Genomic DNA, 56,665 nt, shown 5'->3' on the forward strand with positions numbered 1-56,665 from the left:
GCCTCCGACGACGCGGCGGCCGGCACCGGCGCGGCGGGCTTGGCCGCCTGCGCGGGGGCCTCGGCCGGGGACGCATCGGGCGTAGCCGCCTGCACCACCGTGGTCGGGGCGAAGCTCTGGTTGGACTTCGCGCCCGCTGGATCGAGCAGGAACGTGTAGGCGCGCGTCACCTTGCCGCTCGACCAGCTCATGTCGACGAGGATGTCGACGAACGGCTCGCTGATCGGCTGGTTGGAACGGACGGTTGCCACATAGGTGCCGTTGGGGCGCTGCTCCACCTGGAGTCGCACGCCGGACACGGCCGGCAGGTACGTCAGCCCTGCCCTGGCATAGGCGGCCGGCGAGGCAAGCTTGACGTTGAGACTGTCCGCTTCCTCGGCCGAAACGCCGCTGATATCGATTTCAGCCTGGAGCGGTTGCCCCAGATTGGACTGTACCCGTAATTGTCCGAACCCCGCGGCGTACGCGGCGGGCTGCATCAGCAGCAAACCGAGAGCCGTGACGGCCAGCGTTGACCAGCGCTGACGGACAGTAGGCGCATCTTTCCGGCGATGTAGGCTCACACTCACCTCGTGCTCCATTTATGTTTCTAGTAGCGAAAAATAAACCCGACCCAAATGCCTGGCAGGCGGGCGGACGGCCGGTGCGGACGAAAAAAACGTCGTGCCCGATTGTCTCACCCCTTCGCCGCAATGACGCGACGGTGACCCCTTGGCCAGGCGAATGCCGGCTGTATTGTGACGCAAGCCTGGGAAAAATAGGGGTCCGAACGTAACAACGCCGCGCTGGGGCGCGGCGTTGGCAGGAAAGCGGCGGATTCTGTTGCCTCCCCGCAACGAATGCCGGGGAGACTCAGTACCTGCTTACTTCTCGATCAGAATGCGCAGCATACGACGCAGCGGCTCGGCGGCGCCCCACAGCAGTTGGTCGCCCACCGTGAAGGCCGAGAGGTACTCGCCGCCCATCTGCATCTTGCGCAGGCGACCCACCGGAATGCTCAGCGTGCCGGTCACGGCAGCCGGGGTCAGGTCGGTCATGCTCGCTTCGCGCGTGTTCGGCACCACCTTGGCCCACGGGTTGTGGGAGGCCAGCATGCCTTCGATCTCGTCCAGCGGCACATCCTTGCGCAGCTTGATGGTCAGCGCCTGCGAGTGGCAGCGCATGGCGCCAATCCGCACGCACAGGCCGTCCACGGCGATCGGGGTGGCCCCGGTCGCGCCCAGGAAGCCATCGCCGCGACCCAGGATCTTGTTGGTCTCGGCGCCGCCCTTCCATTCTTCGCGCGACACGCCGTTGCCCAGATCCTTGTCGATCCAGGGAATCAGGTTGCCGGCCAGCGGCACGCCGAATTGCTTGGTTTCGTCCGCCGACAGGCCGTGCTGCGTGGCCAGGATGGTTCGGTCGATCTCGAGGATGGCCGAGGCGGGGTTGTCCAGCAGCGGCTTGACCGAGGCGTTCAAGGTGCCGAACTGCGTCAGCAGCTCGCGCATATGCTGCGCGCCGCCGCCCGAGGCCGCCTGGTAGGTCATGGAGGTCATCCACTCGATCAGGTCGTTCTCGAACAGGCCGCCGAGGCCCATCAGCATGCAGCTGACCGTGCAGTTGCCGCCGATGAAGTTCTTGACGCCCTTCGAAAGTGCATCCTTGATCACGTCATTGTTGACGGGGTCGAGCACGATGATCGCGTCGTCCTTCATGCGCAGCGAAGACGCCGCATCAATCCAGTAGCCGTTCCAGCCGGCCGCGCGCAGGCGCGGGAAGACATCGCTGGTGTAGTCGCCGCCCTGGGCGGTGAGCACCACGTCGCACTGCTTCAGTGCGTCGATGTCGTTGGCATCTTTCAGCGTGGTTTCGTTCTTCGCCATGGCCGGGGCCTTGCCGCCGGCGTTGGACGTGCTGAAGAAAACGGGCTCGATATGGTCGAAATCGCGCTCTTCCTGCATGCGTTGCATCAGGACGCTGCCGACCATTCCTCGCCAACCGACGAGACCTACAATCATGACTTACCTCGGATGTGATGAGTACTTCCCCGCCATTTTCCTCGCCCGGCGTACGCTGCGCGGGGAAGACGGGCAGGCACGACGAACGATCTTAGGGGATCGTTTTGGTAGTAATGGTTTTAATCGTCGCGGTATGGTCGCGCGAACCCACGCCGGCCGTGATGACGGCAGCGATGGCAGTAGCGAGGAACTGGGGAATTCGGACCATTCGCGGAGTCTACACGATTTTCTTGCGCCAACGGGGCCCGAAGGCCCCGTTTTTGGCACGAACTGGCAAAAAACGGCCGATTACAGCGCAGCCAGCACGGCTTCGCCCATCTCCCGCGTGCCGACTTGCTTGCAGCCCGGCGTGAGGATGTCGCCGGTGCGGTAGCCCTGGGCCAGCACCTTCTTGACGGCGTTCTCGATGCGGTCGGCCTGGTCGGCCTTGTTCAGCGAGTAGCGCAGCATCATCGCGGCGGAGAGGATGGTGGCCAGCGGATTGGCCACGCCCTTGCCGGCGATGTCCGGCGCCGAGCCGTGCGACGGCTCGTACAGACCCTTGTTGTTGGCATCGAGCGACGCCGACGGCAGCATGCCGATGGAACCGGTCAGCATCGCGGCCTCGTCGGACAGGATGTCGCCGAACATATTGCCGGTAACGATCACATCGAAGCTCTTCGGCGCCTTGACCAGCTGCATGGCCGCGTTGTCGACGTACATGTGCGACAGCTCGACGTCCGGATATTCCTTGCTGACATCGATCACGATGTCCTTCCAGAACTGGAACGTCTCCAGCACGTTGGCCTTGTCCACGCTGCACAGCTTCTTGCCACGCTTGGCTGCGGCCTGGAACGCCACGTGGGCGATGCGGCGGATCTCGGGCTCGCTGTAGCGCATCGTGTCGAAGGCTTCGCGGGCGCCCTTGAACAGGCCGTCCGGGGCCTCGCGCATGCCGCGCGGCTGACCGAAGTAGATGTCGCCGTTCAGCTCACGCACGATCAGGATGTCCAGGCCGGCCACCAGTTCGGGCTTCAGGCTCGAGGCGCCGGTCAGCTCCGGGTAGCAGATCGCCGGGCGGAAGTTCGCGAACAGCTGCAGGTGCTTGCGCAGGCCCAGGATGGCCTGCTCCGGGCGCAGCGGGCGCTCCAGGCTGTCGTACTTCCAGTCGCCCACGGCGCCGAACAGGATGGCATCGGCCTCCTTGGCCAGCTTCAGCGTGTTCTCGGGCAGCGGATGGCCTTCGGCCTCGTAGCCGGCGCCGCCGACCGGCGCCGTTTCCAGTTCGAATTTCTCGTCGAGGGCGTTGAGCACCTTGACAGCTTCGGCAACGATCTCGGGACCAATGCCGTCACCCGGCAGGACTGCAATCTTCATCTGTCTTCCTGTATTGGAGTGTGTCTTGCGCGGTCAGCCGACCAGGCGATTGCCCAGCCAGGGCATCTTCGTCAGGCGCTCGGCTTCGTACGCCTTGATCTTGTCCTTGTGGCGCAGCGTCAGCGCCACGTCGTCAAAGCCGTTCAGCATGCAGTACTTGCGGAACGGGGCGATGTCGAACGGGTAGCTGTTGCCGCCCGGCGTGAGCACCACCTGCTTGTCCAGGTCGATGGTCAGCTGGTAGCCCGGGAACGCGTTGGTCTCGTTGAACAGGTGGTCGACCTGGAGGTCGGTCAGCGCCACCGGCAGCAGGCCGTTCTTGTAGCAGTTATTGAAGAAGATATCGGCGAAGCTCGGCGCGATGACGGCGCGGAAGCCGTATTGCGTGAGCGCCCACGGCGCGTGCTCGCGCGAGCTGCCGCAGCCGAAGTTGTTGCGTGCCAGCAGGATGCTCGCGCCCTGGTAGCGCTGCTGGTTCAGCACGAAGTCCGGGTTCAGCGGGCGCTTGCTGTTGTCCTGGCCGGGCTGGCCGACGTCCTTGTAGCGCCATTCGTCGAACAGGTTCGGGCCGAAGCCCGTGCGCTTGATCGACTTCAGGAACTGCTTCGGGATGATCGCGTCGGTGTCGACGTTTTCGCGGTCCAGCGGCGCCACGAGGCCGCTGTGTACGGTGAACTTGTCCATGAGTATGTCCTTACTTGCGCGCCGCGTTCTCGAGGGAACGCCCGGCGGCCTGCGTGTCCTTGCCGATGCCAGCCATCGTGTTGCAGCCAGCCAGTTGCAGCATGCCCAGGCATGCCAGGAACGTGATCACGATCTTTTTCATGTTCTGCTTATTCGATTAGCCGTGTACGGATGCCGTTGCGTAACGCCTCAGCCCAGCTTTCGGATGTCGACGAAATGACCCTCGATGGCAGCGGCGGCGGCCATCGCCGGGCTGACCAGGTGGGTCCGGCCGCCGGCGCCCTGGCGGCCTTCGAAGTTGCGGTTCGAGGTGGAAGCGCAGCGCTCGCCCGGCTCCAGCCGGTCGGCGTTCATCGCCAGGCACATCGAGCAGCCCGGCTCGCGCCATTCGAAGCCGGCGGCCTTGAAGACCTTGTCCAGCCCTTCGCGCTCGGCTTGCGCCTTCACCAGGCCCGAGCCCGGCACCACCATCGCCAGCTTCACGTTGCCGGCTACCTTGCGGCCCAGCTTCTGCACCACCCAGGCGGCGGCGCGCATGTCCTCGATGCGGCTGTTGGTGCAGGAGCCGATGAACACCTTGTCGATCTGGATCGACTCCATCGGCACGTTCGGCTGCAGGTTCATGTACTCGAGCGCGCGCTCCATGGCGTTGCGGCGGTTCGGGTCTTTTTCCTTCTCGGGATCGGGTACGCGGTCCTCGATGCTGACCACCATCTCGGGCGACGTGCCCCAGGTGACCTGCGGACGGATGTCCTCGCCGCGCAGTTCAACCACCTTGTCGAAGTGGGCGCCTGCGTCCGAATGCAGCGTGCGCCAATAGGCCACGGCCTGGTCCCATTCCACGCCCTGCGGCGCGTACGGACGACCCTTCACGTATTCCAGCGTCACGTCATCCACGGCCACCATGCCGGCGCGCGCGCCAGCTTCGATCGCCATGTTGCAGACGGTCATGCGGCCTTCCATCGTCAGGTCGCGGATGGCGGACCCGGCGAATTCCATGGTGTAGCCCGTACCGCCAGCCGTGCCGATCTTGCCGATGATGGCCAGCACGATGTCCTTGGCGGTGCAGCCGCGCGGCAGCTTGCCTTCCACGCGGATCAGCATGTTCTTGGCCTTCTTGCCCAGCAGCGTCTGCGTGGCCAGCACGTGCTCCACCTCGGACGTACCGATGCCGTGCGCCAGCGCGCCGAACGCGCCGTGCGTGCTGGTGTGCGAATCGCCGCAGACCACCGTCATGCCCGGCAGCGTGGCGCCCTGCTCCGGCCCGATCACGTGGACGATGCCCTGGCGGTGATCGTTCATCTTGAACTGGGTGATGCCGAAGGCGTCGCAGTTGGCGTCGAGCGTATCGACCTGGAGCTTCGAGACGGGGTCGGTGATGCCTTCCGTACGGTCCGTGGTCGGGACGTTGTGGTCGGACACGGCCAGGTTCGCGCTGATGCGCCACACCGGACGCTCCGCCAGCTTCAGCCCCTCGAACGCCTGCGGGCTGGTCACTTCGTGCAGCAGGTGGCGATCGATGTAGAGCAGCGTCGTGCCGTCTTCCTCGACGTGGACGGTGTGGTCATCCCAGAGTTTGTCGTAGAGCGTCTTGGCCATGATGCAGGGGGGGCGAACCGTCCGTCCGGGCAGGAACGGCGCAGGCCCGCGCAGTGGTTTGCAGGGGATTGTTATTTACCGGATGCCTTCGCGGGTCGGCGCCGCTATTGTGCCGCGCCTCCGGCGTGGCCGGTGATTGCTTGACATCGCAATCGATTATGCCACGCGGGGGCCCGCCCAAGCGGTCAGACGCTGCCAACCGCCCGGTAGTCATTGGCGAAAGGGGGATTTCGCGGTTGGCGAAAAGGGGTGGGTGGCGGCAAGTCCGGGGCGGCGGCGCCTTTCGAACTAGTTCTATAGATCACTTCTTTGCCGATCGATAGGCTCCCTGAGTTGTTTCTCAACCAACGACGGGAGCATCTGATGGCGCAGGACATCTTCTTGAAGCTGACAGGAATCGAGGGCGAAGCGACGGACGCCAGCCATTCGAAAGAGATTGAGGTTCTGACGTGGGAATGGTCGGTGAAGCAGCCATCGAACACGCACGCAGGAAGGGGCGGCGGCGCAGGCAAGGCGACCGTTGAGGACCTGACGTTCGAACACTATGTCGACCGCGCCTCGCCCAATCTGATTCAGTACTGCCTGACCGGGAAACATATCGGCAGCGCAGTGCTGACGATGCGCAAGGCGGGTGGCAAGCCGCTTGAGTTTCTTAGGATCACGATGGAGGACGTCCTGATCACGCAGGTGAAACCGGCTCACAACATCAATATGCGCGCGCCCCGGGAAGAAGTCAGCCTTTCATTCTCGCGAGTGAAGCAGGAATACGTCGTGCAGAACGCGTCGGGCGGTAGCGCCGGGACGGTCAGCATGGGTTATGACGTGAAGGTAAACAAATCAATCTGACTGGGAAACACATATGTTCTTTATCGACAAGAATGGTCGAGTCGACGCTGAACGCGTCAAGGTCAAGATCTTCCCGAACATTGAACGGGGGCCGATGGACAGGGTAAATGGGATTATCGTTCACCAGACAGATGGCTCTACAACTGAAAGTACATTCAGCTATCGAGCGAAAGGCGCGCTCGGCGCCCATTTCCTGATCGACAAGGACGGGACGATATATCAAACAGCTTCGCTGAAGAAAATCACCAGACACGTGGGAAAACTACAGTCACGCTGCATTGTTACGCACAAATGCTCGCCTGCTGAATTGAAGCTGACCACTGCAATTCAACTTCAATATACAAAGCTATCGATACACGAACACAAGAAGCCTTGGCCCGAGCGCTACCCTTCCAGCGACGACTCCATCGGTATCGAAATCGTGGGGAAATCCATGCCGATCGATCCAGCCAGCGACAGCAAGACCGCAAGGGTCTACGAGAACGTCACAACCCAGCAGAATGCGTCTCTCCGCTGGCTCATCGCGGAACTGGTTGCAACGTTCAAAGTTCCGACCGGAGAGATTTATCGACATCCTCAGGTCTCATATAAGAACTTAACCGAGGCGAGCACAGCAGAATGGTAAAGCTCGGACTGATCAGTGTCTCTATGATGGCCGCACTTTACGCGTTACCTGTAACGGCCCAAGAGAGAACAGTGACAAAGGTAGTCATCAAGGAAACGGGTTTAACCTCGCACACTGACGACGCCAGCCTCACGGAAAACTGTAAGACCTTCAAGCCAACAGTCAGCCAAGTGAAACGGTATTTCTCCAAGGCCTATCCGATAGAGAGCCGCATTCTGACGCACGAGCGTTATTCCCCATGCTTTGCAGTGGGTGAAGTATCGTTCAGCGACAACACTTCAGGCAGATTCCGGCTCTACTCAGGAGGGACCGCCACATTATTCTGGTTAGGAGGCAATACGGTCGATCTGCTCTACAAACGCAACAAATGGCATGACCCGTTCGCATGTGCATATGGTTTGAGCGACGAACCCGAATGCTGATGATGGAAGGCTTAGGCACCAATCTAGTAGCGCACCATCCCGACGCTCCAGAACCGCCCTGGATCATCTTCCCTAACATCAAGCCAGATGAACTGGCGGCACACGTTCAACAAGGAATTTCCGAACCTTGGTTCGATCGGGTGTGGAGGCCATTCTGGACACCCCTGACTTCAAGACAGCAGGACCGCTACCTAGACGACTGGCAGGCCAGTCCCGAATGGCGAGAGGCGATCGTTTTCGTCTTCGATTCTTTCTCTGACCTAGATGTCGATCAGGATGCCAGGGAGTCGGAGGAGTACCTCAGGACGCTTGGAAAAACCACGCAAGAAAAGAAACGCTCGTTTCTGAGCCGACTCCTCAGGCGCCGCTAGATGGTAAGTGCTCCTACAGCAGTTATCTTGGTGACTCTCCTCCTTGCGCTACCCGCAACGAGTGACGCCAGAACCGTCAAGAAAGTCATCATCACCGAGACCGGCCAAAATGCCGAGCCGGACGACGTGGACATGACCGAGCGCTGCAAGATATTCCAACCAACGGTGGCACAGGTAAAACGATACTTCTCGAAAGCCTATCCCGTGGAAGGCTACGTTATTACCACGGAACGCTATTCGCCCTGCTACGCGACGGGCGTAGTGAAATTCAGCGATAACAGTTTTGGCGAATTCCGACTGCGCTCAAGTGGAACCGCCACCTTGTATTGGAATAGAGGCGACTCTGTATATTTACTTTACAAGCACAATAAATGGGGCGATCCGTTGGCTTGCGGCTACGGCCTTAGTTCCGAAGGAGAGTGCTAGGAACAAGACGCCACGGAATCCAAAGCGTAGTTAAGGTCCTGCGGTTAGCCATCGCAGGCGAGTGGCGGTGCTTTTTTACCCAAGGCTCCGCCACCTACCCTCCCCCTCACCCACCCAAATACGCCGCCCGTATCCGGTCATTCGCCAGCAAATTCTCCCCGGTATCTGCCAGCACCACCTTCCCGGTCTCCAGCACGTAGCCCCGGTCGGCCACCTGCAGGGCCTTGTTGGCGTTCTGCTCGACCAGGAACACTGTGACGCCTTCATCACGGATGGTGCGGATGATGTCGAAGATCTGGGCGATGATCAGCGGGGCGAGGCCCAGCGTTGGCTCGTCCAGCAGCAGCAGACGGGGGCGGCTCATCAGGGCGCGGCCGATGGCCAGCATTTGCTGTTCGCCGCCGGACATCGTGCCCGCACGCTGGCCCGAGCGCTGGTTCAGCCTCGGAAAAAGCTTGAAAACGTGCTCGATGCCGGCCTCGATGTCGTGCCGGCTGGCGAAGAACGCGCCCATCTTCAGGTTTTCCAGCACGGTCAGGCTCGGGAACACTCGCCGCCCCTCCGGCGAGATCGCCATGCCCATGCGCATGATCTCGTGGGTATTGCGCTGCGTGATGTCCTGCCCCTCGAACGACACGCGGCCGCTCGAGGCGCGCGGCGAGCCGCACACGGTCATCATCAGCGTGGTCTTGCCTGCGCCGTTGCTACCGATCAGCGTGACGATTTCGCCCTTGTTCACTTCGATCGATACGCCGCTCAGCGCTTCCACGGCGCCATAGTGGGTATGGACCTGTTCCAGCTTCAGCATCAGTCCTCTCCCAGGTAGGCCTTGATCACGCGCGGGTCGTTGCGCACTTCGTCCGGCTTGCCGATGACGATCGGCTTGCCGTGCTCCATCACGAGGATGCGGTCGGACACGCCCATGACGAGGCTCATGTCATGCTCGATCAGCAGCACCGAAATGTTGAATTCGTGGCGCAATTTGTCGATCAATTGTTGCAGTTCGATCTTTTCCTGCGGATTCAGGCCCGCCGCCGGTTCGTCCAACATCAGCAGGCGCGGCTTGGTGATCATGCAGCGCGCGATCTCGAGCCGGCGCTGGTGTCCATAGGACAGCGTGCCCGCCTCGCGATTGGCCACCGAGGTCAGGCCCATGCGTTCGAGCCAGACGGCGGCGCGCTCCAGCGCCTCGCGCTCGGCGCGGCGGTAGGCCGGCGTGGCGAACAGCCCGCGCAGCAGGCCGGCCTTGACCTGCAGGTGCTGCGCCACGAGCAGGTTCTCCACCACGGTCAGCGACTTGAACAGGCGAATATTCTGAAACGTGCGCACCAGCCCGCGCCGCGCCACCTGGTGGCTCGGCAGGCCGGCGATGGCCTGGCCGTCCAGCGTGACTTCGCCGCCGGTGGGCTTGTAGAAGCCGCCCACGCAGTTGAACACCGTGGTCTTGCCGGCGCCGTTCGGGCCGATGATGGCGAAGACCTCGTCGCGACGCACATCGAAATCGATGCCGTCCACGGCCAGCAGCCCGCCAAAGCGCATCTGCAGGCCGGATACTTTCAGCATTTCCGCGCTCATTGCGGCAACTCCACGTGGGGACGGCTCGCGGGCAGCAAGCCCTGCGGACGCCACATCATCATCAGCACCATCACCAGGCCGAAAATCAGCATGCGGTATTCGGCAAAATCGCGCGCCACCTCGGGCAGCACGGTCAGCAGGATGGCTGCCAGGATCACGCCCAGCTGCGAGCCCATGCCGCCCAGCACCACCACGGCCAGGATCAACGCCGATTCGATAAACGTGAACGATTCCGGATTGACCAGCCCCTGGCGCGCCGCGAAGAACGCGCCGGCCAGCCCCGCGAACGAGGCGCCCAGCGTGAATGCCGACAGCTTGATGCGCGTGGGATTCAGGCCCAGCGAGCGGCAGGCGATCTCGTCGTCGCGCAGCGCCTCCCAGGCGCGGCCCATCGGCATGCGGATCAGGCGGCTCGTCACGAACAGGGTGAAACCGACCAGCAGCAGCGCCAGCAGGTACAGGAAGATCACCATGTGCTGTCCGGTGTAGTCGAGCCCGATCATTTCGTGGAACGTGCGCGTGCCTTCCACGCTCGCGCTACGCGCCATCTCGATGCCGAACACGGTCGGCTTCGGAATGCCCGAGACGCCGTCCGGGCCGCCAGTCAGGCTGGTCAGATTGTTCAAGAGCAGGCGGATGATTTCACCGAAGCCGAGCGTGACGATGGCCAGGTAGTCGCCGCGCAGCCGCAGCACGGGGAAGCCGAGCACGAAGCCGAACAGCGCCGACATGCCCGCAGCAATCGGCAGGCACTCCCAGAACGTGAACCCGAAATACTGGTTGAGCAGCGCATACGTATAGCCGCCCACCGCGTAGAAGCCCACGTAGCCCAGGTCGAGCAGGCCAGCGAAGCCCACCACGATGTTCAGGCCCAGGCCCAGGATCACGTAGATCAGGGCAAGCGTGGCCACGTCCACCGCGCCGCGCGAGCCAAAGAACGGCCAGACCAGCCCCACCGCCAGCAGCACCCAGATCACCACGCGCTGCTGCTGCGCGCCCATCGCCGGCGCGGCGGGCAGCTTCACGGCGCTACGGGCCCGCGTGAGCAGCGGCTTGAGCAGCTGAAAGACGAAAACGGCCGCCACGGCGATCCAGACCGGCCGCCAGTGTGGCTCCAGCACCACCTTGTAGCCGTCCAGCTTCAGTTGCAGGCCCAGCACGGGAATGGTGAGGATGGCCGTCATCACGGCCGCCGTCACCGCGTTTTTCATCGTCTGCGCGACGGAATGCGAGACGGATTTTTGATACATCGCTTGTGTCATGGCGCCCTCCTCAGACCTTTTCCACATCCGGCTTGCCAAGCAGGCCGGTCGGACGGAACAGCAGCACGAGGACCAGCAGGCCGAAGGCCACCACATCCTTGTACTCGGCCGGCATGTAGCCGGAGGCGAAGGTTTCGGCCAGACCCAGCAGCACGCCGCCGAGCATCGCGCCCGGAATGCTGCCGATGCCGCCCAGCACGGCGGCCGTAAAGGCCTTGATGCCGGCAATGAAACCGATGAAGGGATTGAGCTTGCCGATGGTCAGCCCGATCAGCACGCCGCCCACGGCGGCCAGCATCGCGCCGAGCACGAAGGTGAACGAGATCACGCGGTTCGTGTCGATGCCGAGCAGGTTGGCCATGCGCATGTCCTCCGCACAGGCGCGGCAGGCGCGGCCCATGCGCGAGTGGCCGATGAACAGCGTCAGCGCCACCATCAGCACCAGCGTCACGCCCACGATCAGCAGGCGCGAATACGGCACGGTCACGACGAAGTCACTGCCCATCTGGAATTCGATGGCACCCGAGATCAGCACCGGCACGGACACGTCGCGTGCACCTTGCCCGATCTGGACGTAGTTCTGAAGAAAAATCGACATGCCGATGGCCGAGATCAACGGCACAAGGCGCGGCCCGCCGCGCAAGGGGCGATACGCCACGCGCTCCACGGCAAGGCCATAACAGCCGGTGACGGCCACGGACACGATCAGCGCAGCACCCAGCACCAGCGGCAGCGGGTAGCCGGCCTGCGCGCCGATGGCGGTCAGGGTCACGAGGCCCACGTAGGCGCCGATCATGTAGATCTCGCCGTGGGCAAAGTTGATCATGCCGATGATGCCGTAGACCATGGTGTAGCCAATGGCGATCAGCGCATAGATCGCACCCAGTGTCAGGCCGTTGACCAGCTGCTGGGTGAACTGTGGAAGGAATTCGTTCATGCGGGGGACCTTGTGGATCGGGGAGCCCGATGCGGCGCGCGGGCCATCATGATGTGACGACTATCCGACATCGAACCGATACCAAAACGCCCCGCTCCCTATGCGGGAGCGAGGCGTTTCGCCAGACTGGCGCCGGACTTAGTTGGCGGCGGTCTTCGTGGCGTCCTTGTGCCACGTGTAGACGACGAACTTGAACGACTTCAGATCGCCCTTCTCGTCGTACTCAACCTTGCCGATCGGCGTGGTGAACGCGTTCTTGTGCATGTACGCGGCCACCTTGGCCGGGTCCGTGCTCTTGGCGCCGGCGATGGCGTCGCCGATGATCTTCACGGCGGCGTAGGCGGGCATCTGGAACGGGCCGTTGGCGTCGCGCTTCTTGTCGGCGAAGGCCTTCACCAGCGCGGCGTTGGCCGGGTCGGCCGAGAAGTCGGCCGGCAGCGTGACCAGCATGCCTTCCGACGACGGGCCGGCGATGGCCGTCACGTCCTTGTTGCCCACGCCTTCGGGGCCCATGAACGTGGCCTTCACGCCCTGCTCGCGCGCCTGGCGCAGCAGCAGGCCCATTTCCGGGTGATAGCCGCCGAAGTAGACGAAGTCCACGCCCTGCGACTTCAGCTTCGTGATGACAGCGGAGTAGTCCGAATCGCCGGCGTTGATGCCTTCGAACACGGCCACGGGAATCTTGGCCGCTTCCAGGTCCTTCTTCACCGACGAGGCGATGCCCTGGCCGTACGACTGCTTGTCGTGCAGCACAGCCACCTTCTTCGGCTTGACCTTGCCGATGATGTACTGGGCAGCGGCAGGACCCTGCTGGTCGTCACGGCCGATGGTGCGGAAGATGAACTTGCGCTTCTTGTTCTCGGTCAGCTGCGGCGCGGTGGCCGACGGCGTGACCATCACGATGCCTTCGTTCTCGTAAATATCCGATGCCGGGATCGTCGAGCCGGAGCACACGTGGCCAATCACGAAGCGGATGTTCTGGCTCACGACCTTGTTGGCAACCGCCACGGCCTGCTTCGGCTCGCAGGCGTCGTCCATCAGCACCACTTCGAGCTTGTTGCCACCGGCACCGCCCGCGGCATTGATCTGTTCGATGGCGGTCAGGGCACCGGCCTTGACCATGTCGCCGTACTGGGCGACCGAGCCGCTCATGGGGCCGGCGATGGCGATCTTGACGGTTTCGGCGTGGGCCAGGCTGGCGGCAGTGAGGCCGGCGGTGGCAATCACGGCGGCCATGGCAGTGGACGTGAGACGGGACAACGTCATCAGGAGCTCCTCGATTATGTTTAGGTCATTCCGGGCAGAGGCGGCATGACCAGCGCAATCGAACAACACCCGCGGGGAGAGCCGCCAGAGGTGGCGGAGGGACGACCCGAAGCGGAAGACGGGCCTGCGATGAAGACGTGAAGCGATGCGGGGCCCGGCATGTGTCAGCGCCCGGAAGCCCGTGGCGCCAAAAGTTCGGAAAGACAACGTTGATGCGTTCTCTATTGCGCAAGCGCTTCGCCTGCCCCGCCTTGCCTCGCGACGTGCCGGAAGGGTGGCCCGGCTGCCGGTGGCAAAAGCAGCCCGCATTATAGAGGGAAGTTGCAACCCGTTGGGGCGATAGTTCCCGACTTTGCCGAAAATCAGACAACAAATGTAGACAGTTGCAACCTTCGCATGGCAGGAATCGTCGCAAAAATGGCCTTTCACAACTGTTGTGCATAGCTGCGCAGATGACCCTGGCGCGGCGCCGCACAACGCCACGCCGCCGGAAACACAAACGCCCCGGCAAGCCGGGGCGTTTGTGTTTGCTGCAGTGCAAGGCGACTAGGCCACCCTGCGCTCGCGCGGCGGGATCAGCGCTTGGCCATGTCCGGCACTTCGCGGGCGGCGTTGCCGTTGAAGAGCTGGCGCGGACGGCCGATCTTGTACTCGGGGTCCGTGATCATCTCTTCCCACTGCGAGATCCAGCCCGGCGTACGTGCCAGGGCGAAGATGCAGGTGAACAGCGAGGTCGGGATGCCCAGCGCGCGCTGCACGATACCCGAGTAGAAGTCCACGTTCGGGTACAGCTTGCGGCTCACGAAGTACTCGTCTTCCAGCGCGATCTTTTCCAGTTCCATGGCGAGCTTGAACAGCGGGTCGTTGTGCAGGCCCAGTTCGTTCAGCACTTCATGGCAGGTTTCGCGCATCAGCTTGGCGCGCGGATCGTAGTTCTTGTACACGCGGTGGCCAAAGCCCATCAGGCGCACGCCCGAGTTCTTGTCCTTGACCTGCTTGATGAACTCGTTGATGTTGTCCACGCTGCCAATCTCTTCCAGCATCTTCAGCGCAGCTTCGTTGGCGCCGCCGTGGGCCGGACCCCACAGGCAGGCCACGCCAGCGGCGATGGCGGCGAACGGGTTCGTGCCCGACGAGCCAGCCAGGCGCACCGTCGAGGTCGAGGCGTTCTGCTCGTGGTCTGCGTGCAGGATGAAGATGCGGTCCAGCGCGCGCTCGAGCACCGGGTTCACGGTGTACGGGGCGCACGGCGTGCCAAACATCATGCGCAGGAAGTTGCCCGAGTAGGACAGGTCGTTCTGCGGGTAGATGTACGGCTGGCCGATGTTGTACTTGTATGCCATGGCCACGAGGGTCGGCATCTTGGCGATCAGGCGGATGGCCGAGATCTCGCGCTGGTGCGGATCATCGATGTCCATCGCGTCGTGGTAGAACGCGCTCATCGCGCCCACGAGACCCGTCAGCACGGCCATCGGGTGGGCATCGCGGCGGAAGCCGCGCAGGAAGAATTGCAGCTGCTCGTGAACCATCGTGTGGTTCATCACGCTGTTGACGAACTCTTCCTTCTGCTTGGCGTTGGGCAGTTCGCCCTTCAGCAGCAGGTAGCAGGTTTCCAGGTGATCGCACTTGCCTGCCAGCTGCTCGATCGGATAGCCGCGGTACAGCAGTTCGCCCTTGTCACCGTCGATGTAGGTGATTTTGGAGTTGCACGACGCAGTCGACATGAACCCCGGGTCATAGGTGAACTTGCCGGTCTGTCCGTACAGCTTGCGAATGTCGATCACGTCGGGGCCAACGGTACCCTTGTAGATCGGCAGCTCAACGCTGGGGGAACCATCGGAAAACGATAGCGTGGCTTTCACATCGGACGGCGTCATGTCGGTTCCTTCAAATGCTGTGAATAATAGTGTTGACCAAACTCAGACCGAACGCAGCAGGTCCAGGACCCGGTGCATCGGGGGTGTGTCGAGCTCACCGTCCAGCTCCTTGCGGACAAGCAGCAGGTCCATCAACTCGTTGTCGCTGAGCTCGAACAGCTCGCCCAGCGATGCCACGTCCTCATCGGACAGGCTCTCCTCGTAACGGTTGAAGAAACGTTCGACGATGATGTCGTTCTCCAGGAGGCCGCGGCGGGCACGCCAGCGCAACCGGGCGCGCTTATGCGGATCGGCCTGATGGGAGAAAGTGGTGGAAAGACTCATGGTCAGCCTTCTTGCGATCGGCGCGTCACCTGATATACCTCAACAGGCTGACGCGCCGCTTACTTCAACTGCAGACTGCGATACTGCAGCCTCCCGCGTGGTGGCAGGAGGCAGTTTATACCGCTGGTTTATACCGCGCGGCGAACCATCAGTTCCTTGATCTTGCCGATGGCCTTCGTCGGGTTGAGACCCTTCGGGCACACGTCGACGCAGTTCATGATGCTGTGGCAGCGGAACAGGCGGTACGGGTCGTTCAGGTTGTCCAGACGCTCGCCGGTGGCCTGATCGCGGCTATCCGCGATGAAGCGGTAGGCTTGCAGCAGGCCGGCCGGGCCGACGAACTTGTCCGGGTTCCACCAGAACGACGGGCAGGACGTGGAGCAGCTCGCGCACAAGATGCACTCGTACAGGCCGTCCAGCTCGTCACGTTCCTGCGGCGACTGCAGACGCTCCTTCTCGGGCGGCGGCTCGTCGTTGATCAGGAACGGCTTGATCGAGTTGTACTGCTTGAAGAAGTTCGTCATGTCGACGATCAGGTCGCGCACCACCGGCAGGCCGGGCAGCGGACGCAGCACGATGCGGTCCGGCAGCTCGCGCATGTTCGTCAGGCAGGCCAGGCCGTTCTTGCCGTTGATGTTCATCGCGTCCGAACCGCACACGCCTTCACGGCACGAACGGCGGAACGAGATGGTCTCGTCGAGCTTCTTCAGCTTGACCAGCGCATCGAGCAGCATGCGCTCGTGACCGTCGAGTTCTACCTCGTAGGTCTGCATGCGGGGCGCGTCGTCCTTGTCCGGATCGTAGCGGTAGACTTCGAAAATACGCTTCATTTCTGTGGGTCCTGTTGTCTCTACGATGCGGGGCTCAGAAGGTACGGGCCTTCGGCGGAACCGATTCCACTGTCAGCGGCTCCATCTTCACCGGCTTGTAGTCGAGGCGGTTGCCTTCGCTGTAGAACAGCGTGTGCTTGAGCCAGTTGTTGTCGTCGCGGTTCGGGAAGTCGCTGTGGGCGTGGGCGCCACGCGATTCCTTGCGGGCCGCGGCCGAGATCATCGTCGCCTTGGCCACTTCCACCAGGTTCGACACTTCCAGGGCTTCCACCAGCGCGGTGTTGAAGACCCTGGACTTGTCCTTCAGGTGGATGTTGTTGGCACGCTCCGCCACTTCCAGGATGCGCTCGACGCCTTCGTCCATCAGCTTCTGCGTACGGAACACGCCGGCATGCGACTGCATGTTGCGGCGGATGTCGTTGGCCACGTCCTGGGTGTATTCGCCCGAGGTCGTGCCCTGCAGCTTGGCCAGGCGCGACATGGCGCGGTCCGCGGCGTCAGCCGGCAGCGGCTTGTGTTCCTTCTGCTTGTTCGCGTTGGCGATGATGTGGTTGCCGGCCGCACGGCCGAACACCACCAGATCCAGCAGCGAGTTCGTGCCCAGGCGGTTGGCGCCGTGCACCGACACGCAGGAGCATTCGCCGATCGCGTAGAAGCCGTTCACGATCTCGTTCGGGTTGCCGTTCTTCGGCACCACGACCTGACCGTGGAAGTTCGTCGGGATACCGCCCATCTGGTAGTGGATGGTCGGCACGACGGGGATCGGTTCCTTGATCGCGTCGACGTTGGCGAACTTCATGCCGATTTCTCGGATCGACGGCAGGCGCTTCATGATGGTCTCGGCACCGACGTGGGTCAGGTCGAGCAGCACGTAGTCGCCGTTCGGGCCGCAGCCACGGCCTTCCTTGATTTCCTGGTCCATCGAGCGCGACACGAAGTCACGCGGCGCCAGATCCTTCAGCGTCGGGGCATAGCGCTCCATGAAGCGCTCGCCATCCTTGTTACGCAGGATGCCGCCCTCGCCACGCACGCCTTCCGTGATCAGCACGCCCGCGCCGGCCACGCCGGTCGGGTGGAACTGCCAGAACTCCATGTCTTCCAGGGGTACGCCGGCACGTGCCGCCATGCCCAGGCCATCGCCCGTGTTGATGAAGGCGTTGGTGGAAGCCGCGTAGATCCGGCCCGCGCCGCCGGTGGCGAACAGGGTGGTCTTGGCTTCGAGGATGTAGACCTCGCCGGTCTCCATTTCCAGCGCGGTCACGCCCAGCACATCACCGTCTTCGTCGCGGATCAGGTCCAGCGCCATCCATTCGACGAAGAAATGTGTCTTTGCGCGCACATTACGCTGGTACAGCGTGTGCAGCAGCGCGTGGCCGGTACGGTCAGCCGCGGCGCAGGCACGCTGCACGGGCTTCTCGCCGTAGTTGGCCGTGTGGCCGCCGAACGGACGCTGGTAGATCGTGCCATCGGCATTACGGTCGAACGGCATGCCGAAGTGCTCGAGCTCGTACACGACCTTCGGCGCTTCCCGGCACATGAACTCGATGGCGTCCTGGTCGCCCAGCCAGTCCGAGCCCTTGATGGTGTCGTAGAAGTGATAGTGCCAGTTGTCCTCGCTCATGTTGCCGAGCGAGGCACCGATGCCACCCTGCGCCGCCACGGTGTGCGAGCGGGTGGGGAAAACCTTCGACAGCACGGCCACGTTCAGGCCGGCTTCCGCGAGCTGGAGGGATGCGCGCATCCCGGCGCCGCCCGCCCCGACGATGACCACGTCAAACCGACGACGCGGCAATCCAGTCTTGACTGCGACCATTTATTACACCCTCCAGAGAATCTGAGCAGCGTAGCCCGCGCAACCGACGAGCCACAGAATCGTAAGAACTTGCAGCACGAGGCGCACGGCCATCGGCTTCACATAGTCCATCCAGATGTCGCGCACGCCAAACCAGGCGTGATACAGCAGCGAGAGGATGGTGAGGAACGTCAGGATCTTCATCCACTGGTTGGAGAAGAGACCTGCCCAGCCTTCGTACGACGGATTGCCGAAAGCCAGGTACACACCCGCCAGGATCACGGTGAACAGCACCATGATCACGGCGGTCACGCGTTGCGCCAGCCAGTCCTTCAGACCGTAGTGCGCACCGACGACAAGACGCTTGGGACCGATATTATTGTTTGCCACCTTGATTCTCCTCAGAACAGGCCGAATAGCTTCAGCCCGAAAATCAGGGTGAGCAGCAGGCTGACGACGAGCACCGCGACGGCCGACTTTGCAGACGTGGGCTTTGCCACGCCGACGTGCACGTCGAGCAGCAGGAAGCGGATGCCAGCGCAGAAGTGATGCAGGTAACCCCAGATCAGCGCCAGGATGACCAGTTTGACGAAGCCGTTGGACAGCAGTGCCGAGAACTTGGCGAAGCTCAGCTCGGACGTGACGCTCTGCTCAAACAGGTACAGAACGAACGGAAGGAGGAGGAACATCAATGCACCGCTGACGCGATGCAGGATGGATACCTTGCCGGCCCAGGGCAACCGATAACGCGCGATTTGCGCAATACCGATGTTCCGGAACTCCGGCCTGGCTTGTTTGACGGCTTCAGCCATGCGAGACCCCATTTGCGGTAGAAAAAAAACTGCAAAAGAACGAAAACTGCCATTGCTCCGGGTTTCACCGGATCGCTACACGATTGCGCAGTGACGCGACTCCGGGTACCTTGAAGGCACGGGACACACCCGCCTTCCGGTGCGCACCGGTTTGGATCCTGCGCGTGGGTTGCGCTGGATGCAAATGAATGCACTGGAGCAAATCCAGATGATTTTAGCGCCTTTGTTGCGCGCCGCACCAATAATTTTCAGCTATCGCGCACCAACCCGGCGTGCCCGACAATCGCACGCAATACTTCGCGCACCACGCCGGATCGGACTTCTCCCCGGCGCATTCCCGATGATTCCATTCAATGGCCGCAACGGTCAGCACAGGTCATCTGCAGGCGCCGCAATAATCGCGCTCCGACCCTGGCGAGCATCGCCACCATGCATTAACTCAAGTCATTCTGGTAATAGTGCCGGGTGGTCACATAGAGGCCGCGGCGGACTTCCACCGGACGATCGCCATAGGTGAACGATACCCGCTCCACCGACAGCAGCGGCGTACCCGCGGCCACGGACAGCAACTCGGCCGCCGTATTATCGGCAGAAACCGCCCGAATCTTTTCCGTGGCGCGGATCATGCGCGTGCCGAACTCGGCCTCGAACAGCGCGTACATCGGGCCCTTCCACTCGTTGAGCTTCTCGGCCGTCAGTCCTTTGAAATTGGTACCCAGCAGCCAGATCTCGTCCAGTACCGTGGCTTCATTCGAAAATGTCAGCACGCGGCGGATCTGCACGACGCTGTCGCCGGTACGGATATCCAGCAGCCGTGCGATCTCGGCCGGCGCGCGCAGGCGCTTGCATTCCAGCACCCGGCTCGCGCCATAGTGCGGCTCGCCCTCGTCGGGTACCAGCCGCAGGAAACGGAACTTGACCACGTCCTCATAGTGCGTGGTCACGAAAGTGCCCTTGCCCTGCCGGCGGGCCACCAGGTTCTCGGCAGCCAGTTCGTCGATGGCCTTGCGCACCGTGCCCTGGCTGACCTTGTAGCGCGCGGCCAGGTCCATCTCGCTCGGGATCATTTCGCCCGGTTTCCATTCGCCGGACTGCAGGCTCTGGGTGATCAGGGCCTTGATCTGCTGATAGAGGGGACTGAACGTGGGCGAGGGATTGACCGGGCCGGCCGGCGCATTGGCGGCGGGCGGCTGCGTCCCGGCACCGCTCTGGGGGGCGCCAGATTCCGGCGCGCCGTTGCCGGCTGCGGCGGACAGGGACGTGGGCAGGGATGACATAGCCCGGATTTCACCACAAAATCGAGAATCGCGTCCAGCACGCTATGAAATGTCTTATGTCTTATATAAGACATATAAATTGACAGTCACGGAGGCCCGTCCTACACTCGCGCAGTCCGCGCCGCCGCCCCCGGCCGCCATCCCCCGCAAGACCCGGATTCGGGCATTGCGGCACCGTTCGGGATGCGGCGCACCACATAGCAGTAGTAGACTTACGCCTTGTCGCCCCCGACGCGGCGGACGCCAGCCTGCCCCGTGGCGACACGCGACGCGCCCGCCCCGTGCGGCAGGCGCCACTGACCGGTTACCCCTCATTTCGTTTGGAGATTTACTCATGGCTAAAGCCCCAATGCGCGTCGCAGTGACCGGCGCCGCTGGCCAGATCGGCTATTCCCTGCTGTTCCGCATCGCCAATGGCGACATGCTCGGCAAAGACCAGCCGGTTATCCTCCAACTGCTCGACCTCCCGCAAGCCCAGGCCGCCGTCAAGGGCGTGGTGATGGAACTGGAAGACTGCGCGTTCCCGCTGCTGGCCGGCGTGGTCATCACCGATGACCCCAAGGTTGCCTTCAAGGACGCCGACGTGGCCCTGCTGGTTGGCGCCCGTCCCCGTAGCAAGGGCATGGAACGCAAGGACCTGCTCGAAGCCAACGCCCAGATCTTCACGGTGCAGGGCAAGGCGCTCGACGAAGTGGCGAGCCGCAACGTCAAGGTGCTGGTGGTGGGCAACCCGGCCAACACCAACGCCTACATCGCCATGAAGTCGGCCCCGAGCCTGCCGCGCGAGAACTTCACCGCGATGCTGCGCCTGGACCACAATCGCGCGCTGTCGCAGATCGCCGCCAAGACCGGCAAGCCGGTGGCGTCGATCGAGAAGATGTTCGTGTGGGGCAACCACAGCCCGACCATGTACGCCGACTACCGCTACGCCACCGTGGACGGCAAGAGCGTCAAGGACATGATCAACGACCCGGTCTGGAACAACGACGTGTTCCTGCCGACCGTTGGCAAGCGCGGCGCCGCCATCATCGAGGCCCGTGGCCTGTCGTCGGCTGCCTCGGCCGCCAACGCCGCCATCGACCACGTGCACGACTGGGTACTGGGCTCGAACGGCAAGGTCGTCACGATGGGCATCCCGTCGAACGGCGAATACGGCATCCCGGCCGACACCATGTTCGGCTACCCGGTGACCACCGCCAACGGCAAGTATGAAATCGTGAAGGGTCTGGAGATCGACGCCTACAGCCAGGAAAAGATCAACATCACCCTGAAGGAACTGGAAGAAGAAAAGGCCGGCGTGCAGCATCTGCTGGGCTGATCTTCCGGAGCTTCCCGCGCATGACGAACCGGGGTCCCGCATCGATGCAACAATCGGCGCGGACCCCGGTTTTTTCATGGGCGCGGGCTTTGTCTCGTCAATTACCCCCCACTCCATAAGTATTCAACGTGCATCCTTCCGAGGTCTTGTTCCAGGGCGAAGCCATCCCGGTCCAGTTGCCGGTGTGTGACCACTATGCCGGCAGCGAAAAGCTCATGCGCAAGTCGCTGGCCCTGCAGCAAGAGCTTGGGCCCGTGTTCGACATCACGTTCGATTGCGAGGACGGCGCCGCCGTCGGTCTGGAGCGCGAGCACGCCACGCTGTGCGCCCAGCTGATCAACAGCCCCGCGAACGTCCACAATCGCGTGGGCGTGCGCATCCACGACCCGGCCCACCCGCACTGGCGCGAGGACATCGACATCCTGGTCGCCGCCGCTGGCGCGCGGCTGGCCTACGTCGTGGTGCCGAAGGTGACCGATGTGGTGGAAGTGGCCCGGGTGACCGACCACGTCAACCACGTGGCGCGCAGTGCCGGCATCGCCCGGCATATCCCGATTCATGTGCTGATTGAGACACATGCAGCACTCGAACAGGTCTTCGATATCGCCGCGCTGGTCCAGGTGGAGTGCCTCAGCTTCGGGCTGATGGACTTCGTCTCCGCGCACCACGGCGCCATTCCGGGCGATGCGATGCGCTCGCCGGGCCAGTTCGAATACCCGCTGATCCGCCGCGCGATGCTGGAGATCTCGGCGGCCTGCCATCGCCACGGCAAAGTGCCGTCGCACAACGTCAGCACGGACGTTCAGCATCCGCAGCGCGCCGGCGAAGACGCCAGCCGCGCCCGCGCCGAGTTCGGCTACCTGCGCAAGTGGAGCATCCATCCGGGCCAGATTGCCCCGATCGTGGCCGCTTTCCGCCCCACCGACACCGAGATCGGCGCGGCCAGCGAGATTCTGCTGGCCGCGCACGAGAACAACTGGGCGCCAATCCGCCATGACGGCCAGTTGCACGACCGCGCCAGCTACCGGTACTACTGGGCGCTGTTGCAGCGTGCTCACGCGACGGGCACCCACCTGCCGGCAGCGGCGGCCGAGCTGTTCTTCGACTGAATGACCCGGGTGACGCCTCAGCGCGCGGATACTGCCCTTTTCCGGCCTGAAGTGCCCCATGGCAAACCAGACATTTCCGATTGTGTAACCAATAGATGACGGACTTCGCCCTGTCAGGCAAATCGTAGAGAATAGCGGCGGAAAGTTGCCGGGCGTCCGCACGGGCACCCGGCCCCGCCCAATATCAGAGCCCCCAAGTAATCATTCAAAATCCGGAAGGAATACCCATGAAAAAGATCGTGCTTGCCTCCTTGCTCGGCGCCCTCTCGCTGACCGTCGCCTCCACCGCCATGGCTCAGGAACCCGCCAAGAAGCCGGCTGCGACCAAGAAAGCGCCCGCCAAGTCCAGCAAGAAGGCCACGACTGCTGCCGCCGCCCCCGCCACGCCGTCCGGCGAGAAGTGGCAGTGCGAGCTGGGCAACGTCATCTATATCAATGGCAACATGCTGCGCGACGAAGTGCTGACCGTGCACTGGCAAGGCCGTGACTACCGCCTGCCGCGCCAGTCCACCGTGACCGGCGCCGACCGCTACTTCGACCAGCAATCGGGCCTCGACCTCGTCGTGATCCCGGGCAAGGCCATGCTGTTCAACAAGAACCTGGGCCAGCGCCTGGCCGACGAATGCCAGAACGCCGACATGCAGGCCGGTGGCTCGGCCCCGACCCAGGCCGGCGCCCTGCGCGCACCGGTGGCCACGCCGCTGCTGATGGCTCCGGCCCCGGCCGCCGAAGCCCAGCCCGCCCCCGCCGCCCAGGCTCCGAAGCAGTAAAGTCGTAAATTTGCGATCATTGCAGTACTTCGCGCGGCCCCTCGCCGCGCGGCAGTTGAGTTTGTTGTCACGGTGCGCGTCCGGGGAATCTCCGGCCGCGCCGCGTCAAGGCGGCGGAACCCTCTCGTGCACCGGGGTCTGAAGAAGAAGAAAGTTTAGAAAATCGCGTCCCGCGTCATCCCTCGATTGGAGTCAGGCAATGCCCCACAATCTCAATAAAACTCTCAAGGAATTCAAGCTCGCCACCGGCGGCCGCGGCCAGTACTACTCGCTGCCGCAGCTGGGCAAGGCACTGGGCGTGAAGATCGAACGGCTGCCGATTTCGATCCGGCTGGTGCTGGAATCGGTGCTGCGCAACTGCGACGGCAAGAAGGTCACCGAGGAACACGTTCGACAACTGGCCAACTGGAAGCCCAAGGCCGACCGCGTGGACGAGATCCCGTTCGTGGTAGCCCGCGTGGTGCTGCAGGACTTCACGGGCGTGCCGCTGCTGGCCGACCTGGCCGCAATGCGCAACGTGGCCGAGAAGATGGGCAAGAACCCCAAGAAGATCGAGCCGCTGGTGCCGGTGGATCTGGTGGTCGACCACTCGGTGCAGATCGACCATTTCCGCGAGAAAAAGGCGCTCGACCTGAACATGCAGCTGGAATTCAAGCGCAACAACGAGCGCTACCAGTTCATGAAGTGGGGCATGCAGGCCTTCGACACCTTCGGCGTGGTGCAACCGGGCTTCGGCATCGTCCACCAGGTGAACCTCGAATACCTGGCGCGCGGCGTGCACAAGAAGGACGGTGTCTACTATCCGGACACGCTCGTTGGCACCGACTCGCATACCACGATGATCAACGGCATCGGTGTGGTGGGCTGGGGCGTGGGCGGCATCGAGGCCGAAGCCGGCATGCTCGGTCAGCCGGTCTACTTCCTGACGCCTGACGTGGTCGGCGTGGAACTGAAGGGCCGCCTGCGCGAGGGCGTGACCGCCACCGACCTGGTGCTGACCATCACCGAAATGCTGCGCCGCGAGAAGGTCGTCGGCAAGTTCGTCGAGTTCTTCGGCGAAGGCACCGCCAGCCTGACCACCCCGGACCGCGCCACCATCGGCAACATGGCGCCCGAGTACGGCGCCACGATGGGCTTTTTCCCGGTGGACGAGAAGACCATCGACTATTTCAAGGGCACCGGCCGCACCGCCGAGGAAATCGCCGCGTTCGAGGGCTACTTCCGCGCCCAGGAGATGTTCGGCGTGCCGATGGCCGGCGACATCGACTACAGCACCACGCTGACGCTCGACCTGGGCTCGGTGGCGCCGTCGCTGGCCGGCCCCAAGCGCCCGCAGGACCGCATCGAGATCGGCAACGTCAAGAGCACCTTCGCCTCGCTGTTCTCCAAGCCGGTGGCCGAGAACGGCTTCAACAAGAATGCCGATGACCTGGACCGCGAGTACACCAACACCGACGGCGTGAAGGTGAAGAGCGGCGACGTGCTGATCGCCGCCATCACCTCGTGCACGAACACCTCCAACCCGAGCGTGCTGCTGGCCGCCGGCCTGCTGGCCAAGAAGGCGGTGGAAGCCGGCCTGAACGTGGCGCCGCACATCAAGACGTCGCTGGCCCCGGGCAGCCGCGTGGTGACCGAGTACCTGACCGCCACCGGCCTGCTGCCGTACCTGGAGAAGCTTGGCTTCGGCGTGACGGCCTACGGCTGCACCACCTGCATCGGCAATGCGGGCGACCTGACCCCGGCGCTGAACGAGGCCATCGTCCAGAACGACATCGTCGCGGCCGCCGTGCTGTCGGGCAACCGCAACTTCGAGGCCCGCATCCACCCGAACATCCGCGCCAACTTCCTCGCCTCGCCGCCGCTGGTGGTGGCCTACGCCATCGCCGGCAACGTCACGCGCGACCTGATGACCGAGCCGGTGGGCAAGGGCAAGAACGGCAAGGATGTCTGGCTGGGCGATATCTGGCCGACGTCGGAGGAAATCCAGGCGCTGCTGAAGTTCGCGCTGGACGCCGAGGTGTTCAAGACGAACTACGAGCAGGTCAAGAAGCCGAGCAAGCTGTGGGCCAACATCAAGGGCACCACGGGGCAGGTCTATGACTGGCCGACTTCCACCTACATCGCCGAGCCGCCGTTCTTCCAGGACTTCCAGCTCGAGCCGAAGGCTGCCTCGGCCAGCGTGCGCGGCGCGCGGGCGCTGGGCGTGTTCGGCGACTCCGTGACGACCGACCACATCTCCCCGGCCGGCTCGATCAAGGACACCTCGCCGGCGGGCAAGTACCTGCTCGCGCACGGCGTGCTGAAGGCGGACTTCAACAGCTACGGCTCGCGCCGCGGCAACCATGAAGTGATGATGCGCGGCACGTTCGCCAACGTGCGGATCAAGAACCTGATGATTCCGCCCAAGGCCGACGGCTCGCGCGTGGAAGGCGGCCTGACGCTGCACCAGCCCACCGGCGAACAGATGTCGATCTACGACGCCGCCATGAAGTACATCGCCGAGGGGACGCCCACGGTGGTAATCGGCGGCGAAGAGTACGGCACGGGTTCCTCGCGTGACTGGGCGGCCAAGGGCACGCAGCTGCTGGGCGTGAAGGCCGTGGTGGCGCGCAGCTTCGAGCGGATCCACCGTTCGAACCTGGTCGGCATGGGCGTGCTGCCCCTGCAGTTCAAGGGCAGCGACAGCGCGCAGTCGCTCGGCATCATCGGCAACGAGACCTTCGACGTGGAAGGCATCGAGGGCGACCTGAAGCCGCAGCAGGATGTGGTGCTGGTGATCCATCGCGCCAACGGCGACACGCAGCGCGTGCCGGTGCTACTGCGCATCGACACCCCGATCGAGGTGGACTACTACAACCACGGCGGCATCCTGCCGTTCGTGCTGCGCCAGCTGCTGGCCGCATAAGCGGTCCCGGCCCCGGCCAGGAAGTGACAACGGCGCACCCCACGGTGCGCCGTTTTTCATTGCTGGGCGCCGCGCGGCCGGGCCAGCTTGCGGGTTATCCCCGATCCGGCACGTAAGTTCCACGCAAGGCTGCACTGCCAGACTGGTCCCTACGCAATTCGGCGTTCATCCCTATAAGCGGGCGCGGCCACGGCACGCCCCCGCACCGACTGGAGACACCATGGTCAAGATCCTCATCGCTTTCATCGTCGTCGCCGGCGCCGCCCTGTATCTGCTGACGAAGGGTGGCGGCGACGTCTCCATGGGCGGCGAACAGCACGGCGCCGAGACCCACGCCCCGGCCCCCGCCGAGGCCCCGGCAGCGCCCGCACAGAAATAAGACGGAACGCCGCCAGGCGCGGTGTTTGTCAACGCAGCGAGTAGAATACCGTTTTACGTAAAACGGACGGTCTTCACATATGGCAGGTTTTCGCCCCAAGTCTTCCCCCCGACTCTCGCCCGATGCCGAGCGACTGGTGGCCGACGCGCTTGCGCTCGACGCCTCGGGCAGCCGCATGGAGGACGGGTATTGGGAGCGGCGGCTGTCGCAGCGCCTGGGCCGCCTCCTGAAGAACGGCAGCCAGACCGCCCTCGACGCCGCGCTCGAACACCTGTTCAAGCACAACGCGGATGCCTCCGACGTGCTGGCCGAGCAGGCCGAGACGCTGGCCGAGTCCGCCACGGTCGAGATCGACGGCGTGCAGCATGACGCCCTGCTGATCGCCGCGCCGATCCTCGCCCATACCCGCTACGCGATTCCGTCCGGCGCGCTCAAGCCCGAGCTGGCCCAGACGCTGGCCGTGCACCTGCAGGCCCACGTGCTGGCCACGCAGACCCAGGTGGCGCTGTCGCCGTATCTATATAGCATCGACCAGCTCCCGCGCACCCATAGCGACACCTTCGCCCTGACCCACAAGCTCGCCTCGGCGGCGCTGGCCGGCACGGTGCCCAAGGTGGATCTGCGCGACCTGCCGGAGACCGCCCCGATCCTGGCCGATCCGCGCTACCTGCTGGCCGTGGTGGTGGCGCCGCACGAAGGCGCCCTGTTCCGCTGGCAGGAAGATGCCAAGGAGCACCACGCCGAGCGTTCCACCTGCCTGGAGCAATGGCGCCAGCAGGTGCAGCCGTCCGTGGCCGTGCTGCTGCCGGGCTGCGAATTCGAACTGCTGCTGCCCGATGCGTTCTTCCTGTCGTGCCGCGAATCTGACAAGAGCATCCGCCCGCTGACCGTGCGCGCCGCCGTGAACTACCTGTGCGGCACGCTGGACGTGTCCGCCGGCCAACTGGCTGCCGTGGTGGCCTCGTTCGGCGAGGAAGTGGTCGAGGAATACCGCGTCGGCTTCACCATGCGCGGCGAGAAGGACGTGATCTACGGCATCGTCTGGCCCGTCTATGGCCGCGAGGCCGGCGAAGTCGATGCCGAGGAAAAGGGCAACCCGCTCGAGCAGATCTGCGAGGAACTGCGCAACGCCGGCGTGGAGGAGATCTTCCGCCACGCCGCGCTGTTCGACCCCGAGTACTGCGAAGACTGCGGTACGCCCCTCTATGCGGACCGTTCGGGCGAGATCGTCCACGCCGAACTGCCCGAGGACGCGCCGACCCAGCAGCCGCTGTTCCACTAAGCTGGCCGCCGACTCATAAAAGAACCCGCGCAAGCGGGTTTTTTTATCGGCGCGAAGCGGTGGAAGGTGCCGCCCACCGGAAGTGCCGAAAACACCCCATACCCGTGCCATCGCCCAGGAAGTCCCCCAACCCACGCAGGCGTGTACGTTTGACGGCACAATGCATGGCATCCCATCCCACATCCCGCACCACCCGAGGAGCCTGTCGATGAAAGCGAGCCATCGTTCCGCCAAGATCCGCCATGCCTTGCTGGGCACCCTGCTCTCCGTTGCGATGTCCGCCGGGGTGACCGTGGGCGCCGCGCACGCCGAGGACCTGCGCATCGGCCTGGCTGCCGATGTCACCTCGATGGACCCGCACTGGAACAACGCGGGCCCGAACAACGCCATCGCGCTGCATATCTTCGAATCGCTGGTGTTCATGGATAAGAACGCCCGCTACATCCCCGGGCTGGCGCTGTCCTGGAAGCCGGTGAACGCCATCACGTGGGAGATCAAGCTGCGCCCGAACGTGAAGTGGCATGACGGCACGCCGTTCACGAGCGAGGACGTCAAGGCGTCCCTGGAGCGGCCCGAGAAGCTGACCAACAGCCCCGGCTCGTTCACCAGCTATACCAAGCCGATCGCCCGCATCGACACGCCCGACGCGCTCACCGTGCGCCTGACCATGAACGTGCCGAATTACGCCAACCTCGCCAACGACCTGAACAGCGTGCCGATCATGCCGAAGAAGGTCGCGGCCACGCTGACCCAGGCCGATTTCGACTCGGGCAAGGCGATGATCGGCACCGGGCCGTTCAAGTTCGTGCGCTTCGCACGCGGGCAGGAAATCGTGATGGCGAAGAACCCCGACTACTGGGGGCCGAAGGTGGACTGGGACCGCGCGGTGTTCCGCATCCTCACCGACAACGGCGCACGCAGCGCGGCGCTGCTGGCCGGCGACGTGGACGTGATCGAGAGCGTGCCCTCGGCCGACGTGGCGAAGCTCAAGCAGAATCCGAAGTTCAAGATCGAGCAGACGGTGTCGTGGCGCACCATCTTCTGGCAGATGGACCAGTCGCGCGACAACTCGCCGTTCGTGACCGACAAGGCCGGCAAGCCGCTGGCCAAGAACCCGTTCAAGGACGCCCGCGTGCGGGAAGCGGTCAGCAAGGCGCTGAACCGGGACGCCATCGTCAGCCGCATCATGGAGGGGCTGGCGGTGCCGGCCTCGTCGATCGTCTCGCCGCAGATCTTCGGCCATCCGGGCACCAAGCCGGACGCCTACGATGTCGAGGGCGCCAAGAAGCTGCTGGCCCAGGCAGGCTACCCCGATGGCTTCGCGCTGACGCTGCACGCCACCAACAACCGCTACCTCAATGACGGCCAGGTGGCGCAGGCCACGGCCGGCATGCTGACGCGCATCGGCATCCAGACCAAGGTGGAGACCCTGCCCGTGGCAGCCTACTTCACGCGCGCGCGCCAGGGCGAGTTCTCGTTCCAGATGCTGGGATGGGGCTCGGCGGCGGCCGATGTGGCGCTGCGCTCGATCACCGGCACGCCCAACCCGAAGACCGGCTATGGCACGTGGAACTGGGGCAAGTACAGCAATCCGCAGCTCGACAAGCTGATCGAAACGTCACTGACCACGGTCAGCAGCGACAAGGCGCGCGAGGAAGCCGCGCGCGCCGCGGCGAAGGTCGCGCTGGCGGATCACGCCATCATCCCCTCGCACAGCCAGCTGGCGATGTGGGCGATGCGCAAGGGCCTGCGCTACGAGGCCCGCACCGACGAATGGTCGCTGGCGCAGTTCTTCCACAAGGAATGACCGTTTTCCCTCAGAAAGCGATCAGATCACCAGCCGGTCTTCCTGATTGGCATTGGCCGCGCGCAGCTTCTTGACCCAGTCCCGGGCGGGCAGCTGGGTCGCGGCTTCCACCACGTCCGCGCGCGCTTCCAGCGTCTCCCAGGAGACGTCGATGGCCGGCCCGTTGAACGCCATGGCGATGATGTTGCCGTCATGCACTTCCGGGAACACCAGCACGCGGTTGTCGAAGGCATCGCAGATCCGCACGATGTTCTTCGGAAAACTCTCGTGGTCGCCGAACAGGTTGATCGTCATCACGCCGGGCGTCTTCAGCACGCGGCGGCAGGCGCGGTAGAACGCCGTGGTGTCCAGCACCGGGCCGCGCGCGGTGGCGTCGTAGAGGTCCACCTGGAGCGTATCGATGGCCGCCGTGCTGGCGCTGTCCATCACGAAGTCCCAGGCGTCCTGCTCGCGCACGGTCAGGCGCGCGTCATCTTCGCGCAGGCCGAACATGCTGCGGCCGGCCACGATCACGGCCGGATTCAGCTCCACTGCCGTCACCTTGGCGCGGGCGAACTGCCGATGGCAGAACTTGGTCAACGCGGCAGCCCCGAGGCCCAACTGCACCACGTGGAAGTCATCGACCGAGGGCGACTGGAACAGCAGCCAGGCCATCATCTGCTGCGCGTATTCGAGCTCGATGGCGTCCGGCTTGCGCAGGCGCATCGCGCCCTGGACCCATTCCGTGCCGAAATGCAGGTAGCGCACGCCGTCCATCTCGGAGAACGTCACCGGCGCGAAGCGCGGCTTCATGCGGGCTTCGTGACGGGGGTCCTGCCGGGAATCCTGCCGGGCGTTCAGGTTGCCGCGCGATGCGTCACGGTGTCCGCGGGCGGGACGGCGCGAGGCCACGGCCTCGATCGATTTGCGTTTCAGAAGCGTCATAGCGGAGAAAAAGGCGCCAAGGGCGCGGATCATGGGGGCGAATCATTGGCCCAGCGCGGTCTGGGCGCGCTGGAGCCATTCGCGATTGTGTTCGCGGGCATGGCGCGGCCAGTGGCGCGCGTCATGGACGATATCGGCATAGAGCGCTTTCGCGCGCTCGCGGTCGGCGGCATCGGGCTGGGCCGTCAGCCAGTCGGCAAACAGGCAGCGCGGCGCGGCATCGCTGGCGCTGGTCAGGGCCTGCTCGAACGCAGCCCGGGTGCCGGGCGCGCCGGTAGCGGCCAGCGTCTGCGCGTACAGCAGCGAGGGCGTGGCCTGCTCGCGCGCCTGCGGGTGGTGCGAGAACAGCGTCTCCAGCGTGGCCTGCGCCGGCCCGGGCTGGCCGGTGGCCACCTGGGCGCGCGCCAGCCCTTCCAGCAAGGCCGGGTCGGAGGCGAACGGGCCGTTGGCGGCCGTCTGGTAGTGCGTCAGCGCCTCGGCCGGCTGGCCGGCATCGAGCAGCGCGGCGCCCAGGCGCATGCGGTGGTCCACGGTGGGTGCCCGGTCGAAGGCGTCGCGGGCCTCCCGCACGGCACGGTTCGGATCCACGATCTGCCGGATCGCCCGTCCCGCCGCCCGCGCCCCGCGCGTCTGGCGCAGGCTGGGCAGGTAGACCGCGAAGAAATAGACCACGCTGCCGAGCCCCGGGAACAGGAACAGCAGCAGGAGCCAGTACATATTCTGGTGCGTGCGCACCGCATGCACCGCGAAGAAGATGGCAACGATGACATGCAGGCCGATACCGCCAATACCGCCAAGGCCGAGACTGGACATAGGAATTTATCGAAATGGGAGGCCGGCCCGCCGCGCGGGGCGAGCCATGGCCGCGATTGTGACAGAAGTGACTGACGGTGAGACTTGTTCGGTACGCCTAAAGTTTTGCGGATTTGCGCCGAAGAAGGGGTGGGCTCTCTCCCGATCGGAACCACGCATATGACAACAATCAGCAGCGTTACCCCTCAGATCGTCACCGCCAGTGACGCCAACGTAACCAACACCCGCCGCTTCACCGCGCCGGCTGACGACGCGGCGCAAGCCGCCGCCGCCAGCACGGACGGCAGCGCGTCGGCCTCCTCGGCTTCCTCGGCCAGCGCCAGCGGCGACATCAAGGGCCCGGGCGGCGCCGGACGCCTGGGCGGCGCAGGTGCCGCAGACGCCAGCGCGGCCAGCAGCGAAGACAGCGACTCGGCGGTCATCAAGGCGCTGAAGCAGCAGATCGAGGCGCTGCAGAAGCAGCTGGCAGCCCAGATGCAGCAGCTCCAGGCCGCGCAGAACAGTGGCGCGGACGACAGCACCAAGGCCAGCACCGTGGCCGCGCTGCAGGCCGGTGTCACGTCGACCTCGGCGTCGCTCCAGCAGGCCGTCGCCAAGCTGGCCGAAGCCATTCAGCAGGCCGGCGCCTCCAGCACCGGGAACATCGTCAACACGACGGCCTGAACGGCGTCGCCCCTTCGTCATCGAAAGAAGACGCCCCACGCCTGGCTGGGCGATTCAGTCCAGCCAGGCGCGCAAGGCCTGCCACGCGACCCGCTTTTCCGAATAGGCCAGCGTATAGGCCGGGCTGCTCGACGGCAGCCGCAGGATGGCATGGCGGTCGCCATGCGCCCCCAGCGCCCCCAGCGCCTTTTCCCCGATCTTCGCCGCCGTACCGCCGTTGAAGGCAATCGCCCGCAGGCTCGGCAGCGTGCCGATCAGCCCGAGCAGGTCGTTCCCGGCATGGTCGCGGATATTGCTGTCGAGGCTGCCATCGCGCCGCGCCTCGGCCACCACGTCCCACAGCCCCACGCCGTACCCAAGCAGCGCTTGCAGGCGGGCCGGGTAGTCCTGGCCGACGAGATCGACCCCGAGGACATCGCCCATCAGGTGCCAGAAGCGGTTCTGCTTGTGCGCGTAGTACTGGTTCTGGGCGAGCGAGACCTCGCCCGGCAGGCTGCCGAGCACGAGGACGCGGGTGTGGGCATCGACGACCGGCGGGAAACAGCGTTTGGTGGTCATCTTGGGAGGGTCTTCGCTGGCGGCCCCTCCCCCGCAGGCGGGAGCGGGGCCGCAAACCGGCCTCAGGCCAGCAGGCGGTTCACGCGTTGCACGTAGGTGGCCGGATCTTCCAGCATGCCGCCCTCGGCCAGAAGGGCCTGGTCGAACAGCACGCTGACGCGGTCGGCGAAGGCTTCGTCGCCGGCCACGTCGCGCAGCTTCTTCACCAGCGCGTGCTCGGGGTTCAGCTCCAGGATCGGCTGGGCGTCGGGCGCCTTCTGGCCGGCCTGCTTGAGCAGGCGCTGCAGGTAGCCGCTCATGTCGCCATCGTCCGACACCAGGCACGAAGCCGATTCAGTCAGGCGCAGCGTCACGCGCACGTCCTTGGCTTTGCCTTCCAGCACGCCCTTGGCACGGTCGACCACGTCCTTCCAGTCGGTTTCGGCCTTTTCCTGCTCGGCCTTCTCGGTCTCGTCGGCCAGCGCGCCGAGGTCCAGGTCGCCACGCGCCACGGACACCAGTTCCTTGCCGTCGAACTCGTGCAGGTAGGACAGCATCCACTCGTCCACGCGCTCGGTCAGCAGCAGCACTTCGATGCCCTTCTTGCGGAAGACTTCCAGATGCGGGCTCGACTTGGCGGCCACCCAGGTGTCGGCGGTGACGTAGAAGACCTTGTCCTGCCCTTCCTTCATGCGGCTCACGTAGTCGCCCAGCGAGACCGACTGCTCGGCCGTGTCGCTGTGGGTGGACGCGAAGCGCAGCAGCTTGGCGATGCGCTCGGCGTTGGCCTGGTCCTCGCCCATGCCTTCCTTGAGCACCTGGCCGAACTGCTCCCAGAAGGTCTTGTACTTGGCGCGATCGGCTTCGTCCTCGCTGTCCGCCAGCGATTCGAGCATCGACAGCACACGCTTGGTGCTGCCCTCGCGGATCGCGCGCACATCGCGGCTCTCCTGCAGCAGCTCGCGCGAGACGTTCAGCGGCAGGTCGGCCGAATCCACCACGCCCTTGGCCCAGCGCAAGTACGCCGGCAGCAGTTGGTCCGCGTCGTCCATGATGAACACGCGCTTCACGTACAGCTTCAGGCCGGCCTTGTGATTGCGGTCCCACAGGTCGAACGGGGCGCGCGCCGGGATGAACAGCAGCTGCGTGTACTCGCTGCGGCCTTCCACGCGATTGTGGGTCCAGGTCAGCGGGGCTTCCTGGTCATGGGCGATGTGCTGGTAGAACGCCTGGTACTGCTCGTCGGTGATGTCGGACTTGGCGCGCGTCCACAGCGCGCTGGCCTGGTTCACGCTCTCCCACTCGCCGGTGGTCTTGTGGGCGCTGGCTTCGGCATCCCACTCTTCCTTGGGCATGCGGATCGGCAGCGAGATATGGTCCGAATACTTCTGGATGATGTGGCGCAGCCGGTACGACGACAGGAAGTCGTCCTCGCCCTCGCGCAGGTGCAGCGTGATGGTGGTGCCGCGCTCGGCGCGCGAGATGGCGTCCACCGTGAACTCGCCGTCGCCGGTGCTTTCCCAGCGCACGGCTTCCTCGGCCGGCACGCCGGCGCGGCGCGTCTCCACCGTGACCTTGTCCGCGACGATGAAGGCCGAGTAGAAGCCCACGCCGAACTGGCCGATCAGCGCGGCGTCCTTCTGCTGGTCGCCGGACAGTTGCTGGAAGAATTCCTTGGTGCCCGAGCGCGCGATCGTGCCGAGGTTGCGGATCGCCTCGTCGCGGCTCATGCCGATACCGTTGTCGGTGATCTTCAGCGTGCGGCTGGCGGCGTCGGCTTCGATGCGGATGGCCAGGTCGGCATCGTTCTCGAGCAGCGACGGGTTGGCGATCGCCTCGAAGCGCAGCTTGTCAGTGGCGTCCGAAGCATTCGACACCAGCTCGCGCAGGAAGATCTCCTTGTTGCTGTACAGCGAGTGGATCATCAGGTGCAGCAGCTGCTTCACTTCCGCCTGGAAGCTCATCGTTTCGTGCGGTGCGGTCATGGTTCTCCTCTTGAAAGCTTGAAAACAAAGCGGGCACATCCGGGGTTGCCCCGGGCGCGGTGCGCGGCGGGGTCGATGGCCCTTCAAATCGGGATGGGCGGACGGTTTTTCAAGCCCCCGGGGTGGCGGGGGCATGGGCGGTATGGGTGCCAGAGGCCGGCTGGCCGGATAATCGCTCGATCTGCGCGGCCAGGAAACGCAGCATGCCGGGATCGGCGCTGCTGGCCACGTTGAAGCGCGTCCAGGTGGATGGCATCTGGCTGGGCGAGAACAGGCTGCCCGGGGCGAACAGGTAGCCCTCCTCGTGCCCCGCCGTAGCGATGACATTGGTGTCCACGCCCGTATCGGCCCACAGGTACATGCCGGCGTGCTGGCCCGGGAACATCCGCAAACCCAGCCGTTCGAGTTGGTGGCGGGTCTCGTCGCGCGCCCGGTCCAGCCGGCCGCGCACGCGCTCCACGTGCTTGCGGTAGTGGCCCTCGGTCAGCACCTTGTAGACCACGCGCTCGTTGATCTCGGGCGTGGCCATGCCGGTCAGCAGCTTGCTGTCGGTCAGCGTCACGGCCAGCTCCGGGCTGGCGGCGATGAACCCCACGCGCAGGTTGGCGGCCAGCGTCTTGGAGAAGCTGCCGAGATAGATCACGCGCCGGAGCTGGTCGAGGCTGGCCAACCGGGTGGCGGCGTGGCCGGGCGGGCAGAGATCGCAATAGATATCGTCCTCCACCACCAGGAAGTTGTACTGCTCGGCCAGTTGCAGCAGCCGGAACGCCCGGGCGGCGGAGAGCGAGGTGCCCGTGGGGTTGTGCAGCACGGAATTGACCACGAACAGCTTGGGCCGATGGGCCTGCACCACGCGCTCGAGCGCGTCCAGGTCCGGGCCATCGGCCGTGTACGGCACGCCGATCACGTGGGCGCCCTGCGCGGCGAAGCGCGCGAACATCACGAACCAGGCCGGATCGCCGACCAGCACGGTATCGCCGGGGTGCAGGTATTGCCGTGCGATCAGGTCGAACGCCTGCGTGATGCCGGAGGTCATCACGATCTGGTCCGGCGTGACGCCGATCTCCAGCTCCTCCAGCCGCGTGCGCAACTGCTGCCGCAACGGCAGGAAGCCCTGCGGCGTGCCGCTCGACAAAAAATGGTTGCCCGGTTGCCGCCCCAGGCTGCGCAGCGCGCCGGACATCAGCTCGCCGTCCAGCCACTCGTTCGGCAGGAAGCCCCAGCCCGGCGCCTTGTGGCTCTCCGCCGAATGGAACATGCTGCGCAGCAGCCAGGTCACGTCGATATTGCGGATGGCGTCCGAAGGCGGCGTGGCGGCCGTGGACGGATGTGCCACGCGCTCCCGCACATAGAACCCCGAGCCGCGCCGCGACTCCAGGTAGCCCAGCGCCACCAGCCGCTCATAGGCTTCCACCACGGTGAAGCGCGAAATCCCCTTCTCGGTGGCCAGTTGCCGGATCGACGGCATGCGCATGCCGGCCCGGAACACCCGTTCGTCGATGCGCAGCCGTGCCCATTCAGTCAATTGCTCGACCAGCGTCATCTGGGCCGAAGGAATCGGGTCCGGCAACTGCTCGTGGCCGGCCGTCGGCATCACCAGCCTCAAGGGCCGTGTGCCGCCCGACGCACCCGAGCGGCCTCCGCTATCCTTGCGGTCTGGCCCGGGGTGCCGCCTTTCGTCCGCTTCGCTGCCTTCCATGTGGTGCTCCCGCAACTGTACTGAATACGATCTGCTGAACTGTATCGGTACTGTACCGATAACCTTGTCTACCATCAACCGACAATGACGCTCGCCATAGACCACCTCGTGATCGCGGCCCCGGATCTGGAATCCGGCGCGAACCATGTTGCCGACCTGCTCGGCGTTGCCCCGCAAGGCGGCGGCGCGCACCCGCGCATGGGCACGCACAACCGCGTCATGGGGCTGTTCGGCGGGATGTACCTCGAAGTGATCGCGATCGACCCGGCCGCCCCGGCGCCGGATCGGCCGCGCTGGTTCGGGCTGGACAGCGAAGCCATCCGCGAGCGGCTGGCCGACGGCCCGTTCCTGGCCCACTGGGCCGCCCGCGTGGAACGGCCGATCGACCTGTCGCGCTGGCAGGCGCAGTACCCGGACCGCATCGCCCCGGCCATTCCGATGACGCGCGGCGCGCTGCACTGGCGCCTGACCGTGCCCGACGACGGCAGCCTGCCGGCCTGGCCGGGTGAGGCGACGCATGCGGGCGATGGCCTGTTCCCCACGCTGATCCAGTGGGACGTGCCCAACCACCCCGCCATCAGCCTCCCGCGCCAGGACCTGGCGCTGCGTCGGCTGCGCGGCAGCCATCCACAGGCGGAACTGCTGCGGCAGGGGCTGGCGTGGATCGGCGCAGCAGACCTGATCGAGATCGAACAGACCGATGGGCCGCCACAACTGGTGGCCGAAATCGACACCCCAGCAGGCACCAAGACCCTGCGCTGACTATATAAATACCCCCGAAGGAGCCCCCGACGATGTCCGCCACCACCACCAAGCGTTTCGACGACGACGCCTATCTCGACCACTGCAACGCCACGGTCGTGGCCGTGAGCGAGGCCGGCATCGAGCTGGACCAGACCGTCTGCTACGCGCGGAGCGGCGGGCAGGCCGGGGACACCGGCACGCTGGTGCTGGCCGATGGCCGCGTGGTGGCGCTGATCGACACGATCTACGCCGAGGACCGCACCCGCATCCTCCACGTGCCGGCGCCGGACGCCCCGGCGGTGCAGCCCGGTGACCAGGGCGAAGTGCGCATCGACTGGGCGCGCCGCCACAAGCTGATGCGGCTGCACACCTGCCTGCACCTGCTGGGATCGCTGATCCCGGTGCCGGTGACTGGCTGCAGCATCTCGCCCGATTCCGCGCGCATCGACTTCGACCTCCCCGAATCCACGCTGGACAAGGCCGAACTGACCGAGCAGCTCAACGCGCTGATCGGCGCGAAGACCGATGTGCGGATCGACCGCATCACGCCCGAACAGCTCGCCGCGCAGCCCGATCTGGTGCGCACCGTGGGCGCCGCGCCGCCGGCCGGCACGTCCACCATCCGCATCATCGAGATCCCCGGTGTGGACCGCCAACCCTGCGGCGGCACCCACGTGGCCAATACGGGCGAGATCGGCGCGGTCACCGTGACCAAGATCGAAAAGAAGAGCCGCACCAACCGCCGCGTGGTGGTCAACTTCGCCGCGCTGGCCTGAGGTCGCCGTCATGGATGCCAACTGGCTGACGGGCCTGTCGATGGCCCAGTTCCTCGCATTGATCACGCTGCTGGCCGTGGGCGCGTTCACGCCCGGCCCCAACACCACCATCGCCGCCGTGACCGGGGCCAACTTCGGGCTGCGCGCCACGCTGCCGCATTGCATCGGGGTGGCGTTCGGCTTCGCGAGCATCGTCGCGCTGTGCGCCACCGGCGTGGGCGCCCTGATACTGGCCAGCCCGATGCTGGCGCGCGCCATCCATGTCGTCGGCGTGGCCTACCTGCTCTGGCTGGCGTGGAAGATTGCCCGGAGCGCCTCGCTGGCCGAGAAGACCGTGCTCAAGCCGATGAACGTCTGGCAATCGGCCGCGTTCCAGTACGCCAATATCAAGGCGTGGATGCTGGCGCTGGCCGTGGCGGCCTCGTACATGGCCGGCGCGCCCTCGCCCGCGCAGCGCATCGCGCTGGTCAGCACCGTGTTCGGGGTGTTCGGCTTCTTCAGCAACGGCGCCTATGGGCTGCTCGGCGCCTCGCTGCGGCACTGGCTGGCGCAGGGCAACCGCGTGCGCTGGTTCAATGGAACGATGGGGCTGGCGCTCGGCGTGACGGCGGTCTGGATCGCCCTTGCCGCGCAGCCGCACTGATCTTCCCGGGCCTCCGCATCATGGCAAATCCTTCTGCTTCTGCTTCTCCCTCCCATCCGCCCGCTTCCGGCGGCATGTGGCTCGGCTTCATCGGCGTGGCGATCTTCAGCCAGACGCTCCCGTTCACGCGCATGGCCGTGGCCGAGCTGGACCCCATCTTCGTGGCGCTGGCCCGCGCGGTGCTGGCGGCCTGCCTGGCGCTGGGCCTGCTCGCCCTGCGCGGCGCGCTGGCCCCGGCACGGCGGCCGCGCGGGCGCCAGTGGGCACGGCTGGCCGTGACGGCGCTGGGCGTGGTGGTCGGCTTTCCGCTGTTTTCGTCACTCGCCATGCGCGAGGTGCCGGCCGGCCATGGCGCCATCGTGATTGGCCTGCTGCCGCTGGCCACCGCCGTGTTCGCGGCGTGGTTCGGCAGCGAGCGCCCTTCCCCGGCCTTCTGGCTCTCGGCCGTGGCCGGCAGCGCGCTGGTGATCGCCTTCGCCCTGTGGCAGGGGGCCGGCGGCCTGCAACATGCCGACTGGTATTTGTTCGCCGCCGTGGTACTTGGCGCGCTGGGCTATGCCGAGGGCGGCAAGCTGTCACGGGAGCTGGGCGGGCTGGAAACCATCAGCTGGGCGCTGGTCGTGTCCCTGCCGGTACTGGTGCCCGTGGTGGCGTGGCTGGCCATGGCGCACGCGCCCGAGATCGGCGCGGCATCCTCCCGGGCGTGGCTCGGCATGGCCTATGTCTCGGTCTTTTCGATGTTCATCGGCTTCCTGTTCTGGTACGCCGGACTCGCAAAAGGCGGCGTCGCCCGCGTAGGCCAGATACAATTGCTCCAGCCGTTCCTCACGCTGGCGGGCGGCGCCGTGATCCTGGCCGAGCCCCTCGACGCCCCCACCCTCGCCTTTGCCGTGGCGGTGATTGCCGTGGTGGCCCTTGGCCGCCGCGCCGCCGTGCGCAACACGGCACCCGCCACGCCACCGGCCGCCACCGCGGCCGAAGGGGCGCCCCCCATATTTCCAGGACGACTTCACTAACAGGAGCCATGCATGTCCGTATATGACACCCTCGCCCGCCTCGGCGTGGAACTGCCCCCCGTCAGCGCCCCCGCCGCCGCCTATGTCATGGCCGCGACCAGCGGCAACACCGTCTTTCTCTCGGGCCACATCGCCCGCAAGGACGGCAAGGTCTGGGCCGGCAAGCTCGGCAAGGACGTCGACACCGAGACCGGCAAGGCCGCCGCGCGCGCCATCGCCGTCGACCTGCTGGCCACGCTCCACGCCCATATCGGCGACCTGAACCGGGTCCAGCGCATCGTCAAGGTGATGAGCCTGGTCAACTCCACGCTGGAATTCACCGAGCAGCACCTGGTGACCAACGGCGCATCCGAGTTCCTGGTCGAGGTCTTCGGCGACAAGGGCCGCCATGCGCGCAGCGCGTTCGGCGTGGCCCAGGTGCCGATGGGCGCCTGCGTCGAGATCGAAATGATCGTCGAAATCGCATAATTCGTATTTTTTCCACCACGCAGTCCAAGATTCACCCCACCAGAGACAGATCATGAAATGGGCCATCTCCCGCCGAGCACAGCAACTGACCAGCTCGGCCATCCGCGAAATCCTGAAGGTCACCGAGCGTCCGGAAGTCATTTCCTTCGCCGGCGGCCTGCCGTCCCCGGCGTCGTTCCCGGTAGCGGCCATGGAAGCGGCGGTGGCCCGCGTATTCGCCGATAACCCCCAGGGCGCGCTGCAATATGCCGCCACCGAGGGTTATCTGCCGCTGCGCGAATTCGTGGCCAAGCGCTACAACGTGGAGGTGGAGCGCGTGCTGATCACCACCGGCAGCCAGCAGGCGCTGGACCTGATCGCCAAGGTGATGATCGACCCGGGCAGCCCCGTGCTGGTGGAAACGCCGAGCTACCTCGGCGCCCTGCAGGCGTTCTCGCTGTTCGAACCCGAGTTCGTCTCGGTGCCGACCGACGAGCGCGGACTGGTGCCCGAGGCGCTGACGCCGGAGCTGACCGCCGGCGCCCGCTTCCTCTACGCCCTGCCGAATTTCCAGAACCCCACCGGCCGCCGCCTGCCCCTGGAGCGCCGCCAGGCGCTGGTCAAGCGCGCGCAGGAACTGAACCTGCTGCTGGTGGAAGACGACCCCTACGGCGAACTGAGCTACACCGGCGACATCCTGCCGACACTGCTCTCGATGAACCCGGACGGCGTGATCTACATGGGCTCGTTCTCGAAGGTGCTGGCCCCCGGCCTGCGCCTGGGCTTCGTGATCGCCCCGCCCGAACTGCACTTCAAGCTGTGCCAGGCCAAGCAGGCATCTGATCTGCACACGCCGAGCTTCACCCAGCGCATGGCCTACGAGTCCGTGCGCGACGGCCTGCTCGAACGCCATATCCCGACCATCCGCGCGCTCTACGGCAAGCAATGCGAAGTGATGCTTGACGCACTCAAGCGCCACATGCCCGCCGGCGTGACGTGGAACCAGCCCGAAGGCGGCATGTTCATCTGGGTGGAACTGCCCGAGGGGCTGGACAGCATGAAGATCCTCGAGGAAGCCGTGCGCCGTAACGTGGCCTACGTGCCGGGCGCGCCGTTCTATGCGGGCAATCCGCGCATGAACACGCTGCGCCTGGCCTTCGTGACGGTGCCGCCGGAGCGGATCGAGCAAGGCGTGACGATCCTCGGCGAACTGTTCCGCGAAGCCATCGCTAAGGCAGCGCCGCAGCCGCGCGCTGCCTGAGGCTAGCCCCGGAACCCTGAAGGAGAGCCGATCGCCATGGACGTGGAGGAGCCGCAAGGCCTGTTGCGCATCTGGGGCCGCCTGTCGTCGATCAATGTGCAGAAAGTGGTCTGGTGCGCGCGCGAGCTGCACCTGGACCACGAGCGCATCGACATCGGCAATCACCAGGGCGAGCTGGACACCGAGGCCTACATTCGCCTGAATCCGAACCGGATGATTCCGGTGATCGAGGATTTTCGCGATACGGACGTGGCCGGCGAGCCCTTCGTGCTGTGGGAATCGAACGCCATTGTGCGCTACCTGTGCGCGCGCTATGGCGAAGGCACGCTGTGGCCGTCCGACGTCAAGGAGCGCGCCTCCGCCGACCGCTGGATGGACTGGCAGACCACGGCGTTCAGCCCGGCCATGGTCTCGGCCTTCCTGCAGATGGTGCGCGTGCCGGTCGAGAAGCGCGACGAGGCGGTCATCGCCAAGTCGTGCGAACGGACCGAGCCGCTGGCCGCGATGCTGGACAAGGCGCTCGCCAGCTGCGAGTTCATCGGCGGCGACCGCTTCACCATGGCCGACATCGCGCTGGCCTGCGCGGCACACCGCTGGATGGGCACGCCCGTGCCCCACACGGCACGGCCCAACCTCGAACGCTGGCTGGACGACATGCGCGCCCGGCCGGCGGCCACCGGCATCCTCGTCCTGCCGCTGCGCTGAATCGTCCTGCGCCTTTGGTCGATCGGTTTTTGTCCGATCTGACTAGCGGCGCAGGCGTCACTTTCCCTGGCCGCACTCGACGGCCACGCCAAATTCGAACGTCCGTTTTAGGAGTACCCTCGCCCGAGAGTTGTGAGGTGCGCTCTGCTCCCCCCGAACAAACCCTGATCCCTGAATCCGATTCATCGACCCGGTGACCGGATTTAAGCGATTGCGGGGAACTCGCGTCCTTACAATCGCCTTTCTGTGCGCAGCGATGCGCTTGCCGCCGCACGCCCAGTTGCTATGCAGTAGCGGCAGTCCAGGCCCGACAGAGGCACGGCTGCCTTCCAAACCCAGAGGAGGATTCAATCGTGTGGAGTCAAATCTATGACCCGCTCGGCAATATGGCGCTGTCTACCATTGCCGCGGGGGTCCCTGTGGCCGTGCTGCTCGCAGCGCTGGCGTTCTTTCACATGCAGGCCCACATCGCTGCCGGACTGGCGCTGGCGGTCGGCATCGCGGTGGCGTCGTTCGTGTTCGGCATGCCCGCGGCCATGGCCGGCAAGGCGGCCGGGCTGGGCATCGTCTCCGGGCTGTTTCCGATCGGGTGGATCGTCCTCAACATCATCTTCCTGCACCGGCTGACCACACTTAACGGGTCATTCAGGGTGTTGCAGAACTCGATCTCGGGCGTGACCGAAGATCGCCGCCTCCAACTTCTGCTGGTGGCCTTCAGCTTCGGCGCGTTCTTCGAGGGCGCAGCCGGCTTCGGCACGCCGGTGGCCGTGACCGGCGCCATCCTGATCGGCCTGGGCTTCTCGCCGCTAGCCGCTTCTGGCCTAGCGCTGATCGCCAATACCGCTCCGGTGGCGTTTGGCGCACTCGGCGCGCCAATCATCGGCCTCTCGTCGGTGACCGGCATCGAACAGACCGTGCTCTCCGCGATGATTGGCCGCCAACTGYCGTTCTTCTCGGTGCTGGTGCCGTTCTGGCTGATCTGGGCGTTCGCGGGCTTCCGCGGCATGCTGGCCATCTGGCCGGCCATCCTGGTGGCGGGCGTCAGCTTCGCCGTGCCGCAGTTCCTGGTCTCGAACTACCACGGCCCGTGGCTGGTGGACGTGATCTCCGCGCTGATCTCGATGGGGGCCCTGACCGCCTTCCTGAAGATCTGGCATCCGAAGGAGATCTGGACCTCCACGCGCATCTTGGGCCGCCACGACGACTCGAAGGTCGATCACCCCGAAGCCCTGGAAGCCGAAGCCCGCGCCAACGCGGCGTCGGTCGGCATTTCGGTGGTCAAGGCGTGGATGCCATGGGTCATCCTGACCGTGTTCGTGTTCGTCTGGGGCATTCCCGAGTTCAAGAAGCTCGTGGACGGCATCTGGCAGTACAAATTCCCGATCCCGGGCCTCGACAAGGCCATCATCAAGGGTCCGCCGGTGGTGCCGAAGGAAATCGTCGAAGGGGCGGTGTTCAACTTCAACGTGCTGTCGATGGCCGGCACCGGCATCCTGGTGTCGGCGCTGGTCGGCGGCCTGCTGATGGGCTACTCGGTGCCGCGCCTGCTCAAGGAGTACTGGGAGACGATCAAGCTGGTGCGCTACTCGCTGCTGACCATCTGCGCCATGTTCGGCATCGGCTACCTGACCCGCTACTCGGGTCTCGACGCCACGCTGGGCCTGGCCTTTGCGCAGACCGGCGTGTTCTACCCGCTGTTCGGCACGATGCTGGGCTGGCTGGGCGTGGCACTGACCGGCTCCGATACGGCGTCCAACGTCCTGTTCGGCGGCCTGCAGAAGACCACGGCGGAGCAGCTGGGCCTGTCGCCGGTGCTGATGGCGGCCGCCAACAGCTCGGGCGGTGTGATGGGCAAGATGATCGACGCCCAGTCGATCGTGGTGGCCTCCACCGCCACCAAGTGGTACGGCCACGAGGGCGAGATCCTGCGCTACGTGTTCTTCCACTCGGTCGTGCTGGCCATCCTCGTCGGCCTGTTCGTGACCCTGCAGGCGTACGTGCCGCCGTTCACGCACATGGTGATTCACTGATGGCGATTCACTGATATTGCCTGCTCGACCAGGCATGCAGACAAGCCCCGCCTCATGGCGGGGCTTTTTGTTGGGCGTATCTCTCATGTCCGCACGCCTCCGCCATTTCCAAGGGTCGATTTCGTCAGATGATGAAACGCTCCCTATATCACTACAATTCAAATCTCTTCATTTTCGCGCACCAAATTGACTTCGGATATATCGCGCGGATGCCCGGTCTCCCTCTCGCTCCAATTGTGCAGCAACCCTCTCATACAAGGCTATATTTATGTCTCGGGAATTAGCGCATGCAAGGATGTTTTGAACACCCAATTTGCTTTCAATAAGCCCAGATAGAGAGGAATGCCCACCCTCCATTTTTCCGCTTTGATAATCTTCCCATATCAAATTAACATCCAGACCCTGCATCTCCGTCATGGCAGCAGTAGCGTCAAAATCACCACTTTCTCCGCCAACGTGCCACGTATCCACTGCGCCATCCCATCTACCCCCGCAAATCCCTCCGGTTTGATTACTCAGTATGCATCCGGAATGCGTGTCGATCGCCGGGCAATATTGTCGATCTACGATCCTGTTTGGCTTCTTGAACTCTCTGAGAACGCCGACGCGCAGAGTTATGAGAACAGCAAATCTCCCGCTTGGCGAAACTAAAACATCCTGCACCCCAGAGAATAAAATTCCCCCGTTACGGTTCAATCGTTCCATGGCAAAGAGGTCGAACCTGGAACCGTCAGATCTCACAAAGGTCGCCTTCTTCAATCCGGGTCCGAAAAGGGATCGCTCTCTCGCTAGAAGGGGTTTTGAGAATTCAATTCGTGTACCTCCATCAAAGGTAACGTATTCATGCGCTTGCGCCACGAATGACCAGAGTGCCAACATAGCAACCAGATATCTTTTCTTAGCGTGCATCTCTGCGCCCCTTCAATTCAATCTCGCTGCCATGGCGCGATACCGCCCCGGTGCAACTGACTGCGTTCCGATAACAGCCATTCGGCGATTGACGCCGTAGTCCTCCACAATCTCCCTCTCATATGCAACTCTATTTGCGCCCCACTCTGCGGGATTTTGAGATACGTTAGGATGCCGATCAAAGAAGCGTCGCACCGCACTTCCTATGTCTTGCCTCACCCAGGCAGGCCGATTTACATGGTGATCAAGCGCCGTAGCGCGCCCGAGGTCAGATTGAAAATAGTCGCCGATCGGGAAACGGCAATTCGACGGCACCTCCGGTAGAATCTGGATGCGCAACCTAGTCATGAAATCCATCAATTGCAGGCGCTCATATCGTTTGTCCATCATCGCATGGACAATTGCTGCTAGCGGTACGTTGTCAACTTTCTTCCGAAATGAATTGGCGGAGCAATTTTCCCTGATTTTGTCCTTTAACTCCCTGCCCGTTATTTTCTTCCCATTTGTCAATAGTGGATGCGAGTAATACATCCTCGTCTCTTCACCTCTCCCCTCGACGCTCCAACCGCATTTTTCGAAGAGCTCTTGGTATGCATCCTCATCCGCAGCTCGAAAATGCGCAACTTGCCGCGGAAGCTCTCCAAATCCGTCCCGGTTTATTGTTTTTTGCATTGCTCCCGCGGTAACAATTTCGCTGTCATAGGAATGGACAGAATCAAGATTCCCCTCATTGGGTGACATCCCCACCATTATGCGTCGCTCGCTGGTGGTTATTGTGCCGCTCTCCGCCAACTCCAGAAGCACCTCTGATCTTTCCAGTGGCCTATTCCCAAAGTACACCGGCCCATATTGAGAACCGAGGCGAGTCACTATAAATTTATCGACGTAACACCCTCCACATTCGCAGTCGTCAGTAGCACCAAAATTTCCCACCATCCCGATCGGATGAATATGAAAAACCTTTGGATCTGGCAAGGCGGGATAATGTGCTTTTACCTCGGTCCACCACGTTAGCGCCTGAATTCGCCTGTGTTCGGCGGTGAGCGCTTCGCGGTTCCGGCTTATCTTTTCGAACTCCGCGATCAGTGGGGTCCACTTTTCAGGATTGGCCCATTCACTCTCGTGCTTGACGATCAACCTCGACGCGCCCACGGCAGTCCACGGGTCCTGTGAAGCGACGCATAGATCGTTGGCCGCCTGCAGGCCGTCGCCCCGCTTGTATAAATGCTGACAAGCCATTTGCATCAAGGGGCTCAGCTTGTCCCGGGCTCCGGGATGCGGTACGTTCGCACCGGTGATGTAGTCGAGATATCCGGCGGTGGTGGCAAAAATAGTGTGGGTCTGGTCGTGAGCGGCGTCCAATAGCTCGAAATCCACCCACTTCTGGGCAAACTCCCGAGATATGCGGCCTCCGGGAAAGTTCTCCTCACGAACCCAGCCAGAAATGTCCTGACGTCGAACGTCCGCGCTTTCCACCTTCCACCAGCGACGCTTCTTGCCGTCGGTACCATTACCGTCTTCCGTGAACGGTTTGTCCGTGCGGCGCTCCAGTTCCGCCTGCGTAAATGCCCGGACAACGTCGGTCTCGGGCGCGTCGCGCCCTTCCCGATGGGGTTTCTTATAGAGTTTGGTTTGCCGATCGATCCGCAGGATCGTGGGTGCTGCTGATAGTCCAAGCTGCTCCCACGCCTTTGGTTTCGCCGCATTCTCTGCAATCCAGCTTCGCCCCTTGTCGATAAACGACCGGATGCTGTTGTCGCAGAACATTTCGAGGTGGACGCCCCGGATGACCTGCATCTCGGCCAGGGAGTCGTCTCGCCCGAGATGACCAATGAGCGCGCCAGCCTTGATCGGTACGGGCTTTCGCGGCACGACCACGCGGTCCACAGCCGTCTCAGGAACGAATGCTTCGACAACCGCTGCACTACCGTCCTTGCCGAGAAAGACCCATCCCTTATGGGCAGCCGTTGGGTCGACATACCCGCCGACCTTGGACGGGACCATTGATCCCACATGTATGGCGTCGATCTGCGCCCAGTCGCCTTCCCGCTTCAGGACGCTGAACTGGGCACCATGCGGCAGGATGCCCAGAATCGTGCCCCCGGACTTAGTAGCCAGGACTTGCAGCCCGACCTGTGCGGTCTGCAATCCCGGATGAGTGCTCCCTGCAGTTTGCCTATTCCTTGCGCCCGATGTCACCTTGAACCACGTTGTCCAGTACGCCGGCCTTGGCAGAGTCTTGTCGGACTCATAGCCAGCGAGGTCCTGCAGGTGCATGTAGAGGCTATGGAACGTTAGCGTGCAATCCTTCGGAAACTCCATGACATGACGCACCAGCGCAAATCCCGAACTGTATTGCGCACTGAATGCCGGAAGGTCGATTTTCAGATAATTCCGATTGACTCGCCATGCCACGACTTCGCCGTCGGCCATGCAACGTACGCCATGCTTCAAATCAAAGGATTTGCCTGCGCCAGCGTCCGAAACGTGGACACCCCCATGCCACAGGCCCTTGCGGCTGACGGCGTAGGCGCCGAGAGATTCCTTGCGCAACAGGCTCAGGAATTCATGCTGGTCGGTAAAGGCAACGGACGGCTTTCGAGGGTCGGACGACGCCCTGCGGAATGGAAACGCGAATTCGAGACGCTTGACGGTTGTGCGAGCCGGTGGACGGGACGGTGCGGTAGCCATGGATGGAGATGTGATCGCTCAGTAACGATTCGAGAGCGTAGTAGCCCCTATCCCGTCTCCACAATCGCAGATCTACGAAAATGCGAAACAGTGCCAAGCGCGTATCATCACCGGTTCACTCCAACAGACGAGATGAGGGACCGCCGTATGCCGATTCGCCGCCTGGAAAGATTGATCGATCCATTCCGGAACATGCCGGATACGCAGCCGCCGGCCAGCATCTGGCGGTTCTACGCGTACTTCCTGCGCGAGGTGCGCGGGGTGTTGTTCGCGCTGCTGGTGGTGGGCCTGATCGCCGCGCTGATCGAGGTGTCGCTGTTCAGCTTCCTCGGCCGGATCATGGACCTCGCCAAAGGAACACCGGACGGGCAGTTCTTCGCGCGCCATCAGAATGAATTGCTGTGGATGGCCGCCGTGGCGCTGCTGCTGCGCCCGCTGTTCTTCGGCCTGCACGATGTGCTGCTGCATCAGGTCATCAACCCCAACCTGGCCAACCTGATCCGCTGGCAGAACCATCGCTACCTGCTCCAGCAGAGCCTGTCGTTCTTCCAGAACGACTTCGCGGGGGGGATTGCCCAGCGCATCATGCAGACCGGGTTCTCGCTGCGCGACTCGGCCGTGCATGCGCTCGATGCGCTCTGGCACGTGATCATCTACGCCATCAGCGCGCTGATCCTGTTCGCCGAGGCGGACTGGCGGCTGATGATCCCGCTGATCCTGTGGATTGCCGGCTACATCGCCGCCCTGGCGTACTTCACGCCGCGCGTGAAGCAGCGTTCCGTGGTGGCCACCGAGGCGCGCTCGCGGCTGATGGGCCGCATCGTGGACGGCTACACCAACATCACCACGCTGAAGCTGTTCGCCCACACGCGCCACGAGGAAAGCTACGCGCGCGACGCCATGGCCAGTCACACCGACAAGATGCGCATGGCAGGGCGGATGGTCAGCGCCATGGACGTGACCATCACGGCGATGAACGGCGCGCTGATCGCCGGCACGACCGGGCTGGCGCTGTGGCTGTGGAACCAGGGGCTGATCTCCACGGGCGCCATCGCACTGACGACCGGGCTGGTCATCCGCATCAACAATATGTCCGGCTGGATCATGTGGGTGGTCAACGGCATCTTCGAGAACGTCGGGCAGGTGCAGGACGGCATGAAGACGATTGCCGTGCCGCGCAACGTGGTGGACCGGCCGGACGCGCAGCCGCTGCGCATCGCCCGGGGCGAGGTGCAGTTCGAGGACGTGGGCTTCCACTACGGCAAGGGCGCCGGGGTGATCGAGCATGTCAACCTGACCGTGCAGCCGGGCGAGAAGATCGGGCTCGTGGGGCCGTCCGGGGCCGGCAAGTCGACGCTGGTCAACCTGCTGCTGCGGCTCTACGACGTCGAAACTGGCCGGATTCTGGTCGATGGCCACGACGTGGCCGGGGTGACGCAGGAGAGCCTGCGCGCGCAGATCGGCATGGTCACGCAGGATACGTCGCTGCTGCACCGCTCGATCCGCGAGAACCTGCTCTACGGCAAGCCGGACAGTAGCGATGCCGACCTGGGCGAGGCGCTGCGGCGTGCCCGGGCGGACGACTTCATCGGCGATCTGATCGATGGGAACGGCCAGCGGGGGCTCGACGCGCTGGTGGGCGAGCGTGGCGTGAAGCTGTCCGGCGGGCAGCGGCAGCGCATCGCCATCGCCCGGGTGCTGTTGAAGGATGCGCCAATCCTGATTCTCGACGAGGCCACCTCGGCGCTCGACTCCGAAGTGGAGGCGGCCATCCAGGAGAGCCTGGAGGCGTTGATGGAGGGCAAGACCGTGATCGCCATCGCCCACCGGCTCTCGACCATCGCGCGGATGGACCGGCTGGTGGTGCTCGACGGCGGCCATATCGTCGAGACCGGCACCCACGCCGAACTGCTCGCGCGCGGCGGGCTCTATGCCCGGCTATGGGCGCACCAGACCGGCGGCTTCGTCGGCGTGGACTGATCGGACCGGGTCAGGCCGGGGTCAGACCAACCCGAGCAGCCCCGCGCCGGCGCCCAGCGCCACCAGCATCAGCGGATGAACCCGCGTCTTCAGCATGAGGGCGATGGTCAGCAGCGTCACCGCCACGGCGGTCCAGTTGTGGTCCACGCTGCTGGCCAGCACCCAGCCCGTGGACATCAGCAGGCCGATGGTCAGCGCGGACAGGCCGCGCTTGATCAGCCCCGGCCAGCGCGCGTGCGGCGAACGGCCGGCGAAGTATTCGAAGCCGAGCGCGATCAGGCTCGACGGCCCGCACATGCCGACCATCGCCGCGAACGTGCCGCCCGCCCCCGCTACCTGCCAGCCGAACAGCGCCACGAACAGGATGTTCGGCCCCGGCGACGCCTGCGAGATGGCGTAGAGCGCCGCGAACTGGCCATCGGTCATCCAGCCGTTGGCTTCCACGAGGTAGCGGTGCATGTCCGGGATGACGGTGCCGCCGCCGCCCACGGCCAGCAGCGACAGCATGCCGAAATGCCCGAGCAGGCTGCGCAGGATCTCCGGGGAACTCATGCCTGCCCCCGGCGCTTTTCGGCGCGATGTTCGAGCACCAGCGCCACCGGCACCAGCACCGCCATCACCGGCAGCAGCGGCCAGCGCAGCAGGCCGATGGCGACAAACGCCGCCACGCCGACCACCACCGCGCGCACCGTGCGCGGCTGGCTTTCCGCCAGCTTGACCCCGGTGGACAGCACGAGCCCGGCCGAGACCGCCGTCATGCCGGCCAGCATCTGGCGCACGGCGGTGACGTCCTGGTAGCGCAGGTACAGCGCCATGGCGCACAGCACCACCACCATCGGCACCAGCACCAGCCCGCAGAAGGCCGCCACGGCGCCACGCAGGCCGGCGAAGCGCAGGCCCAGCATCAGGGCCAGGTTGATAACGTTGGGGCCGGGCAACACCTGCCCGAGGCTGAGGATCTCGACAAAATCCCGGTCGTTGAGCCAGCGGTTGCGCTCCACGACGGCGCGCCGCACGAACGGGAGCACCCCGCCGAAGCCGGAAAGCCCCATGCGGGCAAATTCGAAGAACAGGGTGCGGGCGTTGGGGGGCGGAGCCAGGGCAGGCTCGGAGACGTCGGGCAGCGGGGCGGCAGACATGATAGGCGGCGATAAATGCCCACGCAGGGGGTGGCGCGGGCTGCCGACATACTACGGCAATCGCGACGGCCCGCGTGGCACGCGGTCATCACGGATGCGCAAGAGGGGGTCAGGGACGGTGATGTGGGTTGCTCCCCTCCCCCCTGGGAGCGCGGAGCAACCCAGCGGCTGCCTTAGCTCCCGCCGTCCACCTTCACCGGCTCGATCTTCACTTCCTTGAGACGTGGCTCGACCGCCTTGCCCTTGCGGGCGCGCTTGCCGACGTACGGCAGCAGCGTCTTGCCAGCCAGCTTCTGCGGCGGCATCTTGCCGCCCCGGACGCCGGTGCCGGAGATCAGCAGCCCCGGCGCGCCCACCGTCACGGCGTGCGTCAGCGGCTCCTTGGGCTCCAGTTCCATCAGGATCACGCCCCGGCCGCCGGCCGACAGCACCTTCACCTCGTCCAGCCCCACCAGCAGCAGCCGGCCATTGCCCGAGAAGCAGGCCACATGCGTGGCTTCGTCGGCAATCGGCGTCGGCGGCAGCAGCGTGTCCCCCTCATCCAGCGTGATGAAGGACTTGCCGCCCTTCTGCCGGCTGATCATGTCGCCGACCTTGGTCACGAAGCCGTTACCGCCGGCCGTGGCTACCAGCACGCGCTGCTCGGCGCCACCCGCAAAGGTGTGGGCGATCTGCGAGCCCGGTGCGAGGTCGATCAGCGTCGTCACCGGCACGCCATCGCCCCGGCCGCCGGGCAGCCCGGCCACCGCCACCGAATAGACCCGGCCGTTGCTGCCGAAGGCCAGCAGCGTGTCCACGGTGCGGCACTCGAAGGTGTCGTACAGGCTGTCGCCCGCCTTGAACGTGAACTGCTGCGTCTCATGGCCGTGGCCCTGGCGCGTGCGCACCCAGCCCTTGCCCGAGACGATGACCGTCACCGGCTCGTCCACCACGCGCACCTCGGCGGCGGCGCGGCGCTCTTCCTGGATCAGCGTGCGGCGCGGGTCCTTGTCCTCGGGGCTGTACTGCTTGGCGTCCTGCTCGATTTCCTTGATGATGCGCCGGCGCATCATCGTCTCGGACTTCAGCAGCACGTCCAGTTCGGCCTGCTCGTCGCGCAGCTTGGCCAGTTCCTGCTCGATGCGGATGGCCTCCAGCCGCGCCAGCTGGCGCAGGCGGATTTCGAGGATGTCCTCGGCCTGGCGGTCCGATAGCTGGAACGCCTCGATCAGCGCCGGCTTCGGCTCGTCGCTCTCGCGGATGATGCGGATCACCTCGTCGATCTTCAGCAGCACCAGCATCCGCCCTTCCAGGATGTGGATGCGGTCCTCGACCTTGTTGAGCTGGAAGCGCGTGCGCCGCGTCACCGTCTCGAAGCGGAACCCGATCCACTCCCGCAGGATCTCCTGCAGCCCCTTCTGGCGCGGCCGGCCATCGGTGCCGATCATCACCAGGTTGATCGGCGCGCCGGACTCCAGGCTGGTATGGGCCAGCAGGGTCTGGATGAACTCCTGCTGGTCCACGTTCTTGCTCTTGGGCTCGAACACCAGCCGCACCGGCGCATCCTTGCCGGATTCGTCGCGCACCGCGTCCAGCACGGCCAGCAGCGAGGTCTTCAGCTGCACCTGCTCCGGCGTCAGCGCCTTCTTGCCGGTGCGGATCTTCGGGTTGGTGATTTCCTCGATTTCCTCGAGCACCTTCTGCGCCGAGGTGGCTGGCGGCAGCTCGTGCACCACCATCTGCCACTGGCCGCGCGCCATTTCCTCGATCTTCCAGCGCGCGCGCACCTTCAGGCTGCCCCGGCCGCCCTCGTAGATCTGGGCGATATCGGCCGCCGGCGAGATGATCTGCCCGCCGCCCGGATAGTCGGGGCCGGGCATCAGCGCCAGCAGCTCGGCCAGCGAGATGGCCGGGTTGCGGATCATCGCCACCGTCGCCCCGGCCACTTCGCGCAGGTTGTGCGGCGGGATTTCCGTCGCCATGCCCACCGCGATGCCCGAGGCGCCGTTCAGCAGCACGAACGGCAGGCGCGCCGGCAGCAGCCTCGGCTCTTCCTCCGAGCCGTCGTAGTTGGGCAGGAAATCCACCGTGCCGAGGTCGATCTCATCCAGCAGCAGCCGCGAGATCGGCGTCAGGCGCGCTTCGGTGTAGCGCATGGCCGCCGCGCCGTCGCCGTCGCGGGAGCCGAAGTTGCCCTGGCCGTCGATCAGGGGGTAGCGCAGCGAGAAGTCCTGCGCCAGACGCACGAGCGCGTCGTAGGCCGACTGGTCGCCGTGGGGGTGGAATTTACCGAGCACCTCGCCCACCACGCGCGCGGACTTGACCGGCTTGGCGTCGGCACGCAGGCCCATGGCCGCCATCGCATAGAGGATGCGGCGCTGCACGGGCTTCTGGCCATCGGCCACCTCGGGCAGCGCGCGGCCCTTGACCACGCTCACCGCGTAGTCGAGGTAGGCCCGCTCCGCGTAGCGCGCCAGGGTCAGCGAATCGGCTGGCTCTTCGGATTGAAACGAAATGTCTGGTTGATCCATGGTCGGCAAGAATGCGGCACGCGGGCGCCGGGCGGCGCCTCGCAAACCCTGTGGGTCGGCTTGTCAGCGTGGGATTCTAACGAAACTCGGGCGCCCCGCAGGAAAGTGAGGCCCGATCGATGTGACAGCGGGTGTCACAAGGGGGTCATTCCGGCATGTTGCGCCGGCCGCCGATCACCATTTTCACGCGTCCGGCATGGCTGCCGGTGCGCACCACGGCCACCCCGGACGGCTGGTAGATCCGGTAGAACTCCATGACCGTGCTCACGTACTGGCGGGTTTCGGGGAAAGGCGGGACCTGGTTGTTGTAGCGCGCCACGGCGCCCTCGCCGGCGTTGTAGGCGGCCAGCACCAGTTCGAGATTGTTGGGAAACTGGCCCTGCAGCCAGCTCAGGTAGCGCACGCCGGCCGAGATGTTCAGGCGCGGGTCGGTGAGCTTCTGCTCCACCGAGCGGCGCTTGTCGGCGGCGATGCCGAAACGCACGCCGGTGTCCGGAATCACCTGCATCAGGCCGATGGCGCCCTTGGGCGACACCGCGCTCGGGTTGAAGCCGCTCTCGACCGCCATCACCGCCTTGACCAGCGCCGGGTCCACGTTCTGGGCCGTGGCAATCTGGCGGATGATCGGATCGACCAGCGCGATGTTGGGGTGGTTCAGCACATAGCGGAACAGCTTGCCGGCGTCGGCATCGCCCTTGCCGGGCCGCCCCACCATGCGCACCCCGGCCACGCGCGGCATGGCCAGCGTGTCCAGCTTGCCGCCGTCCTTGAGGAACAGCTTGTAGCGATCGTCGATCTTTTCATCGGCGAAGTGGGCCACGCCGTCTTCGTCGATATAGCCATACAGTTCGGCGTGGGCGGCACCGGTCGCGCACAGGCCCGCCAGCGCCAGCCCGAGCGCCGTGACCCGCCTTGCCAGCCGCGCCAGGGCGCGGCGATTGCCGATGGTCCGCATGGTGCTTCTCCGTTGCCGACCGCTGCGCCCGTTGCCGGAGCGGTCAGATATCCGCCTCCACCTCGTTGCCCTTTTCCTCGAGCCACGTGCGCCGCTGCGACGCCTCGCCCTTGCCCATCAGCATGTTCATCATGCTCACGGTCTGGGGCAGGTCGAATTCGCCAAGCGCCACCGGCAGCAGCCGGCGCGTGTCCGGGTTCATCGTGGTTTCCCACAGCTGCTCTGCGCTCATCTCGCCCAAGCCCTTGAAGCGCGAGATCTGCCAGGCGCCTTCCTTGACGCCATCCTTCATCAGCTTGTCCTGGATGGCTTCCAGCTCGCCTTCGTCCAGCGCGTAGAGCTTCTGGGCCGGCTTCTTGCCGCGTGCCGGAGCATCCACTCGGAACAGCGGCGGGCGGGCCACGCAGACGTTGCCGTTGTCGATCAGCTTCGGGAAGTGACGGAAGAACAGCGTGAGCAGCAGCACCTGGATGTGCGCGCCGTCCACGTCGGCATCGGACAGGATACAGATCTTGCCATAGCGCAGGTTGGACAGGTCCGGCTCGTCGTCCGGACCGTGCGGATCCACACCAATCGCCACGGCGATGTCGTGCACTTCATTATTGGCGAACAGGCGGTCGCGCTCGGTCTCCCAGGTGTTCAGCACCTTGCCGCGCAGCGGCAGGATGGCCTGGAACTCCTTGTCGCGGCCCATCTTGGCCGAACCGCCGGCCGAGTCGCCCTCGACCAGGAAAATCTCGTTGCGCGACACATCGGTCGATTCGCAATCGGTCAGCTTGCCGGGCAGCACGGCCACGCCGGAGCCCTTCTTCTTTTCCACCTTCTGCGCGGCGCGGGTGCGCGCCTGGGCCTGGCGGATCACCAGTTCGGCCAGCTTCTTGCCGTAGTCCACATGATGGTTCAGCCACAGCTCCAGCGCGGGGCGGCTGAAGGTGGAGACCAGGCGCACGGCGTCGCGGCTGTTCAGGCGCTCCTTGATCTGGCCCTGGAACTGCGGATCGAGCACCTTGGCCGAGAGCACGAACGAGGCGCGCGCGAACACGTCCTCGCTCATCAGCTTCACGCCCTTGGGCTGGAGTGAGTGCATCTCGATAAAGCTCTTGACCGCCAGGAACAGGCCCTCGCGCAGGCCGGACTCATGCGTGCCGCCGGCCGGCGTCGGGATCAGGTTGACGTAGGACTCGCGCACCGGCGCGCCGTCCTCGGTCCAGGCCACCACCCAGGAGGCGCCCTCGCCCTCGGCAAAGCCTTCCTCGCCCGGATTGCCGTCCGGGTCGGCAAAGTGCTCGCCCTCGAACATCGGGATCACGAGTTCGGACCCGCTGCCCTGCGCCAGCGCCTCGACGAGGTAGCCCTTCAGGCCCTGGTCGTACTGCCAGACCTGCTTTTCGCCGGTCTTCTCGATTTCGAGCGTGACCTTCACGCCCGGCAGCAGCACCGCCTTGCTGCGCAGCAGCCGCTGGAGTTCGGCCTGCGGAATGGTGGCGGAGTCGAAATAGCTGGCATCCGGCCAGACCTGCACGCGCGTGCCGTTCTTCTTCTCGCCGCGTTCGAGCTTGCGGCCGGCGAGCGGCGTGGTGACGTCGCCGCCCGAGAAGGTCAGCGTGGAGAGCGTGCCGTCGCGCCAGACCGTCACATCAAGACGGGTGGACAGCGCATTGGTCACGGACACGCCCACGCCGTGCAGGCCGCCCGAGAAGGCGTAGGCGCCACCCTTGCCCTTGTCGAACTTGCCGCCCGCATGCAGGCGGGTGAACACGATCTCCACCACCGGCACCTGCTCTTCCGGGTGAATACCCACCGGAATGCCGCGGCCGTCGTCTTCCACGCTAACGCTGCCGTCACGGTGCAGCGTGACCAGGATCTCGGAGCCGTGGCCGCCCAGCGCCTCGTCCGACGCGTTGTCGATCACCTCCTGCACGATGTGCAGGGGATTGTCGGTACGGGTGTACATGCCGGGCCGTTGCTTGACCGGCTCCAGGCCCTTCAGGACCCGGATGGAAGATTCGCTGTACTGACTGGTTTTGCTCGCCATGGAGTCGCTACGGAGAAGTGGATCTCCCGGCCGTCGCGGCCGGATTGCGCAGCATTGTAATGGATGACCGGGGCGGGCTCGGTACGCTGGCGCGCGGAACCGGCGGCTTCGGCATAAATACGCCACCCGGGGTAAACTCGCCCGGCTGCAGAGGGAATCCCCCGGCGCCCCCCGATAACCAGAGAAAAGGACTGCCAAAGTCCCGAGCCCGACATGACCGATCGCAAACTCTCCCTGACCACCGTGCTCGTGTGCGGTGGCTTGCTCGTCACGCTATCGATGGGTATCCGGCACGGCTTCGGCCTGTTCAACCTGCCGATTACCCAGGCCCACGGCTGGAACCGCGAGACCT

General features: G+C 64.8%; 53 protein-coding genes (1 of these 53 cut by a window edge). 23 read left to right on the forward strand and 30 right to left on the reverse strand.

Translation table 11 applies throughout. The features are described from left to right. From AC1DFU_RS25085 to leuC, 6 genes are all read right to left on the reverse strand, one after another. On the reverse strand, positions 1-569 hold a 569-nt coding region (locus AC1DFU_RS25085), incomplete at its 3' end, for a type IV pilus assembly protein FimV (protein WP_477112917.1). 294 nt (positions 570-863) lie between these two features. Then, a complete protein-coding gene (gene asd, locus AC1DFU_RS25090; RefSeq protein WP_092290130.1) occupies positions 864-2,000 on the reverse strand; it encodes an aspartate-semialdehyde dehydrogenase in 1,137 nt (378 codons plus the stop codon). A gap of 288 nt (positions 2,001-2,288) precedes the next feature. Next, positions 2,289-3,356: a 3-isopropylmalate dehydrogenase gene (leuB, locus tag AC1DFU_RS25095; protein WP_092290132.1), complete on the reverse strand. Its 1,068-nt coding sequence runs from the start codon at positions 3,354-3,356 to the stop codon at positions 2,289-2,291. Between the two features lie 33 nt (positions 3,357-3,389). Next, positions 3,390-4,040 carry a 3-isopropylmalate dehydratase small subunit gene (leuD, locus tag AC1DFU_RS25100; protein ID WP_441590542.1) on the reverse strand — a complete coding sequence of 217 codons (651 nt, stop codon included), beginning with the start codon at positions 4,038-4,040 and terminating at the stop codon, positions 3,390-3,392. A gap of 10 nt (positions 4,041-4,050) precedes the next feature. Continuing rightward, on the reverse strand, positions 4,051-4,182 hold the full coding sequence (locus tag AC1DFU_RS25105; protein WP_092290135.1) for an entericidin A/B family lipoprotein: 132 nt from the start codon (positions 4,180-4,182) through the stop codon (positions 4,051-4,053). A 47-nt stretch (positions 4,183-4,229) separates the two neighbouring features. Continuing rightward, a complete protein-coding gene (leuC, locus tag AC1DFU_RS25110) occupies positions 4,230-5,639 on the reverse strand; it encodes a 3-isopropylmalate dehydratase large subunit (protein WP_092290149.1) in 1,410 nt (469 codons plus the stop codon). A 363-nt stretch (positions 5,640-6,002) separates the two neighbouring features. Between leuC and AC1DFU_RS25115 the strand changes: the two genes are divergently transcribed. From AC1DFU_RS25115 to AC1DFU_RS25135, 5 genes are read left to right on the forward strand one after another with little or no spacing between them, the layout of a single operon-like run. After that, the gene (locus AC1DFU_RS25115; protein WP_441590543.1) at positions 6,003-6,485 is read left to right on the forward strand and encodes an Hcp family type VI secretion system effector; all 483 of its coding nucleotides are present in this window, start codon (positions 6,003-6,005) and stop codon (positions 6,483-6,485) included. Positions 6,486-6,498: 13 nt separating this feature from the next. Further along, complete coding sequence (locus tag AC1DFU_RS25120) at positions 6,499-7,110, forward strand: peptidoglycan recognition protein family protein (RefSeq protein ID WP_441590544.1); 612 nt, start codon at positions 6,499-6,501, stop codon at positions 7,108-7,110. Then, on the forward strand, positions 7,104-7,532 hold the full coding sequence (locus AC1DFU_RS25125; RefSeq protein ID WP_143093840.1) for a hypothetical protein: 429 nt from the start codon (positions 7,104-7,106) through the stop codon (positions 7,530-7,532). The genes AC1DFU_RS25120 and AC1DFU_RS25125 overlap by 7 nt, the downstream gene beginning before the upstream one ends. Beyond that, positions 7,526-7,903, forward strand: coding sequence for a hypothetical protein (locus AC1DFU_RS25130; protein ID WP_255370662.1), 378 nt, complete (start codon positions 7,526-7,528; stop codon positions 7,901-7,903). The genes AC1DFU_RS25125 and AC1DFU_RS25130 overlap by 7 nt, the downstream gene beginning before the upstream one ends. 27 nt (positions 7,904-7,930) lie before the next feature. After that, on the forward strand, positions 7,931-8,329 hold the full coding sequence (locus AC1DFU_RS25135) for a hypothetical protein (protein ID WP_143093841.1): 399 nt from the start codon (positions 7,931-7,933) through the stop codon (positions 8,327-8,329). Positions 8,330-8,435: 106 nt separating this feature from the next. On the opposite strand, the gene AC1DFU_RS25140 is transcribed toward AC1DFU_RS25135, so the two are convergent. The 12 genes from AC1DFU_RS25140 to AC1DFU_RS25195 all read right to left on the reverse strand — a co-directional run bounded on the left by AC1DFU_RS25140 (position 8,436) and on the right by AC1DFU_RS25195 (position 20,281). Beyond that, positions 8,436-9,137, reverse strand: coding sequence for an ABC transporter ATP-binding protein (locus tag AC1DFU_RS25140; protein WP_092290155.1), 702 nt, complete (start codon positions 9,135-9,137; stop codon positions 8,436-8,438). Continuing rightward, positions 9,137-9,904 (reverse strand): high-affinity branched-chain amino acid ABC transporter ATP-binding protein LivG, encoded by a 768-nt coding sequence (gene livG, locus AC1DFU_RS25145; RefSeq protein ID WP_092290156.1) that lies wholly within the window; start codon positions 9,902-9,904, stop codon positions 9,137-9,139. The genes AC1DFU_RS25140 and livG overlap by 1 nt, the downstream gene beginning before the upstream one ends. Continuing rightward, complete coding sequence (locus AC1DFU_RS25150; protein WP_441590545.1) at positions 9,901-11,166, reverse strand: high-affinity branched-chain amino acid ABC transporter permease LivM; 1,266 nt, start codon at positions 11,164-11,166, stop codon at positions 9,901-9,903. The genes livG and AC1DFU_RS25150 overlap by 4 nt, the downstream gene beginning before the upstream one ends. Positions 11,167-11,176: 10 nt before the next feature. After that, positions 11,177-12,103 carry a high-affinity branched-chain amino acid ABC transporter permease LivH gene (livH, locus tag AC1DFU_RS25155; protein WP_441590546.1) on the reverse strand — a complete coding sequence of 309 codons (927 nt, stop codon included), beginning with the start codon at positions 12,101-12,103 and terminating at the stop codon, positions 11,177-11,179. A 138-nt stretch (positions 12,104-12,241) separates the two neighbouring features. Continuing rightward, positions 12,242-13,369, reverse strand: a complete 1,128-nt coding sequence (locus AC1DFU_RS25160; RefSeq protein WP_092290159.1) for a branched-chain amino acid ABC transporter substrate-binding protein — start codon at positions 13,367-13,369, stop codon at positions 12,242-12,244. A 575-nt stretch (positions 13,370-13,944) separates the two neighbouring features. Further along, positions 13,945-15,246, reverse strand: coding sequence for a citrate synthase (gene gltA / locus AC1DFU_RS25165; RefSeq protein WP_092290160.1), 1,302 nt, complete (start codon positions 15,244-15,246; stop codon positions 13,945-13,947). Positions 15,247-15,288: 42 nt separating this feature from the next. Beyond that, positions 15,289-15,570: an FAD assembly factor SdhE gene (locus AC1DFU_RS25170; RefSeq protein WP_092290162.1), complete on the reverse strand. Its 282-nt coding sequence runs from the start codon at positions 15,568-15,570 to the stop codon at positions 15,289-15,291. A 128-nt stretch (positions 15,571-15,698) separates the two neighbouring features. Continuing rightward, complete coding sequence (locus AC1DFU_RS25175) at positions 15,699-16,400, reverse strand: succinate dehydrogenase iron-sulfur subunit (RefSeq protein ID WP_092290164.1); 702 nt, start codon at positions 16,398-16,400, stop codon at positions 15,699-15,701. Positions 16,401-16,434: 34 nt separating this feature from the next. Further along, positions 16,435-18,213 (reverse strand): succinate dehydrogenase flavoprotein subunit, encoded by a 1,779-nt coding sequence (sdhA, locus tag AC1DFU_RS25180; RefSeq protein WP_092290166.1) that lies wholly within the window; start codon positions 18,211-18,213, stop codon positions 16,435-16,437. 3 nt (positions 18,214-18,216) lie between these two features. Continuing rightward, on the reverse strand, positions 18,217-18,582 hold the full coding sequence (gene sdhD / locus AC1DFU_RS25185) for a succinate dehydrogenase, hydrophobic membrane anchor protein (RefSeq protein ID WP_092290168.1): 366 nt from the start codon (positions 18,580-18,582) through the stop codon (positions 18,217-18,219). 11 nt (positions 18,583-18,593) lie between these two features. Further along, entirely contained in the window at positions 18,594-19,004 is a 411-nt protein-coding gene (gene sdhC, locus AC1DFU_RS25190; protein WP_092290173.1) for a succinate dehydrogenase, cytochrome b556 subunit, read from the reverse strand. 434 nt (positions 19,005-19,438) lie between these two features. Next, on the reverse strand, positions 19,439-20,281 hold the full coding sequence (locus AC1DFU_RS25195; RefSeq protein ID WP_092290175.1) for a GntR family transcriptional regulator: 843 nt from the start codon (positions 20,279-20,281) through the stop codon (positions 19,439-19,441). 334 nt (positions 20,282-20,615) lie between these two features. On the opposite strand from AC1DFU_RS25195, the gene AC1DFU_RS25200 reads away from it, so the two are divergent. From AC1DFU_RS25200 to AC1DFU_RS25230, 7 genes are all read left to right on the forward strand, one after another. Then, on the forward strand, positions 20,616-21,599 hold the full coding sequence (locus AC1DFU_RS25200) for a malate dehydrogenase (RefSeq protein ID WP_092290179.1): 984 nt from the start codon (positions 20,616-20,618) through the stop codon (positions 21,597-21,599). Positions 21,600-21,727: 128 nt separating this feature from the next. Then, positions 21,728-22,708, forward strand: coding sequence for an HpcH/HpaI aldolase/citrate lyase family protein (locus tag AC1DFU_RS25205; RefSeq protein ID WP_092290181.1), 981 nt, complete (start codon positions 21,728-21,730; stop codon positions 22,706-22,708). Between the two features lie 227 nt (positions 22,709-22,935). Continuing rightward, positions 22,936-23,478: a hypothetical protein gene (locus AC1DFU_RS25210; RefSeq protein ID WP_092290183.1), complete on the forward strand. Its 543-nt coding sequence runs from the start codon at positions 22,936-22,938 to the stop codon at positions 23,476-23,478. A 199-nt stretch (positions 23,479-23,677) separates the two neighbouring features. Continuing rightward, positions 23,678-26,383, forward strand: coding sequence for an aconitate hydratase AcnA (gene acnA, locus AC1DFU_RS25215; protein WP_092290185.1), 2,706 nt, complete (start codon positions 23,678-23,680; stop codon positions 26,381-26,383). A gap of 220 nt (positions 26,384-26,603) precedes the next feature. Continuing rightward, entirely contained in the window at positions 26,604-26,762 is a 159-nt protein-coding gene (locus AC1DFU_RS25220) for a hypothetical protein (RefSeq protein ID WP_177219833.1), read from the forward strand. Between the two features lie 79 nt (positions 26,763-26,841). After that, positions 26,842-28,044: a DUF2863 family protein gene (locus tag AC1DFU_RS25225; protein WP_477159763.1), complete on the forward strand. Its 1,203-nt coding sequence runs from the start codon at positions 26,842-26,844 to the stop codon at positions 28,042-28,044. A gap of 274 nt (positions 28,045-28,318) precedes the next feature. Then, positions 28,319-29,851 carry an ABC transporter substrate-binding protein gene (locus AC1DFU_RS25230; RefSeq protein WP_441590748.1) on the forward strand — a complete coding sequence of 511 codons (1,533 nt, stop codon included), beginning with the start codon at positions 28,319-28,321 and terminating at the stop codon, positions 29,849-29,851. 21 nt (positions 29,852-29,872) lie between these two features. On the opposite strand, the gene AC1DFU_RS25235 is transcribed toward AC1DFU_RS25230, so the two are convergent. Together AC1DFU_RS25235 and AC1DFU_RS25240 are read right to left on the reverse strand one after the other, a co-directional pair. After that, entirely contained in the window at positions 29,873-30,775 is a 903-nt protein-coding gene (locus AC1DFU_RS25235; RefSeq protein ID WP_092290857.1) for a class I SAM-dependent methyltransferase, read from the reverse strand. 42 nt (positions 30,776-30,817) lie between these two features. Then, complete coding sequence (locus tag AC1DFU_RS25240; protein WP_092290191.1) at positions 30,818-31,588, reverse strand: tetratricopeptide repeat protein; 771 nt, start codon at positions 31,586-31,588, stop codon at positions 30,818-30,820. A 159-nt stretch (positions 31,589-31,747) separates the two neighbouring features. On the opposite strand from AC1DFU_RS25240, the gene AC1DFU_RS25245 reads away from it, so the two are divergent. Continuing rightward, the gene (locus AC1DFU_RS25245; protein WP_092290192.1) at positions 31,748-32,251 is read left to right on the forward strand and encodes a hypothetical protein; all 504 of its coding nucleotides are present in this window, start codon (positions 31,748-31,750) and stop codon (positions 32,249-32,251) included. A gap of 54 nt (positions 32,252-32,305) precedes the next feature. On the opposite strand, the gene AC1DFU_RS25250 is transcribed toward AC1DFU_RS25245, so the two are convergent. From AC1DFU_RS25250 to AC1DFU_RS25260, 3 genes are all read right to left on the reverse strand, one after another. Then, positions 32,306-32,809, reverse strand: a complete 504-nt coding sequence (locus tag AC1DFU_RS25250) for a DNA-deoxyinosine glycosylase (RefSeq protein WP_441590547.1) — start codon at positions 32,807-32,809, stop codon at positions 32,306-32,308. Positions 32,810-32,871: 62 nt separating this feature from the next. Next, complete coding sequence (htpG, locus tag AC1DFU_RS25255; RefSeq protein WP_441590548.1) at positions 32,872-34,773, reverse strand: molecular chaperone HtpG; 1,902 nt, start codon at positions 34,771-34,773, stop codon at positions 32,872-32,874. Between the two features lie 109 nt (positions 34,774-34,882). Continuing rightward, the gene (locus tag AC1DFU_RS25260; RefSeq protein ID WP_255370663.1) at positions 34,883-36,367 is read right to left on the reverse strand and encodes an aminotransferase-like domain-containing protein; all 1,485 of its coding nucleotides are present in this window, start codon (positions 36,365-36,367) and stop codon (positions 34,883-34,885) included. A 189-nt stretch (positions 36,368-36,556) separates the two neighbouring features. Between AC1DFU_RS25260 and AC1DFU_RS25265 the strand changes: the two genes are divergently transcribed. From AC1DFU_RS25265 to AC1DFU_RS25300, 8 genes are all read left to right on the forward strand, one after another. After that, positions 36,557-37,234, forward strand: coding sequence for a VOC family protein (locus AC1DFU_RS25265; protein ID WP_441590549.1), 678 nt, complete (start codon positions 36,557-36,559; stop codon positions 37,232-37,234). 32 nt (positions 37,235-37,266) lie between these two features. After that, positions 37,267-37,992: an alanyl-tRNA editing protein gene (locus AC1DFU_RS25270; RefSeq protein ID WP_441590550.1), complete on the forward strand. Its 726-nt coding sequence runs from the start codon at positions 37,267-37,269 to the stop codon at positions 37,990-37,992. 10 nt (positions 37,993-38,002) lie between these two features. Further along, complete coding sequence (locus AC1DFU_RS25275; RefSeq protein WP_441590551.1) at positions 38,003-38,635, forward strand: LysE family translocator; 633 nt, start codon at positions 38,003-38,005, stop codon at positions 38,633-38,635. Between the two features lie 20 nt (positions 38,636-38,655). After that, the gene (locus AC1DFU_RS25280) at positions 38,656-39,651 is read left to right on the forward strand and encodes a DMT family transporter (RefSeq protein WP_441590552.1); all 996 of its coding nucleotides are present in this window, start codon (positions 38,656-38,658) and stop codon (positions 39,649-39,651) included. Between the two features lie 12 nt (positions 39,652-39,663). Then, a complete protein-coding gene (locus AC1DFU_RS25285) occupies positions 39,664-40,119 on the forward strand; it encodes a RidA family protein (RefSeq protein ID WP_092290209.1) in 456 nt (151 codons plus the stop codon). A gap of 52 nt (positions 40,120-40,171) precedes the next feature. Beyond that, complete coding sequence (locus tag AC1DFU_RS25290) at positions 40,172-41,359, forward strand: aminotransferase-like domain-containing protein (RefSeq protein ID WP_092290211.1); 1,188 nt, start codon at positions 40,172-40,174, stop codon at positions 41,357-41,359. 60 nt (positions 41,360-41,419) lie between these two features. Further along, positions 41,420-42,064, forward strand: a complete 645-nt coding sequence (locus tag AC1DFU_RS25295) for a glutathione S-transferase family protein (RefSeq protein ID WP_441590750.1) — start codon at positions 41,420-41,422, stop codon at positions 42,062-42,064. A 353-nt stretch (positions 42,065-42,417) separates the two neighbouring features. Further along, positions 42,418-44,094 carry an L-lactate permease gene (locus tag AC1DFU_RS25300; protein WP_477159882.1) on the forward strand — a complete coding sequence of 559 codons (1,677 nt, stop codon included), beginning with the start codon at positions 42,418-42,420 and terminating at the stop codon, positions 44,092-44,094. Positions 44,095-44,262: 168 nt separating this feature from the next. On the opposite strand, the gene AC1DFU_RS25305 is transcribed toward AC1DFU_RS25300, so the two are convergent. Further along, complete coding sequence (locus AC1DFU_RS25305; protein WP_143093842.1) at positions 44,263-45,003, reverse strand: hypothetical protein; 741 nt, start codon at positions 45,001-45,003, stop codon at positions 44,263-44,265. 12 nt (positions 45,004-45,015) lie between these two features. Further along, positions 45,016-47,694 carry a hypothetical protein gene (locus AC1DFU_RS25310; RefSeq protein WP_143093843.1) on the reverse strand — a complete coding sequence of 893 codons (2,679 nt, stop codon included), beginning with the start codon at positions 47,692-47,694 and terminating at the stop codon, positions 45,016-45,018. Positions 47,695-47,841: 147 nt separating this feature from the next. On the opposite strand from AC1DFU_RS25310, the gene AC1DFU_RS25315 reads away from it, so the two are divergent. Next, positions 47,842-49,674, forward strand: a complete 1,833-nt coding sequence (locus AC1DFU_RS25315; RefSeq protein WP_441590554.1) for an ABC transporter ATP-binding protein — start codon at positions 47,842-47,844, stop codon at positions 49,672-49,674. 21 nt (positions 49,675-49,695) lie between these two features. Here AC1DFU_RS25315 and AC1DFU_RS25320 read toward each other — a convergent pair whose 3' ends face one another. The 5 genes from AC1DFU_RS25320 to AC1DFU_RS25340 all read right to left on the reverse strand — a co-directional run bounded on the left by AC1DFU_RS25320 (position 49,696) and on the right by AC1DFU_RS25340 (position 56,313). After that, a complete protein-coding gene (locus AC1DFU_RS25320) occupies positions 49,696-50,226 on the reverse strand; it encodes a chromate transporter (RefSeq protein WP_092290219.1) in 531 nt (176 codons plus the stop codon). Further along, the gene (locus AC1DFU_RS25325; protein ID WP_092290221.1) at positions 50,223-50,813 is read right to left on the reverse strand and encodes a chromate transporter; all 591 of its coding nucleotides are present in this window, start codon (positions 50,811-50,813) and stop codon (positions 50,223-50,225) included. Before AC1DFU_RS25325 ends, AC1DFU_RS25320 begins: the two co-directional genes overlap by 4 nt. 173 nt (positions 50,814-50,986) lie before the next feature. Continuing rightward, a complete protein-coding gene (parC, locus tag AC1DFU_RS25330; RefSeq protein ID WP_441590555.1) occupies positions 50,987-53,323 on the reverse strand; it encodes a DNA topoisomerase IV subunit A in 2,337 nt (778 codons plus the stop codon). 145 nt (positions 53,324-53,468) lie between these two features. Further along, positions 53,469-54,278: a lytic transglycosylase domain-containing protein gene (locus tag AC1DFU_RS25335; protein ID WP_441590556.1), complete on the reverse strand. Its 810-nt coding sequence runs from the start codon at positions 54,276-54,278 to the stop codon at positions 53,469-53,471. Between the two features lie 43 nt (positions 54,279-54,321). Beyond that, positions 54,322-56,313, reverse strand: coding sequence for a DNA topoisomerase IV subunit B (locus AC1DFU_RS25340; RefSeq protein WP_092290255.1), 1,992 nt, complete (start codon positions 56,311-56,313; stop codon positions 54,322-54,324). 213 nt (positions 56,314-56,526) lie between these two features. Here AC1DFU_RS25340 and AC1DFU_RS25345 point away from each other — a divergent pair, with 213 nt between their 5' ends. Continuing rightward, on the forward strand, positions 56,527-56,665 hold the start of the coding sequence (locus AC1DFU_RS25345) for an MFS transporter (RefSeq protein WP_092290257.1). Its footprint extends 1,073 nt past the window's final position; 139 of the gene's 1,212 nt are visible here — the first part of the coding sequence; the start codon lies at positions 56,527-56,529; its stop codon lies off the right edge, out of view.

Source organism: Cupriavidus sp. 10L45 (genome assembly GCF_056395225.1).

Excerpts from the sequence above, each read along its gene's own strand:
- AC1DFU_RS25175 (WP_092290164.1), bottom strand. The coding sequence starts at position 16,400 with ATGAAGCGTATTTTCGAAGTCTACCGCTACGATCCGGACAAGGACGAC.
- AC1DFU_RS25160 (WP_092290159.1), bottom strand. The coding sequence starts at position 13,369 with ATGACGTTGTCCCGTCTCACGTCCACTGCCATGGCCGCCGTGATTGCC.
- leuC (WP_092290149.1), bottom strand. The coding sequence starts at position 5,639 with ATGGCCAAGACGCTCTACGACAAACTCTGGGATGACCACACCGTCCAC.
- AC1DFU_RS25170 (WP_092290162.1), bottom strand. The coding sequence starts at position 15,570 with ATGAGTCTTTCCACCACTTTCTCCCATCAGGCCGATCCGCATAAGCGC.
- AC1DFU_RS25285 (WP_092290209.1), top strand. The coding sequence starts at position 39,664 with ATGTCCGTATATGACACCCTCGCCCGCCTCGGCGTGGAACTGCCCCCC.
- leuD (WP_441590542.1), bottom strand. The coding sequence starts at position 4,040 with ATGGACAAGTTCACCGTACACAGCGGCCTCGTGGCGCCGCTGGACCGC.
- AC1DFU_RS25290 (WP_092290211.1), top strand. The coding sequence starts at position 40,172 with ATGAAATGGGCCATCTCCCGCCGAGCACAGCAACTGACCAGCTCGGCC.
- AC1DFU_RS25220 (WP_177219833.1), top strand. The coding sequence starts at position 26,604 with ATGGTCAAGATCCTCATCGCTTTCATCGTCGTCGCCGGCGCCGCCCTG.
- sdhC (WP_092290173.1), bottom strand. The coding sequence starts at position 19,004 with ATGGCTGAAGCCGTCAAACAAGCCAGGCCGGAGTTCCGGAACATCGGT.
- AC1DFU_RS25325 (WP_092290221.1), bottom strand. The coding sequence starts at position 50,813 with ATGTCTGCCGCCCCGCTGCCCGACGTCTCCGAGCCTGCCCTGGCTCCG.
- AC1DFU_RS25305 (WP_143093842.1), bottom strand. The coding sequence starts at position 45,003 with ATGCACGCTAAGAAAAGATATCTGGTTGCTATGTTGGCACTCTGGTCA.
- gltA (WP_092290160.1), bottom strand. The coding sequence starts at position 15,246 with ATGACGCCGTCCGATGTGAAAGCCACGCTATCGTTTTCCGATGGTTCC.
- AC1DFU_RS25340 (WP_092290255.1), bottom strand. The coding sequence starts at position 56,313 with ATGGCGAGCAAAACCAGTCAGTACAGCGAATCTTCCATCCGGGTCCTG.
- acnA (WP_092290185.1), top strand. The coding sequence starts at position 23,678 with ATGCCCCACAATCTCAATAAAACTCTCAAGGAATTCAAGCTCGCCACC.
- AC1DFU_RS25210 (WP_092290183.1), top strand. The coding sequence starts at position 22,936 with ATGAAAAAGATCGTGCTTGCCTCCTTGCTCGGCGCCCTCTCGCTGACC.
- leuB (WP_092290132.1), bottom strand. The coding sequence starts at position 3,356 with ATGAAGATTGCAGTCCTGCCGGGTGACGGCATTGGTCCCGAGATCGTT.
- AC1DFU_RS25310 (WP_143093843.1), bottom strand. The coding sequence starts at position 47,694 with ATGGCTACCGCACCGTCCCGTCCACCGGCTCGCACAACCGTCAAGCGT.
- AC1DFU_RS25315 (WP_441590554.1), top strand. The coding sequence starts at position 47,842 with ATGCCGATTCGCCGCCTGGAAAGATTGATCGATCCATTCCGGAACATG.
- AC1DFU_RS25115 (WP_441590543.1), top strand. The coding sequence starts at position 6,003 with ATGGCGCAGGACATCTTCTTGAAGCTGACAGGAATCGAGGGCGAAGCG.
- sdhA (WP_092290166.1), bottom strand. The coding sequence starts at position 18,213 with ATGGTCGCAGTCAAGACTGGATTGCCGCGTCGTCGGTTTGACGTGGTC.
- AC1DFU_RS25245 (WP_092290192.1), top strand. The coding sequence starts at position 31,748 with ATGACAACAATCAGCAGCGTTACCCCTCAGATCGTCACCGCCAGTGAC.
- AC1DFU_RS25265 (WP_441590549.1), top strand. The coding sequence starts at position 36,557 with ATGACGCTCGCCATAGACCACCTCGTGATCGCGGCCCCGGATCTGGAA.
- AC1DFU_RS25150 (WP_441590545.1), bottom strand. The coding sequence starts at position 11,166 with ATGACACAAGCGATGTATCAAAAATCCGTCTCGCATTCCGTCGCGCAG.
- livH (WP_441590546.1), bottom strand. The coding sequence starts at position 12,103 with ATGAACGAATTCCTTCCACAGTTCACCCAGCAGCTGGTCAACGGCCTG.
- AC1DFU_RS25125 (WP_143093840.1), top strand. The coding sequence starts at position 7,104 with ATGGTAAAGCTCGGACTGATCAGTGTCTCTATGATGGCCGCACTTTAC.
- htpG (WP_441590548.1), bottom strand. The coding sequence starts at position 34,773 with ATGACCGCACCGCACGAAACGATGAGCTTCCAGGCGGAAGTGAAGCAG.
- AC1DFU_RS25140 (WP_092290155.1), bottom strand. The coding sequence starts at position 9,137 with ATGCTGAAGCTGGAACAGGTCCATACCCACTATGGCGCCGTGGAAGCG.
- AC1DFU_RS25225 (WP_477159763.1), top strand. The coding sequence starts at position 26,842 with ATGGCAGGTTTTCGCCCCAAGTCTTCCCCCCGACTCTCGCCCGATGCC.
- AC1DFU_RS25200 (WP_092290179.1), top strand. The coding sequence starts at position 20,616 with ATGGCTAAAGCCCCAATGCGCGTCGCAGTGACCGGCGCCGCTGGCCAG.
- AC1DFU_RS25250 (WP_441590547.1), bottom strand. The coding sequence starts at position 32,809 with ATGACCACCAAACGCTGTTTCCCGCCGGTCGTCGATGCCCACACCCGC.
- AC1DFU_RS25270 (WP_441590550.1), top strand. The coding sequence starts at position 37,267 with ATGTCCGCCACCACCACCAAGCGTTTCGACGACGACGCCTATCTCGAC.
- AC1DFU_RS25130 (WP_255370662.1), top strand. The coding sequence starts at position 7,526 with ATGCTGATGATGGAAGGCTTAGGCACCAATCTAGTAGCGCACCATCCC.
- livG (WP_092290156.1), bottom strand. The coding sequence starts at position 9,904 with ATGAGCGCGGAAATGCTGAAAGTATCCGGCCTGCAGATGCGCTTTGGC.
- AC1DFU_RS25195 (WP_092290175.1), bottom strand. The coding sequence starts at position 20,281 with ATGTCATCCCTGCCCACGTCCCTGTCCGCCGCAGCCGGCAACGGCGCG.
- asd (WP_092290130.1), bottom strand. The coding sequence starts at position 2,000 with ATGATTGTAGGTCTCGTCGGTTGGCGAGGAATGGTCGGCAGCGTCCTG.
- AC1DFU_RS25105 (WP_092290135.1), bottom strand. The coding sequence starts at position 4,182 with ATGAAAAAGATCGTGATCACGTTCCTGGCATGCCTGGGCATGCTGCAA.
- AC1DFU_RS25280 (WP_441590552.1), top strand. The coding sequence starts at position 38,656 with ATGGCAAATCCTTCTGCTTCTGCTTCTCCCTCCCATCCGCCCGCTTCC.
- AC1DFU_RS25275 (WP_441590551.1), top strand. The coding sequence starts at position 38,003 with ATGGATGCCAACTGGCTGACGGGCCTGTCGATGGCCCAGTTCCTCGCA.
- AC1DFU_RS25240 (WP_092290191.1), bottom strand. The coding sequence starts at position 31,588 with ATGTCCAGTCTCGGCCTTGGCGGTATTGGCGGTATCGGCCTGCATGTC.
- AC1DFU_RS25260 (WP_255370663.1), bottom strand. The coding sequence starts at position 36,367 with ATGCCGACGGCCGGCCACGAGCAGTTGCCGGACCCGATTCCTTCGGCC.
- AC1DFU_RS25335 (WP_441590556.1), bottom strand. The coding sequence starts at position 54,278 with ATGCGGACCATCGGCAATCGCCGCGCCCTGGCGCGGCTGGCAAGGCGG.
- AC1DFU_RS25320 (WP_092290219.1), bottom strand. The coding sequence starts at position 50,226 with ATGAGTTCCCCGGAGATCCTGCGCAGCCTGCTCGGGCATTTCGGCATG.
- parC (WP_441590555.1), bottom strand. The coding sequence starts at position 53,323 with ATGGATCAACCAGACATTTCGTTTCAATCCGAAGAGCCAGCCGATTCG.
- AC1DFU_RS25235 (WP_092290857.1), bottom strand. The coding sequence starts at position 30,775 with ATGACGCTTCTGAAACGCAAATCGATCGAGGCCGTGGCCTCGCGCCGT.
- AC1DFU_RS25120 (WP_441590544.1), top strand. The coding sequence starts at position 6,499 with ATGTTCTTTATCGACAAGAATGGTCGAGTCGACGCTGAACGCGTCAAG.
- AC1DFU_RS25230 (WP_441590748.1), top strand. The coding sequence starts at position 28,319 with ATGTCCGCCGGGGTGACCGTGGGCGCCGCGCACGCCGAGGACCTGCGC.